Origin of the sequence: Streptomyces sp. NPDC127190 (assembly GCF_042672505.1) — a bacterium.
Lineage (GTDB): Bacteria > Actinomycetota > Actinomycetes > Streptomycetales > Streptomycetaceae > Streptomyces.
On record NZ_JBHXVE010000037.1, the window covers coordinates 1 to 56,796 of the forward strand.

Annotated in this window: 51 protein-coding genes and 5 pseudogenes; 22 read left to right on the forward strand and 34 right to left on the reverse strand. The window is 69.1% G+C overall.

Translation table 11 applies throughout. The features are described from left to right. Positions 1-653 (reverse strand): annotated as a pseudogene (locus tag ACFVIU_RS35395) (M1 family peptidase); the annotation flags it as partial. Positions 654-1,255: 602 nt separating this feature from the next. After that, a complete protein-coding gene (locus ACFVIU_RS35400) occupies positions 1,256-1,741 on the reverse strand; it encodes a DUF3761 domain-containing protein (RefSeq protein WP_385847649.1) in 486 nt (161 codons plus the stop codon). Between the two features lie 410 nt (positions 1,742-2,151). On the opposite strand from ACFVIU_RS35400, the gene ACFVIU_RS35405 reads away from it, so the two are divergent. Next, positions 2,152-3,321, forward strand: coding sequence for a TIGR02391 family protein (locus ACFVIU_RS35405; RefSeq protein WP_385847650.1), 1,170 nt, complete (start codon positions 2,152-2,154; stop codon positions 3,319-3,321). Positions 3,322-3,379: 58 nt separating this feature from the next. Beyond that, complete coding sequence (locus ACFVIU_RS35410) at positions 3,380-3,502, forward strand: hypothetical protein (protein WP_385847652.1); 123 nt, start codon at positions 3,380-3,382, stop codon at positions 3,500-3,502. Between the two features lie 163 nt (positions 3,503-3,665). Here the strand turns inward: ACFVIU_RS35410 and ACFVIU_RS35415 are convergent, their stop codons facing one another. Next, entirely contained in the window at positions 3,666-3,896 is a 231-nt protein-coding gene (locus tag ACFVIU_RS35415) for a transcriptional regulator (RefSeq protein ID WP_385847653.1), read from the reverse strand. A gap of 286 nt (positions 3,897-4,182) precedes the next feature. Between ACFVIU_RS35415 and ACFVIU_RS35420 the strand changes: the two are divergent. The 3 genes and pseudogenes from ACFVIU_RS35420 to ACFVIU_RS35430 form a co-directional block, all read left to right on the forward strand. Continuing rightward, a pseudogene (locus ACFVIU_RS35420) lies at positions 4,183-4,614 on the forward strand (zinc-ribbon domain-containing protein); the annotation flags it as partial. A gap of 51 nt (positions 4,615-4,665) precedes the next feature. Continuing rightward, on the forward strand, positions 4,666-5,820 hold the full coding sequence (locus ACFVIU_RS35425) for a zinc-ribbon domain-containing protein (RefSeq protein ID WP_385847722.1): 1,155 nt from the start codon (positions 4,666-4,668) through the stop codon (positions 5,818-5,820). Positions 5,821-5,965: 145 nt separating this feature from the next. Next, positions 5,966-6,757: an ATP-binding protein gene (locus ACFVIU_RS35430; protein WP_385847654.1), complete on the forward strand. Its 792-nt coding sequence runs from the start codon at positions 5,966-5,968 to the stop codon at positions 6,755-6,757. Here the strand turns inward: ACFVIU_RS35430 and ACFVIU_RS35435 are convergent. Together ACFVIU_RS35435 and ACFVIU_RS35440 are read right to left on the reverse strand one after the other, a co-directional pair. Next, positions 6,674-7,057: pseudogene (locus ACFVIU_RS35435) on the reverse strand (GNAT family N-acetyltransferase); the annotation flags it as partial. The gene ACFVIU_RS35430 and the pseudogene ACFVIU_RS35435 sit on opposite strands and share 84 nt — an antisense overlap. Positions 7,058-7,100: 43 nt before the next feature. Beyond that, a complete protein-coding gene (locus tag ACFVIU_RS35440; protein ID WP_385847656.1) occupies positions 7,101-7,661 on the reverse strand; it encodes a hypothetical protein in 561 nt (186 codons plus the stop codon). Positions 7,662-8,563: 902 nt separating this feature from the next. Between ACFVIU_RS35440 and ACFVIU_RS35445 the strand changes: the two genes are divergently transcribed. Then, the gene (locus tag ACFVIU_RS35445) at positions 8,564-9,085 is read left to right on the forward strand and encodes a hypothetical protein (protein WP_385847657.1); all 522 of its coding nucleotides are present in this window, start codon (positions 8,564-8,566) and stop codon (positions 9,083-9,085) included. A 31-nt stretch (positions 9,086-9,116) separates the two neighbouring features. Here ACFVIU_RS35445 and ACFVIU_RS35450 read toward each other — a convergent pair whose 3' ends face one another. Continuing rightward, complete coding sequence (locus tag ACFVIU_RS35450) at positions 9,117-9,824, reverse strand: hypothetical protein (protein ID WP_385847658.1); 708 nt, start codon at positions 9,822-9,824, stop codon at positions 9,117-9,119. 2,152 nt (positions 9,825-11,976) lie between these two features. Between ACFVIU_RS35450 and ACFVIU_RS35455 the strand changes: the two genes are divergently transcribed. After that, the gene (locus ACFVIU_RS35455; protein WP_385847660.1) at positions 11,977-12,255 is read left to right on the forward strand and encodes a hypothetical protein; all 279 of its coding nucleotides are present in this window, start codon (positions 11,977-11,979) and stop codon (positions 12,253-12,255) included. A gap of 28 nt (positions 12,256-12,283) precedes the next feature. Here ACFVIU_RS35455 and ACFVIU_RS35460 read toward each other — a convergent pair whose 3' ends face one another. The 6 genes from ACFVIU_RS35460 to ACFVIU_RS35485 form a co-directional block, all read right to left on the reverse strand. After that, positions 12,284-12,547, reverse strand: a complete 264-nt coding sequence (locus ACFVIU_RS35460) for a hypothetical protein (RefSeq protein WP_385847661.1) — start codon at positions 12,545-12,547, stop codon at positions 12,284-12,286. A 185-nt stretch (positions 12,548-12,732) separates the two neighbouring features. Then, positions 12,733-13,332 (reverse strand): hypothetical protein, encoded by a 600-nt coding sequence (locus ACFVIU_RS35465; protein WP_385847662.1) that lies wholly within the window; start codon positions 13,330-13,332, stop codon positions 12,733-12,735. A 177-nt stretch (positions 13,333-13,509) separates the two neighbouring features. Beyond that, on the reverse strand, positions 13,510-14,511 hold the full coding sequence (locus ACFVIU_RS35470; RefSeq protein WP_385847664.1) for an IS5 family transposase: 1,002 nt from the start codon (positions 14,509-14,511) through the stop codon (positions 13,510-13,512). A 47-nt stretch (positions 14,512-14,558) separates the two neighbouring features. Next, entirely contained in the window at positions 14,559-14,945 is a 387-nt protein-coding gene (locus tag ACFVIU_RS35475) for a hypothetical protein (RefSeq protein WP_385847665.1), read from the reverse strand. A 36-nt stretch (positions 14,946-14,981) separates the two neighbouring features. Beyond that, positions 14,982-15,989: a DUF6192 family protein gene (locus ACFVIU_RS35480; protein WP_385847667.1), complete on the reverse strand. Its 1,008-nt coding sequence runs from the start codon at positions 15,987-15,989 to the stop codon at positions 14,982-14,984. 415 nt (positions 15,990-16,404) lie between these two features. After that, on the reverse strand, positions 16,405-17,004 hold the full coding sequence (locus ACFVIU_RS35485) for a hypothetical protein (protein ID WP_385847668.1): 600 nt from the start codon (positions 17,002-17,004) through the stop codon (positions 16,405-16,407). Positions 17,005-17,266: 262 nt separating this feature from the next. On the opposite strand from ACFVIU_RS35485, the gene ACFVIU_RS35490 reads away from it, so the two are divergent. From ACFVIU_RS35490 to ACFVIU_RS35500, 3 genes are read left to right on the forward strand one after another with little or no spacing between them, the layout of a single operon-like run. Then, positions 17,267-18,160 (forward strand): JmjC domain-containing protein, encoded by an 894-nt coding sequence (locus ACFVIU_RS35490; RefSeq protein WP_385847670.1) that lies wholly within the window; start codon positions 17,267-17,269, stop codon positions 18,158-18,160. A gap of 28 nt (positions 18,161-18,188) precedes the next feature. Further along, entirely contained in the window at positions 18,189-18,602 is a 414-nt protein-coding gene (locus ACFVIU_RS35495) for an aldo/keto reductase (RefSeq protein ID WP_385847671.1), read from the forward strand. Further along, complete coding sequence (locus ACFVIU_RS35500; RefSeq protein WP_385847673.1) at positions 18,599-18,802, forward strand: hypothetical protein; 204 nt, start codon at positions 18,599-18,601, stop codon at positions 18,800-18,802. Before ACFVIU_RS35495 ends, ACFVIU_RS35500 begins: the two co-directional genes overlap by 4 nt. A gap of 575 nt (positions 18,803-19,377) precedes the next feature. Here the strand turns inward: ACFVIU_RS35500 and ACFVIU_RS35505 are convergent. From ACFVIU_RS35505 to ACFVIU_RS35530, 6 genes are all read right to left on the reverse strand, one after another. Then, complete coding sequence (locus ACFVIU_RS35505) at positions 19,378-23,853, reverse strand: CHAT domain-containing protein (RefSeq protein WP_385847675.1); 4,476 nt, start codon at positions 23,851-23,853, stop codon at positions 19,378-19,380. Next, positions 23,850-24,791 (reverse strand): hypothetical protein, encoded by a 942-nt coding sequence (locus ACFVIU_RS35510; RefSeq protein ID WP_385847677.1) that lies wholly within the window; start codon positions 24,789-24,791, stop codon positions 23,850-23,852. Before ACFVIU_RS35510 ends, ACFVIU_RS35505 begins: the two co-directional genes overlap by 4 nt. Beyond that, on the reverse strand, positions 24,788-25,186 hold the full coding sequence (locus ACFVIU_RS35515) for a hypothetical protein (protein ID WP_385847678.1): 399 nt from the start codon (positions 25,184-25,186) through the stop codon (positions 24,788-24,790). Before ACFVIU_RS35515 ends, ACFVIU_RS35510 begins: the two co-directional genes overlap by 4 nt. 153 nt (positions 25,187-25,339) lie before the next feature. After that, a complete protein-coding gene (locus ACFVIU_RS35520; RefSeq protein ID WP_385847680.1) occupies positions 25,340-25,567 on the reverse strand; it encodes a transposase in 228 nt (75 codons plus the stop codon). 20 nt (positions 25,568-25,587) lie between these two features. Next, positions 25,588-26,862 (reverse strand): ISL3 family transposase, encoded by a 1,275-nt coding sequence (locus ACFVIU_RS35525; protein WP_385847681.1) that lies wholly within the window; start codon positions 26,860-26,862, stop codon positions 25,588-25,590. 100 nt (positions 26,863-26,962) lie between these two features. Continuing rightward, a complete protein-coding gene (locus tag ACFVIU_RS35530; protein WP_385847682.1) occupies positions 26,963-27,256 on the reverse strand; it encodes a hypothetical protein in 294 nt (97 codons plus the stop codon). 183 nt (positions 27,257-27,439) lie between these two features. Here ACFVIU_RS35530 and ACFVIU_RS35535 point away from each other — a divergent pair, with 183 nt between their 5' ends. The 3 genes and pseudogenes from ACFVIU_RS35535 (at position 27,440) to ACFVIU_RS35545 (ending at position 29,355) form a co-directional block, all read left to right on the forward strand. Beyond that, positions 27,440-28,564: a YaaC family protein gene (locus tag ACFVIU_RS35535; protein ID WP_385847683.1), complete on the forward strand. Its 1,125-nt coding sequence runs from the start codon at positions 27,440-27,442 to the stop codon at positions 28,562-28,564. 71 nt (positions 28,565-28,635) lie between these two features. Continuing rightward, positions 28,636-28,716, forward strand: a pseudogene (locus ACFVIU_RS35540) (IS5/IS1182 family transposase); the annotation flags it as partial. A 156-nt stretch (positions 28,717-28,872) separates the two neighbouring features. Continuing rightward, positions 28,873-29,355 carry a GNAT family N-acetyltransferase gene (locus ACFVIU_RS35545; RefSeq protein WP_385847684.1) on the forward strand — a complete coding sequence of 161 codons (483 nt, stop codon included), beginning with the start codon at positions 28,873-28,875 and terminating at the stop codon, positions 29,353-29,355. Positions 29,356-29,982: 627 nt separating this feature from the next. Here the strand turns inward: ACFVIU_RS35545 and ACFVIU_RS35550 are convergent. Further along, positions 29,983-30,975 carry a hypothetical protein gene (locus tag ACFVIU_RS35550; RefSeq protein WP_385847686.1) on the reverse strand — a complete coding sequence of 331 codons (993 nt, stop codon included), beginning with the start codon at positions 30,973-30,975 and terminating at the stop codon, positions 29,983-29,985. Between the two features lie 84 nt (positions 30,976-31,059). Beyond that, entirely contained in the window at positions 31,060-31,215 is a 156-nt protein-coding gene (locus ACFVIU_RS35555; protein WP_385847687.1) for a hypothetical protein, read from the reverse strand. A gap of 282 nt (positions 31,216-31,497) precedes the next feature. Here ACFVIU_RS35555 and ACFVIU_RS35560 point away from each other — a divergent pair, with 282 nt between their 5' ends. After that, positions 31,498-31,836: a hypothetical protein gene (locus ACFVIU_RS35560; protein WP_385847688.1), complete on the forward strand. Its 339-nt coding sequence runs from the start codon at positions 31,498-31,500 to the stop codon at positions 31,834-31,836. Between the two features lie 680 nt (positions 31,837-32,516). Here ACFVIU_RS35560 and ACFVIU_RS35565 read toward each other — a convergent pair. The 3 genes and pseudogenes from ACFVIU_RS35565 to ACFVIU_RS35575 all read right to left on the reverse strand — a co-directional run. Beyond that, positions 32,517-32,809, reverse strand: a pseudogene (locus ACFVIU_RS35565) (GNAT family N-acetyltransferase); the annotation flags it as partial. A gap of 138 nt (positions 32,810-32,947) precedes the next feature. After that, entirely contained in the window at positions 32,948-35,413 is a 2,466-nt protein-coding gene (locus ACFVIU_RS35570; protein WP_385847690.1) for a helix-turn-helix domain-containing protein, read from the reverse strand. Between the two features lie 862 nt (positions 35,414-36,275). Further along, positions 36,276-36,809 (reverse strand): hypothetical protein, encoded by a 534-nt coding sequence (locus ACFVIU_RS35575; protein ID WP_385847691.1) that lies wholly within the window; start codon positions 36,807-36,809, stop codon positions 36,276-36,278. Positions 36,810-37,680: 871 nt separating this feature from the next. Here ACFVIU_RS35575 and ACFVIU_RS35580 point away from each other — a divergent pair. Next, the gene (locus tag ACFVIU_RS35580; protein WP_385847692.1) at positions 37,681-37,833 is read left to right on the forward strand and encodes a hypothetical protein; all 153 of its coding nucleotides are present in this window, start codon (positions 37,681-37,683) and stop codon (positions 37,831-37,833) included. A gap of 121 nt (positions 37,834-37,954) precedes the next feature. Here ACFVIU_RS35580 and ACFVIU_RS35585 read toward each other — a convergent pair whose 3' ends face one another. The 6 genes from ACFVIU_RS35585 to ACFVIU_RS35610 all read right to left on the reverse strand — a co-directional run bounded on the left by ACFVIU_RS35585 (position 37,955) and on the right by ACFVIU_RS35610 (position 45,461). Continuing rightward, complete coding sequence (locus tag ACFVIU_RS35585) at positions 37,955-38,494, reverse strand: hypothetical protein (RefSeq protein WP_385847693.1); 540 nt, start codon at positions 38,492-38,494, stop codon at positions 37,955-37,957. Positions 38,495-38,524: 30 nt separating this feature from the next. Further along, positions 38,525-41,077, reverse strand: coding sequence for a DNA/RNA non-specific endonuclease (locus ACFVIU_RS35590; RefSeq protein WP_385847695.1), 2,553 nt, complete (start codon positions 41,075-41,077; stop codon positions 38,525-38,527). A gap of 402 nt (positions 41,078-41,479) precedes the next feature. Further along, positions 41,480-41,707 (reverse strand): hypothetical protein, encoded by a 228-nt coding sequence (locus ACFVIU_RS35595; protein WP_385847696.1) that lies wholly within the window; start codon positions 41,705-41,707, stop codon positions 41,480-41,482. An 87-nt stretch (positions 41,708-41,794) separates the two neighbouring features. Continuing rightward, positions 41,795-43,756: a hypothetical protein gene (locus ACFVIU_RS35600; RefSeq protein ID WP_385847698.1), complete on the reverse strand. Its 1,962-nt coding sequence runs from the start codon at positions 43,754-43,756 to the stop codon at positions 41,795-41,797. Further along, positions 43,753-44,754, reverse strand: coding sequence for a protein phosphatase 2C domain-containing protein (locus ACFVIU_RS35605; RefSeq protein WP_385847699.1), 1,002 nt, complete (start codon positions 44,752-44,754; stop codon positions 43,753-43,755). Before ACFVIU_RS35605 ends, ACFVIU_RS35600 begins: the two co-directional genes overlap by 4 nt. Positions 44,755-44,777: 23 nt before the next feature. After that, a complete protein-coding gene (locus tag ACFVIU_RS35610; RefSeq protein ID WP_385847700.1) occupies positions 44,778-45,461 on the reverse strand; it encodes a hypothetical protein in 684 nt (227 codons plus the stop codon). 186 nt (positions 45,462-45,647) lie between these two features. On the opposite strand from ACFVIU_RS35610, the gene ACFVIU_RS35615 reads away from it, so the two are divergent. Next, positions 45,648-48,140 (forward strand): helix-turn-helix domain-containing protein, encoded by a 2,493-nt coding sequence (locus ACFVIU_RS35615; RefSeq protein WP_385847701.1) that lies wholly within the window; start codon positions 45,648-45,650, stop codon positions 48,138-48,140. 11 nt (positions 48,141-48,151) lie between these two features. On the opposite strand, the gene ACFVIU_RS35620 is transcribed toward ACFVIU_RS35615, so the two are convergent. Next, positions 48,152-49,183, reverse strand: a complete 1,032-nt coding sequence (locus ACFVIU_RS35620; RefSeq protein WP_385847723.1) for an alpha/beta hydrolase — start codon at positions 49,181-49,183, stop codon at positions 48,152-48,154. Positions 49,184-49,840: 657 nt separating this feature from the next. Here ACFVIU_RS35620 and ACFVIU_RS35625 point away from each other — a divergent pair. Further along, positions 49,841-50,368 carry a transposase gene (locus tag ACFVIU_RS35625; RefSeq protein WP_385847703.1) on the forward strand — a complete coding sequence of 176 codons (528 nt, stop codon included), beginning with the start codon at positions 49,841-49,843 and terminating at the stop codon, positions 50,366-50,368. 100 nt (positions 50,369-50,468) lie between these two features. On the opposite strand, the gene ACFVIU_RS35630 is transcribed toward ACFVIU_RS35625, so the two are convergent. Both ACFVIU_RS35630 and ACFVIU_RS35635 read right to left on the reverse strand, forming a co-directional pair. After that, positions 50,469-50,948: a Type 1 glutamine amidotransferase-like domain-containing protein gene (locus ACFVIU_RS35630; protein WP_385847705.1), complete on the reverse strand. Its 480-nt coding sequence runs from the start codon at positions 50,946-50,948 to the stop codon at positions 50,469-50,471. 207 nt (positions 50,949-51,155) lie between these two features. Beyond that, the gene (locus ACFVIU_RS35635) at positions 51,156-51,518 is read right to left on the reverse strand and encodes a hypothetical protein (RefSeq protein WP_385847706.1); all 363 of its coding nucleotides are present in this window, start codon (positions 51,516-51,518) and stop codon (positions 51,156-51,158) included. On the opposite strand from ACFVIU_RS35635, the gene ACFVIU_RS35640 reads away from it, so the two are divergent. Beyond that, the gene (locus ACFVIU_RS35640) at positions 51,508-52,065 is read left to right on the forward strand and encodes a hypothetical protein (RefSeq protein WP_385847707.1); all 558 of its coding nucleotides are present in this window, start codon (positions 51,508-51,510) and stop codon (positions 52,063-52,065) included. The two genes, ACFVIU_RS35635 and ACFVIU_RS35640, sit on opposite strands and share 11 nt — an antisense overlap. Then, a complete protein-coding gene (locus tag ACFVIU_RS35645) occupies positions 52,022-52,675 on the forward strand; it encodes a carbonic anhydrase (protein ID WP_385847708.1) in 654 nt (217 codons plus the stop codon). The genes ACFVIU_RS35640 and ACFVIU_RS35645 overlap by 44 nt, the downstream gene beginning before the upstream one ends. 44 nt (positions 52,676-52,719) lie before the next feature. On the opposite strand, the gene ACFVIU_RS35650 is transcribed toward ACFVIU_RS35645, so the two are convergent. Together ACFVIU_RS35650 and ACFVIU_RS35655 are read right to left on the reverse strand one after the other, a co-directional pair. Continuing rightward, complete coding sequence (locus tag ACFVIU_RS35650) at positions 52,720-53,115, reverse strand: hypothetical protein (protein WP_385847709.1); 396 nt, start codon at positions 53,113-53,115, stop codon at positions 52,720-52,722. A 422-nt stretch (positions 53,116-53,537) separates the two neighbouring features. After that, entirely contained in the window at positions 53,538-53,921 is a 384-nt protein-coding gene (locus tag ACFVIU_RS35655; protein WP_385847710.1) for a hypothetical protein, read from the reverse strand. A gap of 465 nt (positions 53,922-54,386) precedes the next feature. Between ACFVIU_RS35655 and ACFVIU_RS35660 the strand changes: the two genes are divergently transcribed. The 3 genes from ACFVIU_RS35660 to ACFVIU_RS35670 all read left to right on the forward strand — a co-directional run bounded on the left by ACFVIU_RS35660 (position 54,387) and on the right by ACFVIU_RS35670 (position 56,626). Further along, positions 54,387-54,920 (forward strand): GNAT family N-acetyltransferase, encoded by a 534-nt coding sequence (locus ACFVIU_RS35660; protein ID WP_385847711.1) that lies wholly within the window; start codon positions 54,387-54,389, stop codon positions 54,918-54,920. A gap of 117 nt (positions 54,921-55,037) precedes the next feature. Beyond that, positions 55,038-56,165 (forward strand): transposase, encoded by a 1,128-nt coding sequence (locus ACFVIU_RS35665; protein WP_385847712.1) that lies wholly within the window; start codon positions 55,038-55,040, stop codon positions 56,163-56,165. Further along, a complete protein-coding gene (locus ACFVIU_RS35670; protein WP_385847713.1) occupies positions 56,162-56,626 on the forward strand; it encodes a hypothetical protein in 465 nt (154 codons plus the stop codon). Before ACFVIU_RS35665 ends, ACFVIU_RS35670 begins: the two co-directional genes overlap by 4 nt. Positions 56,627-56,796: the final 170 nt, after the last annotated feature.

The following is a 56,796-nucleotide window of genomic DNA, read 5'->3' on the forward strand; positions in this document are numbered from 1 at the left end:
AGGGCGGACGGGTGGTCGAGGCGCACCCGGAAGTCGCTCGCCAGGGTGTAGAAGCTCTCGCCGTACGACACATACGGATCGAGGTGCCACCCCCTCGCGTCGTGCACGGCGAGGACCGGCAGCGCGTTGCCCAGGAAGCGGAACGCGCCTTCGCGGCCGAAGCGGTTGTTGCGTGCGGGCACGGTGAGGGCGACGTCGAAGGAGACGGCTGTCCGCTCACCGCGTGCGAGCGGCCTGGGCAGAGCGATGCGCATCGCCGTGCATTTCACGCCGGGGCGGCCCGGAGTGCCGCCGCGCACGTGGGAGACGCGGACGGGGGATGGTCTTCCGGATGTCCCGCAGCCGTCCTCGCCATTGCCCCACAGGCGTATGTACACCTCACGCAGGGGCTGACTGGAGGCGTTGCGGAAGGACACCGTCTGCCGGCCCGTCCAGTGGGAGGCGTCGGCGTCGGCGCGCAGCTTCACGTCGTAGCTGGGGCGGTCGGGCGTCGCGGGTTCGGCCGCTCTCACCGCGGCGCCGGGTGCAGGGCCGGACGGCGTGCCGGCCTCGGCCACGGTGGAGCCTGCTGTCGCGAGCAGGGCGAGTAGGGCGACCAGCAGACGGCGACCGGTTCTTGAGGGGGCCGTGGGCGACGAAGGCAACGAAGGCATGGCAGACGACATGACAGATGACATGCCAGCGGATCTTGTCACAGGGTTCCCCACGGCCGACACAGGCCCGCGCGAAGAGGGGAGGTTGGCTCCGCTTGGGCGGCGGAAATGCCAGGGTACGCAGGGGATGTTTCCTGTACGTTGGCGCACAGTAAGGATTCCGGTTCAACCCGTCCGCTCGCGCATCGCCTCGTGCAAATCGTAATGACCACGCTTGTCGCGAACAGCTAATCGAAAGAGTGCACTTCTCGTACGGGCGGCGACTTCCAGGACCGACTCCCATCGCGACGACCGTTCGTGGCGGTCCACGCCAGCGGCTAGTTGCTGGCCTGTAGCAACCTGCGAACTCCAGTGATCGATGAAGACGTGGAACGGGAACGCGGTGAGTCCCCGGTGGTCGTGTTGCGAGCCATTCAGGGATCGATGACCACGGCGCTGGCCGCGCGTACTGTGCGGGCGAACGCGGCGTTGCGAACCCTCCACGTCCTGCCGGGTCTCGTTGTCCGGTGAGGTGGGCCGTCAGGTGTGCCGTGGCGGGGGCTGCATGCAGGCGGGGCCTCTTCCTGCCTCAGCAGGAGGAGGCCCCGCGGTGGCGGTGGGGGTTACTTGAGCCAGTAGCGGACGCCGTGGTGGTGGGAGCAGGTGCCCTGGGAGTGCCGTGAGTAGGAGAGCGAGGCGTCCTTGCACTTCGCGGTCTCGTACTTGTCGCTGGGCTTCTTGCCGTGCGTCCAGCCGCATACCCCCGGTGGTGTGGTGGACGCAGTGGTGGGAGGTGTTGGAGGACGGCAGCGTCGCCGCGGACGCGGCCGGTGCGCTGAAGAAGACGCCCGCGACGGCGATGGCCATGGCTGAGGCGGCAAGGCGAGCGCGCAAAAGGGACCCCCCTTTGAAGTCGAGCGAATACGGGGGGGGGGCTCTATCCAGCCTTCAACCGCGTATGTGGGGTGATTGGGCTTAAACGGTCGCGCACCGTCAAGGGGTACGACGTGAGTCTTGGAGCGGGGAGTGGTCGTCTCCGCCGGACCCGGGCGAAGCCGGCTCACGCCGCCGGGGCCCTCTGGCCGGTCTGGCTCACCAGTCAGCTTCATGTCCCGGCCAATCAGGTGCGACTGAAACGGCAACGGCTGCTGGCCTGCCGGGCCATGTCGATCGAGGGCAGAGCGGCGGCCCTAGCCGCCGTGATCGGGGTTGTCCTGCTGCGACCCGGCTGCAGCTCGGCGCCCGCCGCGCCCACCTCGGACAGGATCAAAGCCTCAGCGCAGGCCCGTCTGGATACCTCAGAGAAGGCGGGGCGCACCGCCCGGGAGAGCCTGCGGGCCGCAGGCAAGACACCCGACGAGGCGCAGTGCCAGGCCGCGTGGGACAACCTGCTTGACTCGGAGCAACGAGGCCTCCGTCAGGCAATGTGGATGCATGGCTGCGCCGACGACTCCGTAGCAGGGCTGTCGCAGTAGTAACCTGCGTTCATCGTTCAGGGGCGGACGCTGGGGGGCAGTACGTGATCGGTCGACCCAACCTGCCGAAGGGGATGCCGCGTCCCACGGGAGCCAAAGGCCGCATCCTCCTTAGTGAGATCTGGCGGTTCTTCTCTCAGGAACTTCGGTGGCCGACTTTCGATGACGTCGATCGGGCCCTGTACGCGGGAGGCGTCGATTTCGAAGAGGCCGCAGGGCAGCTATGTCCGGCCTTGCTGCGAGGGCTGGACCCAGATCTCTCGCGCGTGCCGCAAGGCAATCAAGAACTGTCCTTGACTATCGCGGGTGCCGCGAACTGTGCCGATACCGGTCCTGCGATTGGTGCCTTCCTCCTGATGGTGCGGACGGCGGCCAGGAACGAGCCCCGCTTCCGGCCGTCGGAGCCCGGGGGCCTGCCAACGCTGGACCCCGAAGACATGAGCTTTGCGGCGGTTGACGCAAAGCTGGTGTCCCCGAGGGTCCCCTTCATGGCCGCTTCGATTGCCCTGTCCGAGCCCTGCTTCCGTGGAGGAAGCCGCAACTGTGACACGATGCACTGGACGTTGTGTTATGACCGAGGCATCCGGCCGTTCGCCGGCGTGAGCCGCTTGGACGACTACTGGCGGATCCGCAAGCAGGTGGTCGGGCCAGCTCGGACGGTCACCGAGATGCTGCCGTTCTCCAAACGCCCGGCTCTACCGCACGCCACCGAGATCGTTGCCCTTCGCGAGCACCTCGTATCAGCACTGGCCGATTCCGGCCCCGTCGCTGTGCCGCCGACGAGCATGGCTGTCACCTGCACACTCCATCCTCTAATTGCGGAGGTCGCCGCCGAGAGGTACGACCGTGGCTCCTACAACGATGCGGTGAGGGCTGCGTTTCAGGCGGTGGAGCACCGTGTGCAGACGCTGGTCGGCGTCCATGAGATCGGCGAAAGGCTGATGGGCTTTGCGCTCGGCAAGCCCGCACCGAAGATCACAGTGACTCGGTCCACGGGAGGCTCGCTGGAAAGCGAGCAGAATGGAATGCAACTTCTGTTCAAAGGCGCGATGCTCGCACTGCGAAACCCTCGGAGTCACGGGCCGGATGCGAAGGACGACCGTGACGAGGCCGACGAGATGTTGGCGTTCGCCAGCTTCCTGATGCGGCGCCTCGACATCGAGGACGCGGAACGGGAGAAGGCCGCCGCGGCAGACGCCGAGTCGGCGCCGTGATCACACGCTGCCTCTAAGCTGGCTGCGGGCGCGGGGCCCTGCACGCCTGGAGGCAGCCGTGAGGCACCTGCGTGAACTGCTCATCGACGCTTGGTCGTGGCTCAACTACAAGCAAGCGATGGCGCACCCCAACCGGCCGGGAGGCCACGCGTTCCCCGAGCTGGACACCTCGTGGGTGTGAAGGCTCACCGTGGTTTCGGTGACCAGCGGTGCCACAGATGGATTGCGACGGTTCTGGACCCTGTTCAGAGCGTTTGACCTGCGGTGCTACAGGTTAGGTGAGATCGCCGCAGTTGCAGTGAGACGCCTATTGCGGGGTGTTGGGGGAGTGCGCCGGAAGGTGATCATGGATGCAGCTCGGGGAATGCCTCCTCCCAGACGTCCTTGCTGGCCCTGCTGATGAGCCTGTGGAGCACTAGCCAAAGCTCAAGCACCATGCCTCTGTTGAGGAAACGGGATAGGTCGTCACGCATGCCTTCGGCGAGCAGCGTTTTGTAGAGGCTCATGCGCGGCCGCGGCAGGTCGAGATCGGGGGTGTGCAGTCTGGACCACGCGATGTGCAGCGGCAGCTCCACCAACCCGTGCTCGGGTCCGGTCAGCTCGTTGAGCTGGAGGGCAGAGGTCGCTTGTACCTTGCCCGGAGCAACGCTGCGATGGAGCTGGGGTCGTCGTGCGCGGCGTCCATCTTCCTAGGTGTGTCATTCAGCGTTGGGGGGCTCGTTGGCGGGGAGGGCTACTCGAGGGCGGCGATGAGGGGTGCCCACAGAGGGTGAGAGTTGGCCGGGCCGCTGTGCGGTGCCCGGCAGCACAAGCCGGGCCCGTGGATGGCCGTTGTCAGTGGCGGCTGTCAGGATCTCCGTCATGGGTAAACGGCGAAGTGCTCCCGAGGTGGCTGCAGTTCGGGCTCAGCTGAAGGCCGAGTTCGTGTCCAACCTGTCCAGCCCTGGTATGGCGCTGGAGGACATGCGGTTGTCTTCCACGGACCGGTGCCAGTGGCGCTGCTCGGCGGAAGGATGCGGTCACCAGTGGCCCGCCCGGTTGCAGTTTCGCACCCGTAGCGTCAAACCCTCGGGGTGCCCTGAGTGCTGGAAGCGCCGCAATCGGGCTCCCGGCCCGGGAGAATCGCTCGCTGAGCTGAATCCTGCGCTGGCACGGCAGTTCCGCCGCAACCTCAGCCGTCCCGACCGTGGCCCGGACACCCTGCGCCCGCAGTCCCATGACCTGTGCGAGTGGGAGTGCGCTCAAGGGCATTTCTGGCCGGCGACACTCGCCAACCGCACCAATAGACGCGGTTGCCCGGACTGCACCGGCCATGGCCGCTCCCCGTTCGAGTGCAACGTCGCCATGCTCGTCGAGGCCGCATCCGGGCTCAGCGTGGAACTGGACCACCGCCTCCGCCTGCCGGAGCGTAGAGAGGACCGCTTCGATCTGTGCCTGCCCGAGCCGGCACCGGGCCTGCTCATCGACCTGGACCCGGAATGGACCCACAACAGGCCAGGATGCCTGGAGCGTGACACCGCGAAGACCGCGGCAGCGCTCGCCGCCGGACTCGACGTGGAACGCATCCGAAGCCGTGGGCTGCCGCCCGTCCCGGTGCCCGGCCTGGCCCACCCTGAGGCCGGGCCGGGGGTGAACCCCGAAGACTGGGCGGAGGCGGTCGGTGTCGTACTGAGACGCCGCGGCCTTTCCTGGCGACAGCTCACACCGGCCGAGGTCACAGCGGCGCTCACGAAGGGGGCACAGCTGTGGGAGAGGGCCGTGGCCGGCCCCGAGGTGTCGGCGGTGGACGTGGCGCCGCACCTTGAGGAGGAGTTCGTCGCGAACCTCACTAACCCCGGCAAGGGCCCTGATCGGATGCCGCCCGGCTGTAACGACGTGTGTCTGTGGCGGTGCCGGAAGCCGGACTGCGGCTACGAATGGAAGGCTGTACTGAACAGCCGGGCGCTTGCCGGCCGCGGCTGTAGCCAGTGCGGTCACGCACGGGTAGGCGCGGCAAACAGCAGGCCCGGCCCCGGGGAATCACTCGCCGAAGTCAATCAGACGATGGCCGACGAACTCATCGAGGTTGTCGGCCACCCCGGCTGGACCGCGTTCGACCTGCTCCCCACGTCGAACAAGACATGTCAGTGGCGGTGCCCTGAACCGCACTGCCGCTTCGAGTACCCAGCCCCTCCAAACCGCCGCACGGGCCAGTCGAGCGGATGCCCCCGATGCGCTCGCCGACGCACCATTGCCGGCAGAGTGCGCCCCAGGCCCGGCAAATCCCTCCAGGACGTGCACCCTGCCCTCGCCGGCGAGCTTGTCGAAGTGATCGACGAACCGGACCTGACCGCGAAGGAGCTGAGGCCGAGCTCCACCAAACTGTGCCGGTGGGCCTGCTCGAAGCCGGGCTGTCCGGGACTCTGGAAAGCCACGCCCGATCAGCGCTCCCGGCGCGGTGGCACCGGCAAACGCTGCCCGGTATGCCACCCGCCGCGCAAAAGCCCCACTCAGCCATGACCCCGGCCCGCGCCTTCTTACCGCGATGCCGCCCTGCCGTGTCACCGCATCACGTCGCCGTTCCCCCTCTGCCCCGGCCGGCGGGGGACGGGCCGCGGGTGTGCCTTCACCAGCTCCTCTTGTGCTGCTCTCGCCAGCTGATCAGATGACCTACCGCGGCTTCCTCGCCGAGCTACTGGTGGCCGAGTGCGACCACCAGGCCCGGCGCCGCGCGGAACGGCGGCGCAAGGCGGCAGGCTTCCTGCGGGAGAAGTCCCTGCTGGCGTTCGACTTCGACGCCAATCCCAACATCGACCCCGCCACCATCCACACCCTCGCCAGCTGCGAGTGGATCAAGAAGAGCAGGCCGCTCTGCCTGATCGGCGACTTCCGGCATCGGCAAGTCCCATATGCTCATCGCACTGGGCTCGAGGCCGCGATGAAGGGCTACCTTGTCCGCTACACGCTGGCCACCAAGCTGGTGAACGAGCTGGTCGAGGCGGCCGACGAGGAGCAGCTGAACAAGATCATCGCCCGCTACCGCCGTGTCGACCTGCTCTGCATCGACGAGCTCGGCTACATGGGACTCGACCGGCACGGCGCCGAGCTGCTGTTCCAGGTGCTGACCGAGCGGGAGGAGAAGAACAGCGTCGCTATCGCCTCCACCGAGTCCTTCGGCAAAGCGCACATGTTCCGGCGAACCCGTGCCAGGTGCTGCCGAAGCTCACGAGTTCGCGGTGGAGGGCGAAGGCGGCAGCATCTCCTTCGGCATCAGCTCAGCGTGGATTTCGACAGTGTCCTGGCGTGCGATGAGCCTTGCGCCATTGCGGCGCAAGGCGCCAAGGGCCGCCGTGTTGTGACTTTTGGTGTCCGCGACTACGGCCCGTGCGCCGGCTCTCACGGCTTCGTCGAGGAGGACTCGGAGAGTGGAGGTACCGATTCCGCGTCCGCGATATGAACGGCCGAGCCACATGCCGGCTTCGAGTACGTCATGGCTGTCGCGGAGAGCCAAACGGGCTGATCCCACGACCTTCCCGTTGTGGGTGATCGCGAATGTGGACTCGCGGAGAGGGCCGACAAGTCCGAGGCGTCGAGCCCGGTGCCAGTTCCGGAAGGCTTCCTGTCGTTCCGTCGTCCATCCTGGTGGACCGGCCAAGGGAGGCATGACCTCTTCGGGTGCTGCATCCTCGACGGCCACCGCGAGGAGTTCTTTGAGGCCCTCCTCGTCCACCTGCTGCACTTCCACCCGACCGACCATGCCGGTTCCCCTCCGCTGAGTGCTGGACACCGGTTGTTGATCCTCACGTTCTGCGTGGTGTTGCGCCAGCGTTTTTCGGCAGGGTTGGCAGTCGTCCGGGATCGACGCGGTCGGCGAGATAGATCAGAGTGGCCTGCGGGTCCACGCCGAAGGCGGTGACGAGCTTGGGGTCCATGGCGTTCACCAAGTCGAGGAGGCGGGTGCTGCGGATCATCCGGGGCGGGTATCCGCAGCCGTCAGGGGTGTGTGAGAGACAGGCAGTTGAGTCCGGGCTTCGCCCGGCTCTGGTTCCTTTGGTGACCATCGGGTTGGCAGTCAGCCATGCCTCACGGTGGGACAGGCAGCGCTGCAACACAGTCCAGGAGGCGGGGTCCAATGGAACAGGGTGGAGTCGCTTGCCAAGATTGACGGTCTGGGCCACCGAGTCGACGTCCGTGATCTGCAACATCCGCACCTCGGAACTGGAGGCACCATGCAGCACGGCAAGCATGCCCATCAGAACCTCGTGCGGGTGGACACGTTCGCCGGTGGTCGAGCGGCGGAAGAGCTCGCGCTGCTGGTCGAGGGCGAGAGTCCTGCTGCGGAAGTCGTTCGGCTCCTTCATGGTCAGAGTCCGTGTCGGGTCGACCAGGATGAGGTGCTGCGAGCGGGCGAAGCGGATGAATTGCCGCGCAGCCGACCGACGACTACGAGACCGGCCCGCTCACCGAGCGCATCCCCAATGCCAAGGGCATGGAACTCGTGAACCGAGTCGCCTGGACGGTCACCGAGATCACCTGCGTGATGAGCCACCCCGACGATGCCGACTACCTTCTGCAGCTACTGGAAACTGGGTCCACCCTGCCCCTGCCCGGCTCGGCCCGCATCGCGGCAACCGATAACTCGGCTACTTTCACTGGGCGTTGGCCGGTACTGGAGTGCCGCCGCCCGCGATCAGGCCGAAACCTCCGGTGGAGCGCTCAAATCCCCTAGGTAGCGTTCCGATGACCGCCGTGCCCGTACGCAAGTTCTGGGATTCCAGCTCTGGCGGCTGGGGTAGCCTGTCGGCCGTGTTCGTGGCGTTCCCGCCGTGCCGCCTGCGGCGGGGCGCCACGCATGCGAATGGCCACACCGAACACCGTGCGCTGCCACCGGTGACGCGATCGCGGTGACGTTTCGCCACGCGTCCCCATCCCTCTCCGTCCCAGAAGGCCACGGCGTGCCGCCTGCGCTGCGCAGAGCGGGCCGGTGATGAGGCGCCGTGGACAGTTCCACCGACACTCTTGTGGGTCGCGCGGCTCGGCACAAGGACTGGCCTTACGGCCAGGCTGAACACGCCTGAGAGGGCCGATCCGGCTACGTCGGCCTCTGTACTGGTGGGCTCGCGTATACAACTGTCGCCAATTCCCCGAGGAACCCCACCCGCTGGTGACCGGGTGTGACCGCCGACTGATCATCTGGCCGTGCGGTGACGCGAGGCCGGGAGGCCTTAATCTGGGACGGATGGTCCGTCGTAGGCTGCGGTTCATGAGTTTGTGGGATGTCTTGCCGGACCGCGAGCGACAGCAGTGGACCTTCGATCCGTTCGTGAGCGTGGGGCCGTTGCGGTTCGGAATGAGCTCAGACGCGGCGGCTTCCGCGCTCGGCGGATCCCATGCGACCGGGCGCCAGCACTACTCGCACTGGAACATCGCATGCCACGCCTACCCCAAGATGGGTCTGAAGCTCTACTTCTCAGCCGGTGAGAGCCTGTGCGGCATATCGGTCGATGCCCTGCGGGGGCCTCAGGTTCCTGCAGACGGGGAGCCGCTGGTCGGCAAGGTTCCCTCCGAGCTGGAGCAGTGGCTGTTCGACCGCGCGGACAGTGCGGAGACCCGAACGGAGTTGTTCTACCTGCCCGGGGCGGAGGCCGGATCGCTCACTCTCGGGGTGGTGCTGTGCGTCCAGCGGGCCGGCGATCGGCTGCTCACGCGCCCGGTCTTCCTGCCTGCCGACGCCATGGACGACGCTTTCCACTACCTGCCAGGCGACGCGTGGGCCATGTTCTGATCACGGCCTCGGTACTGGTGGGCTCGCGTAATCAACCGTCGAGGGTTCCTCGAGGAGCCCAGCCCGCCGGTGACCGGCTGTGATTGCCAGCGGCGTATCGGTTCCAGGTTCCGCTGGTCTCTCGGAGGAGTCGGCTGGTGGTCTTGTCGTGGTAGCCGAGGGCGTCCGCGACGACGGGGGCGGGCAGTTCGAGGAGCTGTTGTCGGATGGCGGCGCCGCGGGCGGCGACTGGGATGCTGATCTCGCCCAGGAGTGTGGACAGGCGGTCGGGGCGGGCTGGCTGGCCGGCTCGGCGGCCGGGGAAGAGCCAGTGGGATGCCTGGTTGGTGGCGGTGTTCATGTTGCTGCGGTCCGCGATGTACGCCAGCAGCAGGGCCGTGACCGGCGTGGGGACGGGCGAGGGGGGCTCCCCGAGTCGCAGAAGCGTGGCCTCTCCGTCGTGGAGCACGTCGTCGACCGTCAACTGGACGATCCGGGTGAGGGGTTGGGCGTAGAGGAGGACGATGATCCCGGCGACGCGGAGGCGCATCGGTGCGTTTGTGTCGGTCAGCAGTCGGCCGAGCGCGGCCAAGCGTTCGATCTCGCTCAGGGCGGGCCGCCGGGAGATCCTCAGTGCGGGGATGAAGAGGGAGCGTGGGCAGGGGCGGCTCTGCATGGCCCACTTGAGGAAGGGCCTCAGGGAGGTGCGGCCGCGTTCGGCGTTCTCGGCGAACCAGGCGTCGATGTCGAGCTGGCCCAAGGACGCGAGGGTAGTGTTCCGGGCGCTGAGCCACTGCAGGAAGGCCGTCGCGCAGGTGATCTGCTCGGCTGCGAAGCCGCGGACGCTCGGTGTGATCCGACTGCGATCGGCTCGTTCCCGCAAGTGGGGAAGGACGCGCCAGGTCGCGAAGAGCTTGATCGTCTTCAGGTCTTCGGGATCGGCGATGCCTGCCAGGTGGTCGGGCAGCCATCGTTGGAAGGAGCAAATGTACTTGTCGATTGCGGGGCAGGACTCCTCGACCGGCCGGGCGGTACCTGGGCAGCGACGTGGCACAGCGACGGCGCCCTGACCGCGCAGCGCGACGACGGTCTTTGTGTGCGCGGCTGGAGCGCCACCCCCGACGCCGCCGAGCAAGCCCTGCAGTCGTTCGCGGCCACCAGCAGCCACCGCCCCCAGAATCACCCTGACCTTGCACGGCGAACGGCCAGAAGCCCCCGCAGCGGGCACTGACCCTCCCGGCATCGATCGGGCGGATGTCCTGCGCGCCTTCGATGCCGACCGCGCCGCGCTCGACGCCACCGTCGCCGCCGTCACCCAACTTCAGCAGACCTGGCCCGAGCACGAGATCAGCGATCGGGTGCGAGCGGCCACCACCCAGCTCCAGACCAGTGCGCCGCAGTCGCCGCACTTCAACCTCTACAACCGCCAGCGGGAGCACCACTGGGCAGCCACCGAGAGCGCCGCCTGGTCTGTACCGACGCCATCGTGCACGCCATCGACAAGGTCTGGGGCGACTTCGACCGGTCCGAGGCCTCTCGCGGCCCCAGCTGGATCCCGCGCCACCCGCGAACTCCTCACCACCACGCCCGAGCAACTCGCCGCGTTCCTCCGCCGCCGCTCTTGCCGAGGAACCGGCAATCTCCCTCAGCGTCATCAACGGACCGGCCGGACCGCTCTACAACGACTCCATGGGCGGCGCCACCGCACACACCTCTTTCGGGTCCTGGGCCTGCCCTGGATGATCGCGAAGCTCCGGCGCCACGGGCGGCGTAGGACGGCCCATCCGTCGCGGCCTCCATGCCGAACGGCACCGACGGGGTGGAATGCGATGGCCCTGAAAGCACCTCGCGCCACCATCGCCGGTCCCGCGGTTCGGTTCCACCGAACCCCTCTCGCTTTCTGCTCCGGCGGGGACGAGCCGTGCGGTGCTCAGCCGGCACGGCTCACCAGCCGTTCCGCCCGGGCCGCGTATGCGATGGACTCGCGGCCGGCAAGCAGCAAGCATGTGACAGGACAAGCCAAGATCACCAGACAGCCTGGAAGCGGCTGAGGAGAGACACATGACACAAGACCAGACGAGCCCGGCCGCCGCCTATGAGCAGTTGTATTCGGCGGCGGCACGGCTGCTGTGGTCGCAAGAGAGTCCCACATGGCGGAGGGAGGACCAACACCCCCGGTTCGGATGGCAGGCCGAGCGCCGAGCCGCCTGGCAGGCGCTGGAGGACTGCCTGCTGGCTGCTGACCGCGAGGAACCGGGACTGGGGCAGCCCTCTGATCCGGCCCGCCACCTGATCACACGCCGCGCGCGGGGAGAGGACTGGCCGCTCGGCTTCCGCGAGGCCGTCGAGGACTGGTCGGCTCGGTTGGATGCTGACCCCGGTTACCTCGTGGAGGAACAGCTCCAGCCCGCCGCCTGCGTCATGACCACCGCGTCCCGGCACTGGCAGACCGTCTCCGCGCTGAAAGAGCTGGCGTACCGGCTGGCCCCGGGGCGGCCTCCGGTGACCATCGGTCCCGAGGCCGGATGGCTGAGCGCGCTCGCCCACGAGGCCGCCGACGCACTGCGCGCTCCCCTTGGCGCAGCTGGATCCAGTCCGTATGTGCCAGGGACCGAGCCGTGGATCGCCCCTGTCTCACGGTCTGTCAGTGCCCTGCCGGAGCTGTCGGCACGGCTGGAGGAACTGCGTGCAGCCACGTGGCGGGCGGCGGAAGCTATCCCGACTCCGGAGGAGCTGAAGGCCAACGTGGACTTCTCCGTGACAATGGAGGCATCGGTCGCCGCTTCCGACGCACTCTCCCTCCTCCAGGCCACTCGGCCCCCGTCTGGCGCGAGCATCAGGAGGGCATCGACTCGGCGCGTCACCTCACCTGGCTTTCGTCCTCGGACGGTGGGCAGCAACAGCCCAAGAATATGGAGGACCAGGCAGCGGCGTGGGCCCAGGCGTTCGCCGCTGGCCCCGCACCGTGGACCCCCGCCGAGCGGCAGTTCCCGCCCGAGCGTCACATCGGGGCTGAAGAGGTGGTCCTGTCAGCAACCCGGGCCGTGGTCCTCGCCGAGCTGCTCGACGAGCTGGCAGCCCGGCTCCGTCCGGGTATGCACACCGGCCGGATCCACTACAGCGCCTACGACCTCTGCTACTTCATCGACAAGCGGTTCCGTCGTGAGCTCGGCGCTCACGTCGGGCTGTGAGGGGGCGGCCCGTGCCGGAAGAACGGCCTCAGCGAATCCTCGTGCTCTGCGACGAGAGCGGCATGGGGAAGGGCGGTGTACCCGTCTTCAGGGCCCATCGCACTCCCGGCCCTAGGTCGCGCTCGCGGGCGGTCACCGCGACGCGGGCCGCGGTGACCGCGTCCTCGCCCGCTGCGGTCGTCACCGTGATCGCGTAGTTGCGTTCGGCGAGCTCGAAGAACACGGCCGGCTCGTAAGGCGAGCGGTAGACGAGCGTCGCATCGGGGTCGGTACGCCGGATCAGCGCCGCCACCACGTCGCCTAGTACTCGAGCAGCGGTTCGCTATCTCGCCTGGTCAGAGGCGTCGTCGGGAGTGTAGTTGGCTGCTGGCACGTCAGGGGCGGTCTTGCCGGACCGCCCCTCCAACGAATGACATCGTCGTCGGTAGTGACAATGCCGGGCCACGGCCTGACGCCTTCGCCGCCATCGTGACCATTTCAGCGCATGGTTGCGAAGTGGCGGGCGGGGCCGGTGTGCGGGGCCAGTTGCCAGGAGCCGGCGGACTTCTGCCACGGTGAGCGGAACCACGGTGGAACCGTTTCTACACCCCCTTTTGCCGCCGCCTGTGCCGCCGTGGTCGAGAGAAAGGCATACGCGAGCATGGCCAGGGTGATGTGCCTCATCCAGCCGACGTAGCGGCGGACTTCGTACTGGTCCAGGCCGCACTCGTTCTTCGCGGCCTGGAAGCATTCCTCGATCGCCCACCGGCGCCCGGCAACGCGCACGAGCCGGTCAACGTTGGTGCCCACGGGCGCGTACGCGAGGTAGTAGGCGATCTGGTCGGGTCTGCTGATGCTGCGCCGGGCCAGCGCCCAGCGGTGATGGGTGGGCCGTTCGCCGTCGAAGTCCTCGATCACCGGGAGCTGGACGGCCGCCCAGTCATAAACACGCGGGCCCTTGGCGCCATCGCCGCACGAACGTTGCTCCCATGCCTCATCCGGTGCCTGGCTGAAGAGATAGTCGATCCGACCTAAGCGGGGCACCGGCTGGGACTTCGGAACGGCGAGCACGTAACCGACTGCGGCTTCTTCCAGCATCCGGCGAAAGCGCCATTCCTGGCGTCGACCCGAAGTTCGACGGCAAGCGCATGGTCGTCGGGTGCACCAAGGAGCATTTGGCTGAGCTGGTCGAACAGTACAAACAGCGGCCGTTCGTGGACGCCGAGCTGTTCGCGGGGAAGATCGGCCGGGCTCTGCAGCAGCATCCCGAGGGCATCAGCGAGGAGGACCTGGTCCGGGAGACCGGCTTGACGCCGGCCGAGATCGAGCTCGGGGTGATGTGGCAGAACCTCGAGTTCCTGCGCTGGCGTCAGGAGTTCGGTGAGGACGGTCCGTCGCCTGAGTGAATGGCCTGGGCAGGGGCGTTTTTCGTCTTCCGCGTCCAGCGCCGGCCGGCTGCTTGCGGGTCAGGCGCTTGGTCATCACCGTGATGAGCGCCCAGGTCAGGTGGGCCTCGGAGTGCTGGGGCAGGCGTTCGTAGTCGCGGACGTTGCGGCGGGCGTTCATCACCCAGCCCAGCGTCCGCTCGACCTTCCAGCGGCGGGGGACCACGACGAAGCCCTTGGCGTTCTTGGGCCGGGACACGGTCCGCAGGGTGAGCCAGAGCCGGTCATCGGCCCAGCTCACGAGCTGTCCGGCATAGGCGGAGTCGGCCCAGACCTGGGTGATCTGGGGCTGGGTGAGCCGCAGGCGCCAGAGCAGTTCGCGGGCCGCGTCCCGGTCGGTCATGTCGGCGGGCGTCACGTTGATCATCACGGGGAGCCCGATCGTGTCCACGGCGATGTGTCTCTTCCGGCCGTTGATCTTCTTCCCGGCGTCATAGCCGCGGGTGGCCTTCGAGACGGTGGAGGCGGCCTTGACCGACTGGGAGTCGACGATCAGCGTCACCGGGTGCGGACACCGGCCCAGGTTGGTGCGGATCCGACGCCGCAGCTGATCGCGGATCCAGGCCACCACCCCGGCCCGGTTACACCGCCAGAAGAACCCGTAAACGGTCTCCCAGGGCGGGAAATCCGCAGGTAAGGCCCGCCATTTGGCACCGTTGTCGACGATGTAGCGGATCGCGTCGACGATGTCGCGCCGTGGCCACTTCTCCGGACGGCCGCCAGTCTTGGTCTGGCAGGCCGGGACGGGCAGCAGCGGTTCCAGCAGCGCCCACTCGGCGACCGTGGTGTCCGAGGGATAGCGCCGACGGCGGTGTGTGGTCGGTGCGGGCATGACGGGCCTGATCGAAATGGGGGACGGGTGTCCAGATGGTCCGGGGTCTACTTGGTGAGCTGGGCCAGGGTCGCGCGGACGCCGATGAGCTGGGCCTGGGCGACCTGGGCCCATTCGTCGTCGGGGTAGCGGGCCAGGTGCGGATCGAGGGTGCCGGTGATCGCGCGGGTCAGCCGGTTGAGGATCTGCCGGAACTGCTTCTTCTCGTACTCGATCCAGTCCGCTGGCTCGTCGGAGAACAGGTAGCCCTCCCGGCGCCGCCAGATGATCGGGGTCAGGTGTTCTGCGGCTCCAACGTCCCGCAGGTGCCGGATCCCCCGGGCGACCTGGGAGGTCGTCAGCTGGGTGGCGGAGACGAGCTGGCGGGTGTGAAGACCTGCGGGTCTGGCCTCCATCAGGGCCGTCCGGACCAGGTCGCCGTAGTACTCGCTCACCGGTTTGGCCTCGCCCGGCCGCCGGCGGCCCATGGCCTACTCGCGCTCGCGCCGCAGGAGCTGGGCGAGCTGCTCGTCCAGGGTGAACTCACCGCTGTCGATGGCTCCCTCCAGCCAGTCCGCTCCGGCCCTGACCTTGGCGATCCCGCGCCGGATGGTCTCGCGTTCGTCCTCGCTGAACTCCTGGCCCCGCAGGCGGGGAACGAGTCGGCCCAGCGTGGCCACGAACTGGTGGCAGGAGCCGACCAGGTCGAGGTACTCGATGGTGTGCTCGATCTGCCTCACCGCGGGCGTGCGGTCGCGGATGACCTCGCGTACTCGCTGGGAGTTGTCGAACTGGGCCCGTTTGACCAGGAACCGGGCGGTGCTGTCCCGCATCGACTCCCGCGCGACCTCCGGCCTGCGCAACAACTCCGGGGTCACCGTCTTGGCGACCTCGTCGTCCCGGGTGAGTTCCTGCACCACCCGGACCCGTTCGGCCGGCGGCAGCTGGGCCGCGGCGGCGGGCCGGCGCAGCAGATCCGCGGTCACGATCGCGGCGACCTCGTCGTCCCGGGTCAGGTCGGCGACGGCCTGCACCTTCTCGTCGACCGTGACCGGCTTGTCCACCCGCTGCCCGACGACCCGCTTGGCGCCGTCCGGTGTCCACTTGCGCTGACCTGTGCGTTCGTTGAACGGTGGGTCGTCCAGGCAGGCGAACCGCTCGTCGTCGTCGCGGACCGAGGCCAGGACCCGGTAGACGCTGAAGGAGATCCCCGGCCGCCGCTTTTCGGCAGGCCACCGCGAGGCGGTCCACCGCCACTTCTCCACCGTCGCCGGCGCGACCCCGATGTCATCGGCGAACCGCTGCAGCGACTGCTCGACGGTGAACAACCTCTCGTCCGCGGCCTCGTGGGCGCCGCCCACCGGCCGCATCGGCTCGATCTCCAGGGCCATGTCGCCGAGCTTGAACTGGGCGCCGGTGAGCTGCTCGACCAGCTCCAGGGCCTGCTTGACGATCTGCTCGTAACGTTCGAGAGTGACGTTCCCGATCCGGTCCGACACGCTGACCACCCGCCTTCCAGCCCGGACACGGACCGGCCATGATGCGGCCGAATGAGGGATTCTGTTCCAGGCCAACACCAAGGTGGCGCGGGCGTGAGCAGTGGAGGCAGAGCGCGAAGTGGGGGCGCTCGAAGCATCCCTCACCCGCCCCCACGTCGCCGCGGCCGCCGGTCACGGCGACGACCGCGCGGCCCGCCTACTGGACGACACCACCGCCACGGCCGACGCCTTCATCCCTACTTCCCCGAACCCGCCGTCGTCGGCGCCCCCCGCGGCTTGTCCGCACAACGACGATGACCAACGGTGGGCGTCTCCGTGTGTGGACCGGCCTCACCCAGTGACTGAGCGCTTCGCGTGGCCAGTTTAGCGTTGACCGGGCGGGGTGTGCCGTATCCCGTGCGAGCGTCGTCCCGTTCTACTCCACCGGCTCGCGCCAGGCGGCGACGAGATCGTGGAAGCGCGAGAAACGGGCGCCAGGAACAGTCTCGCCACTGAACGTCTCGCCGTTGAGCCAGCAGAGGTCGAAGATGTCGGTCTCGGTGTCGAGCAGGCAGCACGTACCACCGGTGGTGGCGGTGAGGTCGGTGAACACCTTCCTTACACTCGCGGACTGCACGAACATCCGGCTCATGCTTGAGGTAGCGGCTGTGAACTGCAGTGACGCGAAGTTTGGGTGCCATGCGGGGGAGAACCTGACAGTCAGGTAGATGTACCCGACCGACACTCGTCCCCGCTCGTCGACCGTGTCGGAATCGCGGAGGAAGCACTCGCGCATCGCGTCGTCGACGCCGATGACGATCGAGGTGTCCAGTTCAAGCGGGCCGCCTGCTGAACAGTCGACCGGTTCGCTCTTGAAGTTCGAGGTGAACGGCACGATCAACTGCTCTCCGCCCGGCAGGGTCACCCGAAGCGACGGCGTGTTGCGGCCTTGGGGGGCAAGCTCGGCAAGCTGGGTCAGTGCCCTCACAACGTTCCGAGGGGGCATGAAGATCTCGTAGCTGTAGTCCAGTCCCATGCCGCCCCGCTTCCCCTGCTCTGCACAGCCATCCTTCCATGATCTGGATCGGTCGCCCAGTTGATTCACACCCGGCAAGATCAGGATCTACAGCTGGAGTTATTGGTGGAAGCGGGACGACGACGGTTGAGCTGTTCGTCGTGTATCGCGCAGCGCGGCGTTTTCGGCGAGAAGGGTCATGATGACGGTCGCGGCGGCGTCGACCTGGTCCTGGAGCTGACGGCACTGATCGCGGCTCGTGCGGAGCTTGCTCCGGAGCTCGGTGAGTGCCGTGGCGCGCTGCTCCTCCCGGAGGCCGGCGAGGCTGGTTTCCCTCGCCCGCCTGGTCGAAGCGATCGAGCGCGAGCTGCGCACCCGCGTGCAGGCGAACCTGTACGCCTCCTGGACCAGCACCGAAGGGTTCGGCATTCACTGGGACGACCACGACACCATCGTGGTCCAGCTGGACGGCGCGAAGCGGTGGCGGATCTACGGCAGCACCCGCCCGTACCCGCTGTACCGCGACATCGAGGATCCCGGCGAGGCACCCACCGAGCCCTGCGCCGACCTGGCCCTGCACCCGGGGGACCTGCTGTATGTGCCGCGCGGGATGTGGCACGCGGTTTCCGCCGACCAGGGCACCCGCTCCCTGCACGTCACCTGCGGCCTGCAAACCCACACCGCGACCGATCTGATGGCGTGGGTGTCCGAGCAGCTGCTCGCACACGAGGACTGGCGGCGCGACCTGCCGCTGCTCGCCGCACCGGAGGTCCAGGCCGACGCCCTGGACGGGATACGCAAGCGGCTCGCCGAACTCCTGGACGACCCGGCGCTGCTCGCCCGCTTCCAGACGGCGATGGACGGCCAGGCCGTCGGCCGGATGGTGCCGAGCCTGCCGTACATCGACGCCACCCCCGTCGACGGCAGGGTGCGGGTACGGCTGACAACGGCCCGCGCCGTGCGGAACGTCGGCGTCGACGCGGTGACGCTGTCCGCCGCCGGGAGCGTGTACGAGTTCGCCCCGGCCGCTGAGGCGGTGCTGCGCCCGCTGGTCGACGGCCGCACCGTTGACCTAGCCACACTCGCGGAAGCAGCCAGCCTCACCATGGAGGACGTCGCCGGGCTGGTGCAGGAGCTCGTTGCCGGGCAGGCCGCGATGGTGGGGAGCCTGCTGTGACGGCGAAGCTCGCTCTGGGCACCTATCGGTGCCGGGCGATCCCGGAGGCGGCCCCCGTGCGGCCGCCTCCGGCGCGCAGTGGATCGATACCGCCCCCAACTACGCCGCCGGTCAGGCGCAGATCCTGCTCGCCCCAGCCCGGGCCGCCCACCCGGCCCTGTGGGTCTCCACAAAGGCCGGCTACTTCACCGCAGCCACTGGCAACGAAGCTGTAAGCGCTGGGGTCCTCACCGAGGACCAGGTCTCGGGCGGCCACAGCCTCGCCCCAGACTACGTGCGCTGGCAGATCGACCGCACCCGCGAACAGCTCGGACGCGACCGGCTGGACCTGGTACTGCTCCACAACCCCGAACGCGCCCACCCCGGCGACCGCCCCGCCCTGCACACGCGGTCCGGGTCGCCTTCGCCGTCCTGGAGGAAGCCGTCGCGGCTGGGCACGTGACCGGGTACGGGATCGCCACGTGGGCGGCCCTGGAGGAAGAGGAGCAGCCCGAACTTGCGGTAGGCCCTCACGGTGTGGTCGTCGAGGAATTGCCCGACTCCGACCGGGCGGCCCTGGACCGAGCGCTGCCCGCCCACGGCCGGCTGGTCACCGCGTTGCAAGCCCTTCACGGCACCGGCAGCGGCCTGCCGACATTGTGACCCAGTCGGCGTGTACACGACGGAGTCGCCGGGCCTCGCCGGGGAAGGACCGAGCGACGGTGCCTGGCATGAGTGATCGACATCTTCAGGAATGAGAAGGTGACTGGCTGACCCCAGCGGCGCCTACGCTGGCCCGGCCGTCATCTCCATAGGGCGCCCCCGGCTCCATGAACGGCCACGCCCCCGCCGATCACTCAGCCTTTCGGCACCACGCCGGCGGACCGACCCGGGGCGTCGTCGAAGCCACCAACGGCCCGACCTAGCGGGAAATCCCTGGTCGATGACGCTAGTGGACCCGTCGACGTCACATTGTGATGTCCTCGTTCTGTCATCCGATGCGCGTTGTCCCGGAAGTACGCCTCCTTGAGCCCTTCGGCGGCGATCTCCCGCAGCTGTTTGATGGAGCCCGATCGGTATGGTGTAGCCGTTCCTGGCGCGGGTGGTCGATGACGATGCCGCCGGTGGTTGCCGTCTGCTGCCGGGGTCCTGGCCCGGATTTGCGGCTGCCGGCGCTTCTTCACCTGCCGTTCGAAGCGTGGAGGGAACAACCGTGTGCGAGCCTGCGCCCACGATCATCACGGGCCGACGTGGACGAACGGTGCCCATCTCGAGGGGCGTTGGGGCAGGCCGTCGCGCATGGTCAGCGTCGCCCTGTGCAGGGCGCGGGCGACCGCGTCCGCGTCGATCGCGCCGTCGCGCACCAGGTGCCGGTACGTGGCTGTCGTGATCATCGTGGCCGCCGCATCTCCCACCGACCACAGGGTTCCGACGACGTGCCGCCACCCGGCGTGCTGAAGTGCTGACGTAAGGGTGATCGCTTCATCCAGGTGGTACACGCCGCCGAGCGCCGTTTGGCAGGCGGACAAGAAGGCCAGTTCGCCTTGAGTGGTATGACGGGCGGAGGTGAGTTCCTCGACCGTCAACGTGCCGTCGTGGAGGTGGACACCGCCTCGGGACGGGTCCGCGAGGTCCTGCCCGCCGTGGCAGCTGAAGTGGACCCAGGCGTGCCGGGGTAGTGCCTCGGCGACTGCCTCCCGGGTCGCCCGAAGGCCGTCGAGGGTAGTGCACCGGTCAGGAAGCAGCGCGGTGAGCGCAGCTGTCTCCTCGTGGACACCCGGAAGGGCGGGCAGTTCGGGCAGGTCTGCCAGCGCCACCAGCAGCAGCCGCGCCTCTGCGTCCACGGGCTCGGTGGCCCGGCTACGGCCCAGGACCCTCAGCGTCGGGGCGTACGACGACACGACCCGATCGAGGACTGTCCGGCCATCTCCCTCCCCATGGTGTCCGGCAGCGTGCAGGGGGAGCAGGGTCAGCGGGCCCGTCGGATACCACCAGAGGCGGTGTCGGTCCTCTGTCGGGCCGGTGATACCGAGCGCATCCAGCACCGGGGCCGTGACGGTGTCCCACAGCCATCGCAGCAACTCGTCCACCGCCTGCTCCAGCGCTACCTGTTCCGCCAGTCCTCGTCGTCCGCGGGCGAATCCGCGCAGGGCCGCGAGGTAGGCGTTGGTCCGCCGCGTCGATTCCTCTTCCGACAGACCGGGCAGGGGCAGGCTCCGCACCCCGTCGGCTGTGACCAGCAGTGCGTCACAGCGCCGGCGACTGACGTTGATCACCAGCACGGGGCCGTCGCTGACGGTCTCGCACAGTGCCGGGGCGGACAGCGGCTGCAGGAACGACTCGAAGCCGGGGACCGACCTCGCCTGCCGGACGAGCGCGTCCCAGCGGTCGGCCAGTGCCATACGGTGGTCTGCCGGGACGGGGACCGGTTCGCCGAGCAGGATGTCGGCGGGAGAGTCGAGTTCGTGTCGAACCCGGTCGAGTTCGGTCGCCAGGTCCGGGGCGGCCTCGCGCAGGGCGGTGAGGTCGGAGCGGACGTCGAGGAGCTGGGACCAGATCACCCCGCGGCCTTGTTCCAGGAGTTCCAGCGCCCGGTCGGGCCGCCCCGCGGCGACGGCCGCGGCAGCCGCGTCGGCGGCCAAGCCACGGGTTCGGGTCAGCAGCCGTTCGCGGTCGCCGCGGCCGAGTCCGTGCCAGGCCAGCACGGAGAGCTGGGCCACCGCGGTGGTGTAGGCGTCGAGGACGTATGAGGGCTCTTCGGCCAGCTCCGCCGCTGTGTCGCCCCACTTCCGGGCGCAGGCAAGCCGGGGCCAGGTGGCCGCGGCCGGGTGTTCGGCAACCTGCCGCCAGCAGGCGGCGGCCTCCTCGGCGCGGGAGCGATCTCCCGACACCACGTAGCCATGCCACAGAGCTTCGCCCAGGTTGGCCAGGAGCGTGAACCGCTCGGGGGCGTCTTCGGCTGCCACCGCAAGGCCCTCCCGGTAGACGCGGATCGCTTCCGCCAGGTCGGCTTCCGCCGCTGCCGCGTTCTCCTCGGCGTACGCGCGCGCGACGCGGAAGACACCGAGGTTGCTGAGGCATCCGAGGTGCATCGGGTGCCCGGGGCTGGTCGCTGCGACGGCCTCGGCGGCGACCTCGATCGACCGATCCGCGTCCGCGGGATCGTGATCCTGGTCGAAGCGTTCCTGAAGAGACTGGGCGAGACCGATGAGCACGATGGCGCGGTGGGCGTGCTCCATCGGCAGTTCGTCAGCGGCGGCTTCAGCCATGTCCGTGGCCCGGTCGAGATCTTCAGGGTCGCGGGTGCGCTTGTATCGCTCATGCAGAACACGGGACAGGTTGCTGAGACGTACGGCGCGTGCCGGCGAGCCGGGCGGGGTCAGGTTTGCGGCCCGCTGCGCGAGGTCGATTGCCTCATCGAGGTCGGCGCCGGCGCCCCGCTCGCCGTAGCGGGTGCCCAGGGCACTGACAAGGGTGCCCAAGAGGGCCGGGTAGCTTTCCGTGTCCGGGGTTGCCCGGTCGAGTGCGAGTCGGCCGTACGACACCGCGCCGTCGATGTCCGCTGTGTCGCCGAGACGTCGGAACCGCAGGAAAAGGGCGCTGGACAGGTGTCCCAGGGCTCCGCCCCTGGCGGCCAGCCGTTCTGTGGGGTCTGGGGGTAGCGGGAGCGCGTCGGGTCCTGCGAGGGGCCTGCGAGAGGCCGGCTCGGCGTCTTCGGGGTGATCGGCGCCGGCGGCGGGGTCGTCCGCCGTCCGTAACGCTTCTCGCGCCACCGCGACGGCCTCCTCCAGATCGGCGGCGTCACCGTGGGCCTCGTACCGTTCTCGCAGCGTGGCGCTGAACTGGGAGAGGCACTCCGCTCGTTCGGGGTGGCCATGGGGAGCCGCAGCCACCGCGGACCTTCCGTACTCGACGGCTTCGCGCCAGTCGGCCGACGCGCCCCTCACCTGAGCCCGGTTGCGCAAGCTGATACTCAGATTCCGGAGCAGGGCGGGGCCGTGATCCTCGGCGACGGCGGACCGGTACAGCGTGATCGCCTCGTCGAGCGAGTCAAGATCGCCGGTCCTGTCGAACCGGACGGCCAGGAGCAGGCCCACGGAGTGCCGTGCGTTCGCGGCGCTCGTCCATGCATTTCTGGCCCCGAATCGGTCGGCCTCAGCCACAAGGATCCGACCTTCGACAAGGGCTGCGTCCACGTCCTCCAGCGCGTCGGTGTGGTGGAAGCGGGCACCGGCCAAAGCCCACGGCATGGAGAGCCGGTGGGTGCGCTGCGGGTGGTCCGGCGGGGTGACCGCGCGTGCCGAGCGGCCGGCGTCGAGTGCCGCGTCAAGGTCGGCCAGGTCGTGGTCGGCCTGGTATCTGAGCCACCGGATCCAGGCCAGCTGGCGGTACAGCTCGCCAAGGTCGACCCAGGGCTCCCCCCGCTGCTCGACAATGGCCTGCTCTATGTACCGCGAGGCCTCGTCGAGGTCAGCCGGGTCACCGTGCAGTTCGAACCGTTCGCTCAGCACGCGGGACAGAGTGTGCAGGATGCCGAACCGCTCGGGATTGCCCTGGACGGCCACTCCCTGGCGACCTGTTTCGATGGACCGGTCGAGGTCGTCGGGATCGGCCTCGTGCAGGTAGCGCACCGCGAGCGCGGTGGCCAGATTGCCGAGGATCTGGCCTCGATACGCGCATTCCGGTGTCAACAGCCCTACGGCTTCCTCCGCCAGTTCCACGGCCGCCGCGATGTCCGCCGGGTCTGGTCTGCTCGCTGCCTCAGCGCGGACACGGTAGGCGTTGGCGAGGTTGGAGGCGTACCGCGAGCGGCCGAGGTGCGTCTCGGGCACAGCCGCAAGTCCGAGGCGGCCCGCTTCGACTGCTTCGTCGATGTCCGCGGGATCGCCGGTGAAACCGAACCGCATTTGATGGGCAACGCCCTGCTTGGCGAGCAGCACGCCGCGGCTGGGATGTCCGGCCGGCAGTCCGGCTGCTGCCCGGCCCAGCATTCCGATCGCCCGGTCGGCAGTCGCCGGGTCCGAGATCCACGACAGGGACATCATGGCCCGGTGCGCGGCCCGTGCTGCGGCCGGGTCCTCCCCTGCGAGCGACCAGAGCTCCTCGGGAGGCACAAAGGAGCGGGAGGCGCCTAACTCCCGGAACATTCTCATCGCCACGTCGAGCGAATCCGTGTCGAAGACGGCCAGGTGACGGCACCAGTGGAACAGCGCGATGGTGTGGGCCACCACGAACGGAAGCCCGCTGCCGCCGTACGCGGTGCGAGCGAGCCGCCCTGCGACGTCCGGCCCCTCAGCGCCCGAAAGGCCGGAGGGGTCTCCATGCGTGTGGTACAGGTCGATGCGCCGTCTCAGGTTGGCCAGCAGAGCCTCGTCACCGTGCAGGCCCAGCAGGTCTTGTGCCATCGGGGGCAGGATGTGGGGGACCTTCGCGAAAGGTGCGAACAGGTGGAGCGCTTGCCGGAGATCGTCCTCCTTCTGCCCCTCAGGCAACGCCAGGTGCCGGCACCAGTGCAGCAGCCCGATGACGTACACCGTGTACGGGTCCACCGAAGTCGTCCCGTCCGGCTGTTCCTCCACGCGCTGCATCTGCCAGGCTGCCTCGGCTTCAGCCAGGGCCTCTGCGTCCAGAACGGTCATCGGGTCGCCGTCCCGCTGGTAACGGTCGACGCGTTCCTTGATCCGGTCCACCGGAGAACGGGCGTCCTCAGTCATGGCTGCTGTCCCCCGTCGGACTGATGTCGGTATGTGGGAGAGAACGGAACATTCTGCCGCCACTCGTCGCTCAGCGCTTTGTTGACGGCCTGCTCCTCCGTCCGGTCGGACGGCAGTGGAAGGTGCAGGGCGGTCAGCAACGTGAAGCGATGCAGGTCGATCGCCGTGTGTACGGCCTCCCCGTAGGCGAGGGCGGACTGGACGGCCCCGGAGTAGGCGGTCACAGCCATCGCCAGCGGCAGCAGCACCAGGCACACCCACCAGCCGGACCTGACCAGCAGAGCGGTACTGACCACCGCTGTGACCGCACCGGTGGCCGTCATGCGTACGGCCGCATCCAGGGCGTTACGCCGGTCGTCGACGACAGCCCGTACCTTGTCGTCGAGGAGGGGATACAGGCGAGGCCATGCGACGACCGGGTCGAGCCCGTAGGGCCGGCCAGCGGTGTCCTCCATGGCGGCGAGGACGTTGCCCAGCCTGGTCGGCCGCACCAGGTGGTCCGGCGCGGGGAAGGAGCGCGCCAGCGCTGACGCGGCCGTACCCGCCCGTTGAATCTCCTCGGCGGTCGGGGCCGTGGGTCCGGCGAGGACTCGTGTCGCCTCTAGGCGCCGCTTGCGCCGCAGTTGACGCAGCCGGGCCGCCCTCGTTCCGAGCCCGAGTGGCCAATCGCCCTCCAGCAACCGGACGAGGGGCAGTTGGAGCGGAGCGAGGAGCAACGCGACGAGGAGTACCGCGAGGAGGATGCCGAGGACCTCCCCGGCGCCCAGGGCGGTGGCCGTGTCCCATGCGGTGTTGAAGCGCAGGGTCGGTCCCGGCGCACCGGCCCAGACCAGGACCAGCAAATAGAGGAGGGCTCCACAGGAGGGCAGGTAGCCCACGCTGAAGAAGCGGACGGAGAGCACGTCCTGCGGGGGTTTCAGGACATCGCCGGCCTTCACGCCACCAGCTCCATCGGCCGTCCACAGAGCGGACATGCCGGGCGGTACCGATCGTCGTGGTAGGCAGCGTATACCTCACCCTCGCAGCCCGATTCGGTGCACGCGTAGCGCAAGGCCGTGTAACGCGTCGACGTGCCGGGGACGGTGGCACCGTCGCCGTCCCCGGTCCCCTTGTCCCCGGCGGGCGCGACGAAGGTACGAGCGAGGAAGGACCGAGAGGTCAGGGCTGCCCGACGTCCACCGACCACGAGCTCCATGGTCTCGACGTCGGGGAACCTGCCCAAGATGTCCTCCAGGAGGTCCGCCACCGCTACGACCGACGTGCCCTCCGGCACGTGCACCTCGACCGCCTCGGTCGGCTCCGCCGCAGGATCCACAAGCATCCGGTAGTCCACCGGGTCAGAATGTCACGTGAGGACGCCGTGTGGCCCCCGAATGCCGCTCAGCGATGCGGAGTTGACCTGCTTCCTCTCATCCTTTCGACGCCGGAACAGGGTCTGTCAAACGAGCGGCTCTGGCCCGTAGTCGGTGGTGACGCCGGGTAGCGGTCAGGGCAGAAGGATGCGGTGGCGGAGGAGGTCGAATCCGGCGCGCCCGTGCATCTGTCTCATGATCCTCTTGGTTCGGGTGTTGACGCCTTCGGTGCGGCCGTTGTGGTAGGGCAAGGTGAGGCCGGCGTTCACGGCGGACCGGTCGATTTCGAGACCGTTGGTGAAGCTGCGCAGGTGAGGCAGGTCGATGGCCCGGGCCGCCGTGATCCACCCGGTGAGTTTCACGTCGTTGCCCTCGGCCGATTTCAGCAGGGCCCGGCGAAGCCGCGAACGAGATCGGCGAGTGCAGTCATCTCCGGGCAGGCCGCAGCGATCTTCTCCAGCAGGGTCGTTTCCTTCGGGCGCAGGTTTTCGGGGTCGGTGAGCAGGAGGCGGCTGGCGTGACGCGGGGTGGTGACGGGGCGGTCGCCTTCGGCGCGGCCCTGGTTGCGGTAGCGGACCAGTAAGTTGGCGCTGCCGGTGTAGCCCAACTCCCAGATCTTTTCGAGGAGGTGGGTGACCGGGACGGCGGGATCCTCGGCGCGGCGCCGACGCAGGTGCTCGCGGTAGGGGTCGACGAGGGTGGGCCGGTAGGCGGGGGCGATGCGCAGGGCCTGGGGTTCGGGCATGCGGGCGTAGCGTTTGACGGTGTTCAGGGCCAGGCCCAGGCGGCGGGAGCAGTCGAGCAGGCCGACGCCCTGGCCAAGGAGATCGTGGATCTTGTTCCAGCGTTCGCGGGTGGTCTGCTCGCGTACTCCGCCGGGGCGGGGCGGGTTGATGGTGGCCCAGCAGCCGGCGTGGGCGTGGACCTCGAGCTGGACTTTGTCGCAGAGATTTCGCCAGAGGTGCCATCGGTCGCTGACCTGCACCGCGTCGGGCAGGGCTCGGCGGACGGCCTCGGCATAGGTGGCCGAGCCGTCCCGGCACACGACCTCGACACCAGGATGTTCGCGCAGCCAGGACTCCAGCGTCGCGGCCTCGCGGTCGGGCAGGACCGCGACGCGCCGGCCGGTTTCGGCATCCGTGATGATCGTGGCGTAGCGGTGGCGGCGGCGCAGGGCGAAATCGTCCACGCCGATCACCCGCGGGACCGCCATCTGCGGCAGCGGCAGGCGCCGCAGCAGGCGCAGCGCGGTACTCCGGGAAACGGGTACGGCCAGCAGGCCGGCCAGGCGTCGGGCCGCCCGGCCGCATAACTCCCGCGTCACCTGGATATCTGCCCGACAAGACGCACCGTGCGGCGCTGATGGCGCTCCAGCAGTCCGGGAATCTGCTCGCGGAAGGTCTGCCGCCAGCAGCCCAGGGCGGGACAGGCCAGCCGCCGTACGCGCAAGTGGGCGGCCGTCGACAGGCACGTCCCTCACCGTTCGGCGGTGATAACCGTGCACCTTCGCCGTCGGCGTCCCGCACACCGGACACGGCACCGCCACGTCCCGGGTCCGGGCCGAGACCACCACCGCGTCGCCGCCGTCCGCCACGTCCTCGATGGCCAGCACCGAAAGCCCCGAAATCACCGTTCCCATAAGGAAGTTGATGTCCACCACAAGATCATGATCAAGGGCGGCTACTCGGCGTCACCACCGACTACGGGTCAGAGCCGAACGATTTACAGTCCCGTTCAACGACGGCGGGACGCCGCCGTCACGCCTCGGGCTGTGACGGCTCCACCTGGCGCAGGCAGTACACGCACCTGGACTCCGAATCGACGCGGCCCATGCACCGCCGGCAGTCCCCGCGTTCACGCACAGGCCCCCGGCCGTCCGCGCAGCCGGGACAGGTCATCACCGGCTGCCGGAAGCCGAAGCTGACCACCCACCCCTCGCCTTGCGCGGCGTTATGCGCCAGCTGCGAGACCTCGGACGCGGAACGCGCGTCTTCATCGTCGCCAGTCTCCACCGCGAGGTAGACGGCGAAGCAGTCGTCGGTGTCGCACACGACAGCCACTCCTGTAGGCATTCGATCCCCTCCCAAGCCTCAACTGCGCCCAACGCGAACCATCTTGCTGAAGCGCACGTCCTCGCGCTGGTGTCCCCGCCTGAAAGCCCACGAACAAACCCGTCGCGGTGTGCCCCCACAAGGACGACAATCTTCCCGACAGCACGACCCCAGGAGTTCCGCATGCATACGCCGGGAGGCGTCAGCCTCACCCCCTACACCGCCGCCATGCATCAGCGGTTGCTCCGAGGGATGAGGGCTGCCCCGCCGGGCGCGGCTGCCCGGAACACGGCTCGGAAGCAGACGTTCTGCGCGGCGCTGGAACAGGCAGAGCAGATGTTCGCTGCCGCCAAGGTCACCGACGCCATGACAAGACCACTGCTGGTCTACTACGGGCTGAACCAGGCTGGCCGGGCCATCGCGGCTGCAGCTTCCAACGTGGCGCACCGTGAGCAGCGTCCCGGCATGCCAGCAGACCCGTGGAAGCTGACCGGCCACGGCCTGAAGATCGTGGGCGGCACCAACGCGATGAACGGCCCGGACATCGCCTCCCTCCCGTTGATCGAGGTCCCTGGCGCTTTCCCCCGGCTCGCGGAGATCCTTGACTCAGGATCCTTGATCGCGAAGAGGCCCGACAAGACACCGACCGTGGAGGTCACAGTCGGCCAGATCTGGGAGACCATCTCCGACACCGTGGGCTTCAGCCTGCCAGGGCCTGCCCACCTGCCCGTTCTCGCCTTCGAAGAGGACACTCTCCCCAGCTCCCCCTTCGCCCGATACGGCTCCCTCAGCTCCTGGCCGCCACGTCTCGGAGTGGAGTCAGCGCGGCTGGAGGGCATTCCACAGCACGTCGTGCAGGCCAGCGATCAGGTAACCGCGCTCAAGACCTTCCTGGCCTCGTACCCCACGCTGGGCGACGTCCAGAGCACCCGCCCTGACGGCCGCATCGACTGGGACAAGGACTCCACCGTGACGGGCATGACCGTCGTGCGGGTCTTCTGGGACGCACCCGCTCCCGTTGCTGGCCAGGCACTGCTGCCCCTCGGAGACAGGGTCGCCACCTGGTACCGAGGACAGCCCTTCGTCTTCCCCGCCCTTGGTGAAAACCCCAAGCCGCTCCATCCGCTGCTGGCCTGGTGGGCGGTGTTGTACGCACTGTCGATGCTCGCCCGCTACGAGCCCTGCGCCTGGCAGAAGCGCATCGACATTGACGCCAGCACGGAGGCCGCCGCGATTGAACATCTTCTGGAAGCGGCTCTGGACTACCTGCCTGCCCTAATCCGGGACACCATCAGCGAGGTCTCCTGAAACAGGCATCGTGCTCCTGAATGCATCTCCGCGAAGGACCCCGGGCGCCCGTGCGCTCGGGGTCCTGTCAGAAGAACTACAAGATCCTTCGCGACTGCCGGCCACGCGGTGACGGCCTCCACCACGCCGTCCAGGCCGTTGCCCGCATGCACACGTCGCCCTCACAGCATGACCGCACAGCCTCGGACACCGTCCCGACCTGCCTGATCACAGCCTTCTGCAACACCCTTGGAACGTGTATCGAAAGTGGTTCGTGGTGATGCAGAACGACTGGCCAGCAAGCTGCGTTGCTGGGCTAGTGTTCCCTCATGGGGGATCTTCATGTCAGAGCCGCCACGGCCGCCGATCGCGAGGGGATCGCAGACGTTCTGACCTCGTCCTGGGGCGGCACGACCATGGTGGTTCACGCAACCGTCTACGAGGCTTTGAGCCTTCCGGCCCTGTTGGCTGAGCAGGACGGCCAGATTGTCGGCCTGCTCACCTACACGGTCTCGGACGAAGGCCTGGAGATAGTCTCCCTGGACGCTGTGATTCAACGTAGCGGGGTCGGCAGCTCCCTCCTGACCGCTGCTGCCGAGGCCGCGAAACAAGTCGGTGCACAACGGATCTGGCTGGTCACCACGAACGACAACCTGGATGCGCTCCGGTTCTACCAGCGCCGTGGGCTGCGAATCGTCGATGTCATCCCGGGGGCGGTGGATGCGGCGCGGGCCGTGAAACCGTCGATACCACTGAGGGGCGAGTTCGGTATCCCTTTGCATGACGAACTGACCTTGGAGTTGTTGCTGTGACCGACTCCGTGGTCACGACCACTCGTTGATCGCCGCGACGAGGATGGCGGCCTCGTAGCGGACCGAGAGTTTGTCGTACCGCGTGGCGACGGCCCGGTGCCTTTTGAGGCGTACCCCGAGCCCCCGCGGCTCCGGCGTGGTGGTCCACCGCGACCGCAACCGGCCCGTCGACTGGGACGGCGGAGCGTGAGGAGACCATCCTGGGGCCCGGCGTCCGCATCCTTCCCGGCCTCCTTGCCCAGCGCGGCTACGTTCACCGGATCCGCTTCGACGACCGGCCCGGGGGCGGCCGCACCATGCAGTTCGGCACCGAGGTCCCCGGCGAGGGAACCACCTGGGGCAGCCTGGACGACGTCGTCCTGATCGCCGTGCCGGTCGCGGACGGATTGCTCCTCCCGGAGAACCCGCGATCAGCGCGGAGCGTCAGGCGGGAGCTGGTACGCCCTGTTCCGCCCGCGCTGCCTCGTTAGGGCCGCTGCTGAAGGCAAGCTCAAGACCATGCAGGACCTCGCCCAGCGCCACGGCCGAACCCATCTCGGGATGCCGCGTTTCGGCTCGTCAATCTGACGACGAAACTGACGACGGGCTGTCCCGCGAGCTAGATGCGGCTCGCGGGACATCCTGGTGCTAGCTGCTCATCCGAGGGAACGGCGTGATGATCGTGGAGGTTTCCGGCTGCGCGTCTGCCCCGAACGCAACGTTGGAGGCCGGGGTTTCGTCGGCAACGAGAAGCTCCGGCTGCGCGAACTTCCTGGTGGCTTCCAGAACGTCGGGGACGGGGAATTCTCGCCGCTCGATATAGACCCGTGCGACCTCCCGGTCGATAGGGCTGGGGAGGTCTACTTCCTTGGGCATCTTGAAGTTGGATTCACAAAGGGCCTGGACGATCCGCCACCCCTCATAGAAGACCTGCATGAAGCTGCCGTCGTGCGGCATCGGGCAGACGATCAGGTTCTTCTGCTCGTCCTTCTTGATCGCGTCAGAGGCTCCCGACTTGCTGGGAACGATGGCGACTCGCAGTCCCCTGGCCGCTTCGAGATGCGATCGGTTGATCTTGACCGTGGTGCCCACCCAGTGGTCGGGCTCGGTGGAACCGAGGAAGAGGTCCGCCTTCCACAGGCCCCTGATGCTCTGAGGCAGCTGGGCGCGGGTGCTGGGGCGCCGGAACGCAGCGGCGAGCCGGTTGAGGTGTCCCTTCAACTTCACCGGCTGCCCACGCTCTCCGGACAAGACCCTCGACTCGGCCGTGATGAGGTCGATCTCCGTGGAGATCAGCTGCTGAGAGCCGCTCTTCTCGATGGCGAACAAGATCGATGACGGGTCGCCTCGGTTGATCCGACAATGGCCGAGGGCATCGGCCACCCGCTCGACAACGATGGGGACCTTGTTGACTACCGCATCGTGAACGGCGTATTCAAACGCGATCCCGGTGTCCCCATCCCCCTGACTCCTGATCTTGCCGAGGAGCTTCAGCTTTATGTCCTCGCGCTTCCCGATCGCGCTGAGCACGTCCTGGCCGATCGAGTGATAGATCCCCGCGATGATCGGCCGCGTGACCGCCACGAGGGCGCTCACCTCGTCAGCGACAGGGTTGTTCTGCTTTTCAACGCGAATCTGCACGCATCACCAGCTTCTTTGCAGGGCGCCCCTAGGCACCGAACCAGGAGCCACGCTCCACCCGTCTCGGAACTCCTCACCTCAAGCCTAGGCGGGGGGTGTGACACCTGGTTCGGATAAGACGGCCACCATCGCATCAGTGATGCCGTGAACCGCCGTTGCCTTAGCCGGGACGGGCTCGCCCGGATTGAGAAGCGTGTTGAGCAGCACCTTCCCGGACGCCGTGATGACGGCGACCTCCACGATCCGCGAGTCGTAGTCCAGGCCCGTCGTCGCGGTGTCCAGGATCGCGTACCCTCAGGGTTCGCCAGAATCTTCTGCGCCCACGCGATGGCGGGCCCCAGGCCGTCCCACCGGTCACGGTCGGCCCGCCGCTGCGCCTCGGCTCGCTCCGGCTCGATCTCCTCCTGAACACGGAGCTGTCGCGGTCGCCCACCGTGTGGCTGGGCAAGCCACCGACCCCCGGTGTGGGTGGTCTCGTTGGTATCTCCCGCGTGGCAAGCGGGTCGGCAGTATGGTGCCGACGTGCCCGACTACTCCGAATTCATCAAGCCGCAGGTCGCCTCCCGCCTGTATCGGCCGGATGGTCGGGTGGAGACCACCCGGGAGCCGGCGGTGTGGACGCTGGCGCACCGCGGCTATAGCGGGAGCGGGCGGTTGGACGTGTGGGTGTACGCCACCAAGCGGGAGGCCCAGCGCGAGGGGGCGGAGCTGGCCCTGGCAGCCGGTCTGGACAGCGACGAGCGGGCCTGCGAGGACTTCGAGGCCAGCCGCTACCAGAAGGTCCTGGACCTGTACGAGGAATCCCACCCAGACACCCACCTGCTCCGGGTCCAGGCGGCCTTCCTGCAGTTCCCCGACTGAGCTACCAAGGACCCAGATAGAGATCCGGGCCTGGAGCGAGCGAAGGGGTACATGGGCGGCAGGATCCACTGGCCGGGCATCGCGACCGGGCCCGGGAGACGTCCCGGACCAATCCAGCCAAGGTTGTCTCGTCGAAGTTGCGGACATGGCGCGAGGGGTTGGTGTGGCTTGCCGCCCCGGGGGTGCGCGAGAGGGGGAGGGCGCAGAGTCTCGGTCGGTTCTGCGCCGACCATGGCCATGGCGGGTGGTGTCACAGGCTGGGGATTGACGCCGGCCCGCTCACTCCATGCCCAGCTCCGCGAGGGCGGGGAGCTGGTCGGCGTCCAGCCGATCCCTCCCGGATTTTGTGTGCGAGATCGGCGCGGCCGTGCCGGTCGCGGAACAACTGCCGGACCATGGGCGCGCCGCCGATGTCTGGCCCGGCACCGCCGGTACCGGTGCGGACGCTGTCTGTCCGGCCAGGGCGCGCAGTTGGACCCTTGCCGATACGGGGGCGGTGCTCGGCGCGCAGCCACCACGGGTCCAGCCTGTACCCGCGGGGATCCTCCTGCCCATCGTCGGCCAGCCACGGCCGCTCCAGCCGTACGGCGCGTTCTCCGAAGAACGCTCCGACGACACGGAAGGGGCATACTGGTCCGCCGCTCCCGTGGTCCTCCCACAACCGCTCCTGCATCCCGGGAGCGGACGTAGAGCAGCCAGTACCCCAACCCGACTAGTCGACGGTTGAGGTAAGCGGCACGCAGGGCCGCGTCGCCGGCCCGCGCCGCGGAGACGACGCGGCCGGCAAGCTCCACCATGTCATCCCGCGAGGCGGTTCGACCCAGCCCAGCGCGGCACCTCCACTGACCAGGTCCGCCAGGATCCGGTGGGCCGACTCCGCGAACCGGGCCTCCAGTCCCGGATCGGTTGTCAGCTCCTGGGCATCAAGGATGACGGGCTCGAAGGTCATGCCGCTGGTCGCGGCCGGCTTCATGGCCGGCAGCCTAGCCAAGCCGAGGCCCAACCCAGACCCCGCCGGCCCGCGCGATGATCCCCGGGTGTTTGCCTCACCCTTGCCGCTCGCCTGGGGATCGGCTGGGTGACGGGCGACCGCGCCTACGGACAGGAGATTTCAGCTGAAGTTTGCCGGGCGGTAGCTCCCGTGCTCGTCGCGGTAGGTGCGGGCGAGGTGGTGCTGGAGGCGGAGGTGGCGGAACTGGTGGACCGCGCCGCGCCGGCGTAGGACGCCGCGCCGGTAGGCGTCGTTGAGGAACGCCATCGTGTCCCATGGCAGTCTGCCGGTCAGGGGCAGCCAGATCCGCGACAGCAGGACCCACTGCCCCCACGCGGTGAAGGACAGCACGTAGGCGGCCGCACCGCCTAGACCGCTCGCTGCGGCGACGGGCAGTGCGTCGGGCAGGGACCAGCTCAGCGGCCCGAGTGTGCCGTGCAGCAGGAAGACGAGGACATGCCCGCCGACGACGACGGCCAGGGTCAGCATCGGCGCGAGGATGAGGGCCCGTCGTATGGCCGTCACGCGGTTGGAGGAGAGCAGCCCCTCTGGGGTGGCTGTGGTGGTGACATCGAGGGGGGCTTCGAGCGCGACCACGAACCCGAAGACCAGACAGGAGGAGGGGCCGAAGATCAGCCCGTACAGCAGCATGTTGGTGAGCGTGAGCTGGAGCATGGCCGAGGTGGCAAGCGGCGCGTGGAAGAACAGGTGGTACTGCAGGCTGGTGACGAGCGCCATGCCGGCGCCCACCACCAGGCCGCCCAGGAAGAGGGCTCCCAGGAGAGCGGTGGTCTCGCGGCGCGGTCGGCGGCCCATGCCGCGGTAGGTGCCCGGCAGTCGCAGCCGGACGGCGGTGGGCTCGAAGGCCTTGCTCCCCTTCCAGGTGCCGACGACCGCGTAGGTGACGCCGAAGGCGAGACCGCCGGTCACGCCGACGAGGAGGCCCTCGACCAAGACCTGCGCGGGGCTGAGGGCGGTCGGTGAGGATCCCAGGAACGGCAGGGAGGCCAGGCCGACGCACCAGGTGGCGAGGGCGACACACAGCGCCGAGGCCAGCACGACCGCCAGGACGCGCGTGGAGCGGCGCAGTGATTCGCCGAGCTGCCACCAGGCGAGGTCTTGGCGCTCGTGGTCGTACCGGACCAGGTGGTGGGCGAGGTAGCCCAGCCACCGCTGGGCCTTGTCCGGGGCCGGCGGTGTGCTGCGGGGACCGCTGTCGTCTAGCGCTTCGGGGGCGGGGTGCCGGTAGACCGCGGGTACGAATCCGGCGAGCAGGTGCTCCTCGATGGAGTGTGCGTCCGGGAACGTCGCCGTGTCCAGGAGTTCGTCCGGCCAGTGGTCGGGGGAGTCGCTGTAGAGCGCCCGCGCCAGGGCGATCATCAGCGGGGTGCTCAGGGCCTGGGCGAGGTGTGTGCCGCCCGGCTCCTTCGTGGTCTGCGCTGTGGTGAGTACGGCGTCCCAGGTGACAACGGGCTCTTCCTCGCCGGAACTGCCGGAGTCCCCCGGCCGGTTGGGTGTGCCCGGCAGTGGCGGGTCGGTGCGGGGCAGGTACTCCTTGAGGTCGTCCAGGGTCAGGTCGCACAGTTCGATGCCGACGGCCGAGGCGAGTGGCGTGTGTGCCGCCTTCACGGCCTGGGCGAACTCGCCGCGGCGGCTGGTGAGGACGAGCGGTGTGGGCACGCGGTTGAGCACGTCGAGCGCATCGCGCCGCAGCCCTTCGGCGATCTCGTCGAATCCGTCGAGGACAGGCAGGACGAGGTCGGCGTCGAGGAGGTCCGCGGCCAGCGTCTTGCCGCTGGGCACCCGGCGCGCGAGGTGCGGGTGGTCGCGCAGCAGCCTTTCGGCCAGCCAGTCGCGGAGCTGGACGGCGGTCGGGTCCCAAGAGCCGACCCCGAAGATCACCGGTACCCGCTGGGGTCCCCGGCCGGTGCCCCGCGCCTCCAGCAGGTTCAGGACGAATCGGATCGCCAGGACCGATTTGCCGGATCCGGCCCGGCCGAGGACGACCAGCCGGCCCGTGCCCACTCGCCGGTAGAGATCCGCTACTTCGTCCAGGGAGCCGCTCGTGTCTGTCTCGTGCGGCGTGTCTCGGGAGGCAGGGCGCCGGCTGTTCTCGACGTGGTCGGCCAGGCCGGTCGGCACCTGCCGCCACCGCACCGGCAGCGGGTAGGGATGGTGGACCCGGCGCTGCGCCTCCTCGTGCCGCCAGCGCCGCTTGATCTCTCTGGCCAGATCGTCCGCCGCGTCGGCGAGCGGGCCATGGACGGCGCGCGGGGCGTGGGCGGTATCGGTCTCGGGCGGACGCGCGGCCGGAACGTCCACCGCCGGCTCCTGTGGCGGCATGCCGGCGCCCGGTGTCCCGGCGACGCCGCCGAGCGCCGCGGCGAGGCGCTGGCGGTCTTGGGGGCCGGCCCCGAGCGCGTCCGCCAGTAACGTCACCGTGCCGAGCCGGTGGTCGAACGGTTTGTCGTTCTCCATTCTGCGGATGGTGCTCACGCTCACCCCGGCGCGCTCCTCCAGCTCCTGCTGGGTCAGCCCTGCCTGCTTGCGCAGCCGACGCAACAGTTCGCCGAGCGTTTCCGCCACCGGTCACCTTCCGCTCCCTGCCCGGAGGTTACGAGCTTACCGTGACGGCCAGTCACCTGTGACCGGTTGGCATGAACTGGGCTTTTCGTCCGAGGGAAGCCAGACGACATCAGCGCGCGAGTGCCAGGAGGCGGGATGGCGAAACGAAGGGCGTGCTGCCGCCCCACGTCGCGGCCGACGAGCCGACGTCGAGGGGCCGTATGTGAGCGATCTGCAGGGCGGGCTGACCCGCTGTGCGAGAGGCTGTGCGCGGAGCCGAACCGCAGAGCATCCCGTGGGGCGGCGAGTGGCGACGTCACCTCCGCTCCGATGCCGAGATGGATCTCGTGCGCTCGTGGATGCGCCGTGTTGAATGCCCGACCTGCAAGGCAGCCGCGGGGCGGGCCTGCCGCTCCCCGGACGGCCGTCCCACCAACGAACACCGTGCACGCCGTGACGCCGTCGGCCCCATCCCTTACGAGGAATGGTGGCAGCGGGGCCTCATCCCCAAGCAGCGGACGTACACGATGCCGACCGTGTTCAAGGAGTCGGAGAAGGCGCACGCCGACTTCAAGGTGGACCCCGCCCTGACCGACGGTGTGGCGGTCGTCCGAATGTTCCTCGCCGACCGGCTCGGGCTGTTCCTCCAGAGCGAGGAAGTGATGGACCGCATCGACGACGCCGTACGTCAGCTGATCGAAGTCCGCGGCCCAGTGGGGACGGCCGATCTGGTCACTGTCCTCGCCAGTCTCGTCGCCTCGCTGCTGTCCGTGAACGCCGGGCCCGACGGCGATCCGGGCGCCCTGTTCGAGGCCGTGGTCCGCGCGCAGGTAGACATGGCCCGACCGAGAGGAACCGAACCGACAACTGACCGCAGGCGACGTCAAGCGCCTACAGGAGGACAGGCTAGGGCTGGCAGTCCTCCGAAAGGGGAGGGGCGAGGGCGCGAAGCTGGCCCTTGCCTAGGGCCTGGCAACGTCGAGCAGGCCCGTGAGACCTCGGGCGCCAGCGCGAGTTGCTCAGGACCCGGTGCGCGGACCTCGCGGGGATCGGTGCCGTTGGCTCTGGTGAGGTCTTCGGACACCTGGAGATCCAGGGCGGTTACGGTCGCGTCGATCCGGGCCCTCTGCTCATCGGTGAGATCGGGCAGCAGGGGCCGCAGATGGTAAAGGGCGAAGGCGACGATGCTGTTCGTCGTGCAGTGCAGAAGATTGTGAACGGCGGTGGAGTGCGCGTCGTCGTGGAACTCCCTGCTACCGGACAGGTGGTAGGCGGACGTGTACGCGATCGAGGCCCGCTCGCTGATGGTGTCGTGCGCGATGGCCCGCACCCCCTTGAGCCAGTCCTTGGTGAACAGCAGTTGCTCGATCGCGGCAGCGGGCACGGTGGTGCCGGTCGCGGTGGTGACGTCTTCCATGCCCGCTCAACTCACGGCTCCGCCTGAGCGACACGCTCCGGCTGGCCGCGACGCGGGCCGGTACGGCCGCAGCCGGGGATCAAAGGGACGGGCGGGATGGGCGGTACGGCCGCGGCCGGGGATCGGGGCACGCCCGGTCCGACTGCGCGGCGGCCGGGCCCACCGCGCCGCACCCGCCGTTGACCCGGCGGCCGGGCCGACGAAAGTCGCCGGCGCCCCGGTGCTGTCCTCCAAGGTGCTGGGCCGGCGGCCCACGCGGTCGTACGGCCGTGCCGACAGCATCAGACCCCGGGTTCTGTCGGCGGGCCCGGGGTCTCACGCTGTGGGGGAGCGGTCAGAGGTTGTCCCAGTAGCTCTCCCGCTCGGAGGGCGGCCCGAACCGCTCGATGGACCAGCAGGTGCGGTTCCCGCCCTCGTACAGCTCCTTGTCACACTCCTCGTGATGCTCCCGCACCCGCCGCTTCGTCGGGGCCGCCGGCGGCGTGGGCTGCGGGCAGCCCCGGGGCGGCCTCGACGGCCGGCACCGCGCCCGCCCAGTCCATGCCCAGCGCGGCGAGGGCGGTGTCCAGGAGCGGTGTTCCTGATCAGCGCCTGGTGGTTGCACCTGGGCTTATCAGTTTGCTGTGCGGGGTGCGGTCGTGCGGCGCGGTCTTTTGTCCGGGACGCGGGTGTGGGTGGTGGTCTTGAAGTGTGAGGTCTGGTCTGCGGTGACGTCAGATAGAGGGTTGGGTGATCAAGTCATGTAACTGGAAGTGACCGGTGATCAGGTTCGGGGATTGCTGGTACGGGGCACGGCTGTCTGCAGGCACAGCAACCGCTGCCGCGATGCCGCACCACGTTCACCAACATCTTCTGGCCCACCGGCCTCACGATGCCGACGCTGCGGCAAGACCGAATCCGCGATGAGGCGCTCGAGATCGACGACCCGCTTCACCTGATGCGCCTGTTCGGCATCTCCGCGCAGACCGCCATGCGGTACATCACCGCGGCCCACCCGGAACGCACCGCGAAGCTACCCCGCTGAGGCGAGCGACAGCCACCAACCCGTACCCCGGTCAACCAGAAGCGCTGCTCCCCTCCGAAGCCGCCACCCCAACCGAGCAACTGCCGGATAGGGATCACGGCCGCACGCGGGCCATTGCGTGTCACCGCTTCTCCCAGCGCGCCTCTCCCCGTTCCCAGAGAGTGTCGTCGTCCAGGGGGCACTCGGGGAAGTCGCCCCTCATCATCCGGGTGAGGAACTCGGCCATTCCGCAGTCGTATCGGCGGAACAAGCCATCGCCGCGGTTGAACGCGAGAACCGGCCATGCGGCCGGGTCCTCGCTGGAGGCGTCCCAGCACATCAGGTCGGCGGAGGAGTCGACTCCCCACGTGATCAGCCGCGGTGAAGCTCCCTCCAATTCGGGCGATTTTTTGACAATGCCCCAAGTGCCCACGGCGGTCAGTGTCTCTTGGACCATTCCATCCAGGCTGGCCTCCTCCGGTGACACATTGGGCTGCGGCGCGTCGATCTCCAAGAAGTCTTCGATGGTTCCGGCCCCGTACTCCTCGATGAACCGCCGATAGTCAGGCGGGAACGGGCGGCCCCACGACCTGGCCATCGCCTCCCAGTCGATGGCCGTGCCGCCATCCTGCGGGGGCGGCATCAGCCGCAGCAGGGCGTCCACATCGGTTGCCGCGCTCATCACTGATCCTTCACCTTCCGTTGTGGCCTGTCATTTTGTCGAGCCTGAGGGTACGGGTCCGCTGCTGTCCGACTGCGTACCCAGGTTGTCTCCGTTCCTCAGCGTGTTCGGGACGGTTTTGTCGATGCTGACCCCCGCAGACCCATCCGGCTTCGTGCCGTAGGCCCAGATCCGGTAGCCCGTGGGGACGGTTCTGTTCCCCCGATAGACAGGCGTCACCGAGTACAGTACGTCCTGATTGTCGTTAATCGCGTCCTTTACCTGGGTCTCGTAGGCGAACATGTTGGCTGCGCCCTGTGTGGAACCGTTCTGGTACGTGTTGGCGCCGCGGGCGCACGGGGAGAGGTTCTTCGGATCGGTGCCGGATCCGCCCAACAGCCGCCCGAGCAGGTGGCAATTGTTGATCTCCCTCCCCTTGCGCATGCCCTTGCTCGTGGCAAAGTCCCGCGACCACTCATACCCAGGCGGCTTGAACTTGGCGCTGGTGCCGTTGTGGGCGGCGAGATACCCCTTGTTCAGGCATGCGGTCACACCCTGTGCACGCTTGCCGTTGACGGGGTCGTTGGGCAGGAACTTGTCCCAGCCGTTGGGTCCGCATTTGACGGGCTGACCACTGGGTGGGGGCGTCGTTCCGGGCGCCGGAGTCGCGGACACGGACGGCGAGGGCGTGTGGGACGCACCGGAGCCGCAGTGTGCGCCGAGCTGGCGCGGGTTGGTCCACTGGTGGGTGCCGGATCCGTTGACGATGACGATGCGGTCGAGGCGGGGGCCGCCGCCGTCCGGCTCGCAGAGGCTGTCTCGCCACTGCTGGAACTGCGGGCCCGTCGACAGCGAATGCTCTAGGTCCTGTGTGGTGGCCAGGCCCAGTAGCGGGCCGACGGACGGTTCGAGGTCGAGCCGCAGTTCCCGTTCGTATCCGGACCGCGCCTTCTGGTCCCCGGCGGTCCCGGAGTCCGGCTGCTCGCTGTTGAGTTGCGCGGCGCCGAGGCGTGCCTTCGAACCGAGTTCCGCCGGACTCCGCACCGTTTCTGCCTTCACGGCGCGTTTGACCTGCCGGCCTTGTTCGGTGGTGGTGTAGAGGTAGTCCGCCGGGGGTGTCGCTTTTCCGGCGGTGGCGGGCGCGGTCCAGGTGACGTGCGCGCGGGGGTCGGTCTGGAGCAGCAGTGCGATCTGCTGAAGCACGCGCTGGTTGTCGACGTTGTCGGTGGTGGGGAGGATGTTGCGCAGGTCCTGCGGGTTAGTCAGCCGGCCGGAGTCGACGATCTTCCCCAGGTCGGGCAGCTCGCCCTGGTCGTTTGCCGTTTCGATCGCGTCGGTCGCTTTGTTGCCGGCCTCGGTGTCGCTGGTAGGCCGGTCCTTCGTCATGGCGTCGAGCAGCCTGGCCACGGTGGGTTGCAAAGGGGTGCTGAATGAGAGGTTGCCGGGTCGTAGGTTGCGGGCGTGAAGCCGGCTGCCGACCTCGGGGTCGGTGCCGTACTCGGTGGTCGAGTACACCCAGGCGTAGTCGGTGAAGGTCACCGTCTTGCCGGGCGGTGCGATGTTGGGGCGGGTGCCGCTGACTGTCTTGGACTGCTTGGGTTGCAGGGCGCCCAGCGGGTGGGGGCCGGTGGGCACTTGCGGCATGTTCAGGTACAGGGTGGCGTCGCCCGCCTGGTCGCCGCTGTTGGTGACCGTGATGGAGTACGAGCACGGGTTGGTCGTGCACAGGTAAGCGTCGTTGCTGGTGATGGTGAAGGCGGGCCCCATGGTCTTGGAGACCGCCTCGGCCGACGTGGCGGGCGGGACGGCGGTCGCCACGGCGGAGGCGGTGGTGGTCCGGACCGCGGCGGTCTGCTCTGGGGTGGCCGGCTTCGGCGCCAGCAGGAGGTAACTGCTGAAGTCGCTGTCGTCCGCCGCCACGGCGTTCGGGCGGTAGTCCGCCGGTTCCGCCGCCTGGCCGGTGCGCCGGGCGGGGCGCCAGGCGGCGGACTTGACGGGACTGTCGCCGCCCGGGTCGCCGCCGATGGCGAGGACGGAGTAGGGCGACTCGTCGGAGAGGAGGACCGTCCAGCCCTGAGAGGTGTACGAAACCGCCTTGCGGCCCTGGAACGTCGCGCCTTCCTGTCGTATCGCCTCGGGGTCGGAGGTGACCTTCCGGACCAGCGTGGCGAGTGAGGCTGGCGTCAGCGAGCCGGCGTTCACTCCGAAGCTGTCGAGCATGTAGTAGCCGGAGCGCTTCTCCGGCACCACCCAGTGACCGGTGCTGGTCAGGTCGTGGCCGAACTGGGGGCTCTGCTGCGCCCAGAAGGCCGAGTTGCCCTTCAGGTAGAGCTGGTCGCCGGACCAGGCGAGGGCGGACTTTCCGGTCACCGGTTCGCTGAGGGTTCCCGCCGCCTGTCCCGCGCTGTTGACCGTCAGGTTCGCCCGGGTCAGGGGCGCGTGTTCGGCCGGGGCGTAGACCATCGACAGGTTCACCGCCGGCATGGCGCTCAGCGCCTGCGCCGCCGAAGCGCCCTGCCGGGCCGGTGACACGTGGGGAGCCGATGCCTCGTGCTTGGCGTCCCCAAAGCCGCCCGACCCGTTCGACGCGCTCGGCCACAACACGTACAGCAGGCTCGCTAGTACGGCCAGCGCGACACTTGTGGCGGTGAGGGACCGGGCGCGCGTCTGCCGGAACCACCGGGCGAGCGCTCGTGGGGAACCGGTCGGCGTTCCTGCCGTGGGGGGCCCGGACGGCGGTGGCGCGGGTGGCTGCGGCGGCGCGGGCGGTGCCGGAGGCGCCGTGGGCGGCTGTGGAGGACGCTGCGGCGGTGGAAGGGACGGGGTGGCAGCGGGGGCGGGGCGGCCCAGTGGAGGCGGGGTGGCCCGGGGGGTGTTCTGCCAAGTGGGGCGGGGCGGGCCTTCGGCGCCGTCGGGGGGTCGCGAGTGCTGCCACGTGGGGCGAGGCCGGTCGGCGGGGCCGTGGGGTTGCTGCGAAGAGGACAACTCGGGCTCCTGGGACGGGTTTCAGTGGTGGCACGAAGCGGCGAGGAAAACGAGCAGGATCGCGATGGCGATGATCGCGAGGCAACTGCCGCCGCCCTCCGGGTCTTTACGGTTGGTCTCGACCTGCCCGCCGGGAACGAGGCCGGGGTGGTGGACCTGGTAGTGCTTGAGCTGCTCTTTCTCGCCCTGGGACTCGGTTCCCCAGGACGACTTGAAGCTGCACTCGCCGCACCAGTAGCGGTACGCCATGTCGACTCCTGAACGATGTGTGACAAAAGGGGCGGGGTGGGATGAGGTGAGTGGCGCGGAGGCCTTGTGTCCGCGCGGGCCTGGGAGTCAGCGCCAGCGCCAGCACACGGTGTAGGCGAAGGAGGGGTAGTCGGTGGAGGGCCACGTGGTGGAGCCGTCGCTGCCGCAGAACGAGGTGTCGTCGTAGGTGCTGGTGCGTCCGGTGACGTAGACGTTGGACTTCCCGCAGTCACCCACGTTGGTGAAGGTGTTGCCCGACTTGACCAGGCACTCGTTGCGGACCGCGTAGCCGGCGTCGTCCGGGTAGTTCATGGAGAGGCACAGCATCACGTCGAGGCCCGGGTTGCCGGCGACCTTCATGGAGCGCCAGTAGTTGTAGTGGGGCCAGCCTTCGCACTTGGCATGGGAGGTGGTGCCGCGGTAGGCGGCGAGGACCTTGAACGTGCCGACCCGGCAGGACTGCGTCGACCACTCCTCGTCGCCGGGGACCCCGAAGACGCAGTCGCCCTGGTGGGCGTGGAAGGCGCTTCCCCCGGAGCTCTGATAGCTGAGGCAGAGGACGCGGTCGTAGACGGCGGAGGAGACGCTCTCGTCGCTGTCGGTGACACCGTCGCAGCTGTCAAGGTCGGTGGTCCCGGTTCTGACCCGGGTGACCTTGAAGGTGCCCGCGGCGCAGTCGGCGGGACTCAGATCAGCCTGCTTGCCGCCGCCGTGGTCGTCGAAGCAGTCCCCGACCTCGGCGGTGCCGATGGGATCGGTGGGCGTGGCCGACGGCGTGTCCGGAGCCGATGTTCCGGGCCCGGTGGAGGCGCCGTCGCCGGGATCGTCGAGGTTGCCCGTGGTGGCGTCAGTGGAGTCGGGCGGCGTGCTGAACAGGTCGGAAGACGGCGGACTGCTCAGGACGGGGCCGTGTGCGTCCCTGACGGTTTCGGCCCGGGAGTGGAGTTGGTGGCCGCCGGCGATGACTGCCACGAAGGCCGCGATCGCGGCGAGGGCGCCGAGGGCCCGCTTGAGGCCGCTCGCCGGGGTGCCGGTGGGGCTTCCCGGCCCAGTGGTGCGACCCGCTCCGGCGCTGCCCGGTCGGCCGGGGCCAGGGCCGGTGACCGCCGACCCGGTGCGCCGCGGGGCGGGCTTCGGCTTCCGCTGGTTCTTCTTCGGCTGGTTGGTCGTCGTGGCGGCGGCCGCGGTCAGTTCTTCCGCCCAGGCCGCCGGGGTCGGACGGCTGGCCGGGTCCGGGTCGAGGGAGGCACGGGCGAGGTCACCGAGGCCCGAACTGATCCGGGCGAGGGCTGCCGGGTCGGTGGTGGTCTGGTCGCGGGCGAAGAGCCGGATGGCGAGGAGGCCGAGTTTGTGGACGTCACTTGCGCGGGTGGCGCGTTCCTCTCCCGAGGGGATCTGCCAGTCGGGAGTCTCGGCCTGCGGCAGCACACTCGCGCCTCGCAGGCGCATGGCGTCGCTGTCGATGAGGAAGCACTCGGGCCGGGGGGTGAGGGTGAACAGCAGGTTTTTCGGGGAGACGTCGCCGACCGTGACCTCGAGCTTGTGCAGACGGTGCAGGGTCGCGGCCAGATCGGCCAGCAGCAGGAGCCGGTCGCGGTCGCCCACGGCCAGGCCGATCCCGGCGGCGTAGGCGTCGTCGTTGAGGAGGTACTCCACGGTGGCCAGCCGCCGCTGCGGCGGGCTCACCGAGGTCAGCGACCGGAGCGTGAAGTGGAAGCGGTCAGGGACCGCGCGCATGAGGAACCCGCACGCCCGGCCCTGACGGTGGACCACGACGGCCGGCCACGCGGTCTTCTCGCACAGCGAGCGTCCGTCGCTCTCGGAGAGATGGTTGAGCAGCGCCACGGCGGATTCGAGTGCCGCGGTGTCGAGAGCCGGCAGGACGGCGGCGCTGTACTCCTTGTAGACGACCGCCCAGTCGCCGTACACGGCCCCCTTGTTGATGCGCTTGTTCCGTACCTGGTGGACGGTGCCCTGGCCGCCCTGGCCGAGCCGGTCGCCGAGAGCCAGCGTGCTGATGTCGATGGGTGCGGGTTGATCGGCACTCATCGCGACCCGGCTTTCCGCGGCGGCACCGCGGCCGCCTGGGGCCAGACGGCGAGCAAGGTGCGGTCGTCGTCGAACGTCTCGCGGGAGAAGTCCAGGACGTGTCCGAGCCACAACGGCGGCGGGGGCTCGTACAGATGGCGGGCGAAGAGCGCGCCGACCGCGCCGTCGCCGTCGCCGAGCGGATCGCCGAAGCCGTCGGTGCCCGTCAGCAGCACCATGTGGTCGGGCAGGCGGAAGGCGGCCTGCTCCAAGCTGTCCGGGATCCACGGCAGCGGCGCCACCTCGTTGCTGACCAGTACGGCGTCCGTCCCGGTCTTCGAAGCGAACACCTGGCGGTAGTGACCGCTCGCCCGGTCCAGCAGCCAGGCGCCGGAGTCCCCGACCCGGAAGAGCTCGACGCGCGGGCCGTCGGCGGTGGGACGGACCGCGCCGGCCACCAGCGTGGTCGCGAACAGCCGTGCCACCTCCTCGGTCCCGGGGCCGGCGGTCCCGAGCCGCCATCGCGCCAACTCGCCGAGGCGCGCGGCGGCATACGGGGCGACAGCGGCCAGGTCCAGCGGTCCGGGCACCTGATCGAGCAGATCCAGGATTCGCTCGACGGAGGCGCGGCAGACTGCGATGGCGCCGTGGTGCGATTCCGTGGCGCTGGAGACCCCGTCGGCGACGGCGAACACCACGCTGCCGGTTCTCTCGTGGGCCGCTGCCCGGGCGGCGTCCTGGCGAGGCCGCCGGTAGTAGCGGTGGTTCGTGCCGCGCACGGAGGCGAAGCGAAGGGCGAGGTCGTCGGTGGACCAGCCGTCGCACTCGCTGTCGGGGAAGTCGAAGGCGTACCGTTCGGGGGGCCGGGCCTCGAACTCCACACCAGGGACGTCCACCGCGACCCGTTCCCACGGCTGCGGGACGGAGGTCGCCGGTGGCAGGAACGCGGAACCGGGCGTCGCGGGCGGGTAAGTTGCTCCCGGCACGTCCGCCGTCGGGGGCGGCGCGGGCTGCGGCACGGGGCGTCCCCGGTGTCCGGTCGTCACAGCCCGACCTCGTCGATCGCCAGAGTGAACTGGTCCGGCTTGCTGACCACCAGGAGCGGACTCGCCGAGTTCAGTGCCTGGCCGGTCGCGACCAGGCTCGCGGTGAGGGACTGGAAGAACTCCGCGACCGCCTTCCCGATGTCCGTACCCGGCTTGGCGACGAAGGCGAACTCGGGGCGGGTCGCGACATCGACCATGGTCCGCGCCTGGGCGTCGCCGATGCCGCAGGCGATGATGTTCGGCGCGGTGGGAGTCCGGTCCCGGTCGACCAGGGCGGTGTGCGGGCCTCGCCAGTCGTGCCCGTCGGAGGGCTGCCCGTCGCTGAGGAAGAACACCACCGGGCGGTGCACCTTGTAGCCCTCGCCGCGCAGCCACTGCACGTCGGCGGGAATGCGCTGCAGCATGTCGTCGAACACCGCCCGGTAGCTGGTCATCCCGCGGATGGCCACCTTCGGCACGGAGGTCTCGGTTCGCATGTCGGCCACCGCGAGCCTGACCTGTACGTCGTCGGAGAAGCCGAGAACGGCGAGCCTCAGCTTCGCCGCGATCATCGGCTCCGCCCGAAGCCCTTCACACAGGGAGGTCACCCCGCCCTGCAAGTCACTCAGGTACGGCCCCATCGACGCCGACTCGTCGGCCACGACGTAGGCCGGCAGCAACACGCCCCTCGTTTCCGCCATCGCGATCCGTTCCCTCGCACTCGTTCGCTCATGTGGTGGGTGGGCCCCACGTCCGACGGACGCGGCGCCACAACGGCGATGCTGGTGTTCGGCCCGCACAAAGCCCAGGTCACGGCACCGGTCATATGTGACCGGTCATCGCGGTAGGCTCACGGCCCACCTGGTCCTAGGGCGGAAGGTGTCGGTGTGGCGGAGACGGTCGGCGAACTGCTGCGCCGGCTGCGCAAGCAGGCGGGACTGACGCAGGAAGAGTTGGAGGCGCGCGCCAAGGTCAGCGTGAGCACCATCCGGCGGATCGAGAACGACAAACCCTTCGACCACCGGCTGGGCACCGTGGCGTCATTGGCGGACGTGCTGGGGGCCAGCCCCGAGGACCGCCGGCGGCTGGCGGCCGCGCTGGGCGGCGCGACGGACGCACCGGGCGGCGCGGACCGGCAGCCCTCGGACGGAACGCCCCCGGACATGCCTGCCGCGCAGGTGCCGGCCACCCGTTCGCCCGGCCCCTCGGCCGCGCCGGACACGACCCGGGGCCCCCTCGCCGAGGCTGCGGACGAACTGGCCAGGGAGATCAGACGCCGCTGGCAGCACGAGGAGGCACAGCGCCGCGTACACCATCCCTATCCGCTGCCGGTGCGGTGGCGGCAGGTGCCGTCCGGACTCGCGGACCACGTGGAGAACAGCAGGAGCCACACCCTCGCAGAAGCCGTTCCCGAGGCCGACATGAGCGGTGCCCTGCCCGAAGTGGCCGAGATGTACGGGAAGGTGGGTTCGGGGCGGCTGGTGATCCTCGGCCGGGCGGGATCCGGCAAGTCGGTCCTTGCGATCCGCTTCGTCCTGGACCTCCTGGCCGAGCGGGCGAGGGGTCAAGGCTCCCGCCGGGTACCGGTGATCTTCGGCGTCGGCTCCTGGGACCCGACAGCCGTTGGACTGAGGGACTGGCTGGTCGACGGGCTGCTGCGCGACCACCCCCACTTGGCGCGTCGCGTCCCCAGCGGGAAGACACTGGCCGCGGACCTCATCGACGCCGGTTTCATCCTCCCCGTACTCGACGGGTTCGACGAGATCGCCGAGGGTTTGCGGAGCGATGCTCTCGACGCGCTCAACCGGGTCTCGACACCCCTCGTACTCACCAGCCGCCACGGCGAGTTCGCCCAGGCCGTCCGGGCGGCACACGCGCCGCTGGCCTCGGCCGTAGGCATAGAACTGGGCGACCTGACCCTGGACGATCTCAGGGAGTACCTGCCCCTTACCGCTCCCGTTCTGCCGGACGAGGCCGGTCAGGCCGACTCCGGCGGCTCCGAGACGACCTGGGACGCCGTGCTGGACGAGGCCCGGGGGGGCGGTGCTGGCGGTGCCCACATCGCCGCGGCCCTGAGCACGCCCCTCATGGTCGCCCTGGCACGGACGATGTACAGCGACTCACCCGACCACACACCGGACGAACTCCTCGACACAGCGCTGTTCCCCGACGCCCACGCCATCGAGGAGCACCTCCTCGCCGGCTTTCTCCCCGCCGTCTACCGGCGAGGTGCCCCCGACCGCCTCGACGACAGCCCCCGCGGCGTGCCTCAGGACCCCGGACAGGCCCAGAAGTGGCTCAGCCATCTCGCCCACCACCTCGTCCGGTTCGACCACGAACGCCAGGACCTGGCCTGGTGGCAGCTGGGCGATTCGCTGCCCTGGCCCACTCGGGTCCTCGCCGTCGCGCTGGCGTCGGCCCTGTGCGTCGCCGTCTCCACCTGGTGCGCCGGTCTGGCCGCACTTCCTTTCCTGGGCTCCTCGCCCGCCGTGCTCACCCCCGCCCAGGTCCTAATCGAAGGCGTCCTCGTCGGACTGGCCGGCGGCCTCGCCTTCGGGGTCACCTACGCGGTTGTCGCCGCACGGAGCGGGAGCCAGTCCTTCGAACCCACCACCGTCCGTTTACGGCTGCCCGGGGCGTCCGGCGGCATGGGCCGCCGATCCCTCCGTGAGACCTCCGCGTACCTGGGAGCCGTCCTGGCCGGCGGCGTCGTGATGGGCGTCGGCATGGCACTTGTCACCACCCTGCAGTACCACCTGTTCTTCCACGCCCCACTCGCCACGTCGCCCATGCTCCACGTCACACTCACCAACATGCTGGTGTACGCGCTGATCTTCGGCCCGGCCGCGTGCCTCGTCTTCGGTCTCGTGGTCGCCCTCGAAGCCCCTCTCGACGTCACCACCTCCGCGACGCCGCAGGGGCTCCTGTCCTCCAACCGCGCGACGGCCGGGCGCCGGGCGCTGGTATTGGCGCCGATGCTCACCCTGACCGTGGCTCTGGGCGGATACGTCGTGGTGTTCCTGCTGCACGGCGCGCTCGGACCGCTCGCGTGGTCGCTGTCAGATGCCCTTCCCATCGCCGCTGCGGGCGGACTGGGCGGCACGGCCGCCTACATGCTCGCCTTCACCGCCTGGGGGCAGTGGATCCTCCTGGCACGGATCTGGCTGCCCCTGACGGGCCGACTGCCACGGGACACGCTGGCATTCCTCGACGACGCGTACCGCCGCGGCGTCCTGCGCCGCCGCGGCGCCGTCCATCAGTTCCGCCATCTCCGTCTCCAGCACCACCTCGCCCGCAGCTACCGGGAGGAGCACGGGGAGTACCGCTCGGCGAACTTGACTCCGCCCCCGATGACGTCGCCCGACCGCCGGGCTCCGTGAACACGCGGACGTCATGACGCGGCGAACGCCGCCTCCAGCCGCGGGACGTAATCCACCAGGTCCTGCGCCCAGCAGGCCGCCTTGTGGTCTCCGTGGCAGGACGGGCCCCAGTTGGAGCCGTCACCGTAGTCCACATAGCGGTAGGGGTATCCGAGCGCGTCCAGGTGCTCCTTGACATGGGCCGCGGCCGACTCGACCCAGAACTCGGGCTCCGACGGGTTCCCGGCGCCACTGCCGGTGTAGACGGAGATGCCCATGCCGGACAGGATGTCCATGTGAGTGGACGGATCGGCCTCGTTCCAGCGCCAGTCGGCGTCCAGCACCGGATACGGGCTGCCGAAGATCGCGTCGCTGGACACCGGGGGCCCGAAGTTCATCGCGCAGGTGGAGCTCGACGCGGAGCTGGAGCCACACAGCGGAGCGCCGACGTCGGTCAGCGTCGCGACGACAGCGCCACGGATGACTGCCTCGTCACGCGACAGGTCGTCCGCACCGGAAAAGGTGGCGACCTGGCTGAACAACTCGGGGTGAGCCTGTGCGTAGTGCAGCGCCCCGAAGCCGCCCATCGAGATCCCGCCAATGGCGCGGCCCTGCTTGCCCGCCACAGTACGAAGGTTAGAGTCGATGAACGGGATCACCTGGTCGATGTGGAAGGTCTCCCAGTTCTGCGCGCCGGCCGCGGTGTTCTGGTCGAGCCAGTCGGTGTACCACCCGCGCAGGCCGCCGTCCGGAATGACCGTGATCATCGATGTGGCCGAGGTCAGCGCAGGGTAGGCCAGGTAGGGGTCGGCCGGATCATCCGGTGCGCCGTGCAGAAGGTAGAACACCGGGTACCGCTCGGCGGGGTGGGCCTGGTAGCCGTCGGGCAGCAGGATACGGATGTGGTGCTCGCCTGCCACCTCCTTCGTGGTTACGGTGATCACGAAGTTCGTGACGGTACCCGTGGCAGGGGCGACCTGAGTGAGGCCGAAACCGTCGGCCAGAACCGGCGGTGACCCGTCGTCGGCCCGCGCTGCGGGGACGTGCGGCGCGGCGCAGACCATGAGGGCGGCGATCACCGTACTGGCCACCGCGGCGATGACAGCCCTGACCGGAGACCGACCTTGACGCACTGGCACTCTCCACACCTGTCCTTCGTTGGAACCGACGCGGCCGCCGACGCCCGCCTGACGAGCCGTACGTGCCTCCGCGTTCCATCCCAGCCCGGCACTACCGTCCCGCACAAGCGGGCCTTCGGCCAGTGACAGGGCACCCTGCCCGGGGAAGCACCCTCATGTCGACCTACGTAGCTGATGGTGTGCTTATTGATCTTGCTTGTGGCCTGCTGTTGTTCAGTGGTACTGGGTGGTAGTTCTGGCCGGTCGGTGGGGTTTACGCGGAACCGAGTGTCCCGTGTCGGGGGATACGTGGGTTGAGCTGGGTGTTTGGTGTTGCGCAGTGTGCTGAGCGGGGTGGTGGTTTTTGCTCAGTGTGGGGGGCGCGTCTATAGGTGCCGGAGCACGCGGTGACCGACACCGGTTGCTCGCTCAGCGCGGCAGCCCGCCAGCTGGGCCTGAACCGGCGCACCGTGGCCAAGTACGCCCCGGGCCGCCACCTGGCAGGATTGCGTACGGCGCTCTCGGCCCCGCCGACCCACCAGCCTCGATCCATACCTCGACTACCTTCGGCAGCGGTGGGAGGAAGGCGAGCACACCGCGACCATGCTGCACCAGGAGATCTCCGCCAAGGGCTACAGCGGCCACTACCAACGGGTCAAGATGGCCCTCGCACCTCTACGCCGCGGCCTGCCGATCAACACGCCGCGCGAGCGGCCACCCTCGCCCCGTGAAGTCGCCCGCTGGATCACCACCACGCCATCCCGCCGCAGCTTGCACGCAGCCGAGGCACTCCAGCGGCTGTTCGAGCACTGCCCAGAACTGAACCGCGCCCACGATCTGGTGCGTCAGTTCGCCGCCATGCTGGACACCCGTGACGCCGCCCCACTGCCGGACTGGCTCGAGCAACTCACGACCGCCGGCCTCCCGGCCCTGGCCAGCCTGGCCAAAGCCATCCGCGAGGACCAGCCCGCAGTAGTACGGGGCATCACCACCCGGTTCAACTCCGGCGTCAACGAAGGCCGCATCACCGATCTGAAGCTCCAAAAACGGATCACGGCTGGGCGTGCGGGGGTCCCGCTGCTCCGGCACCGCGTCATCCTCATGGCCCTGCTCCGACGCCACTATCCGTGACGGGGCGTCACCGGCTCACGGTGGCACACCCCGGCCTCACGGAAATCTTGCCAGGGCCACGTTCAGGTGTACGCCGACAACCGCCGAGCACGACCTCGGTCTAAAACAACTTCCAGTGGCCCTCGGAGACCACTTCGACGGCGCCGTCGGCCACCTTGATGGCGGTCTGCTCGTCAATCGCATACGCCGGCCCCGCGATCTGGGCCGCCCATCGTTCTGCCGCGGCCATGGTGTTGTCCGGACAATCCGGATGTTCCAGGTGCGGGAAGATCGAAAAATCAACCACGCCCAGCGCGCTATCACCGCCGGTGGGCGGCTTCCAGCCCACGAACTCCTCCCCGACGCGGGGGGTCATCACACAGCTCCCGGCGCTGAGACCCACGTAGACCGTGTCGGGCAGCGACGGCAGGAGTTCAGCCAGCCCTGACTCCCGCATCCAATGGCACAGGTACAGCGTGTCACCGCCGTTGACCAGCAGGACGTCGGCCTCCCGGACCCAGGAGACCCAGAGCGCTTCGTCGATGCTGGGCAGCGCGGTGAGCTCCAGCACGCCCACCGCCTTCCATCCCAGCTCGGTCATGGGGCTGGCCACGGCCCGCCACCGGCACCGCTCCGGCCAGCTCCCCGACCACCACGTGCGCCTGGTCGCCGCCCTGTTCGAGGAGGAGGCTGGGGGGGCGAAGACGCCGTGCCGGCCGTTCTGGTGTAGGCCCTGCTGCGGTCGGTGACGGCAGGCATCGCTACCTGCATCCCGTGGCAGCAGGCGGCGATGACGGCGAACCGTGGCTCAGAACTTGTTCAGCAGCCAACCGCAGAGGCCGAGGAAGGAGGCGACACAGAACAGCCGGAGAGCAATGGTCTGCATGCGCTCCAACGTGCGTTTGTCGGCTTCTCGCTGTGCCAGTCCCACGTCGGCCGCGCGCTTCAGTTCGTGTTCGTCCATGACTTCCCCCTGATCAACCAGCCCCTGCAGAATGCCAGAATGACGGCCGCCCGCGCTGCGCTGTCCGGTGGCCACAGCGCTGTCCGTCGGTAGCGCAGAACGAGTGGCGGCCAGCAGGCGCACCTTCCTCCGGCAACTTGCCCAGTAGCCACCGAGCCCGCTGGCCTGCCGCGCCGACCACGCCCGCTGGAGGCGGGTGACCAGCATCGACGACACGCTCTGGCTCGACCTCACCCTTGCCTCCACCCGCCAGATTCCTGCCCTGCGCGACACGGACCACATCGCCGAGAGATCCGCCCACCACCCGGACAAGCCAGCAGCCGCTCAACTCACCGCCCTGCTTGTCACCCACCCCAGAACCGACCCGTGGCGGGACGCCACCGTCCGCCAGTACGCCCGCACCCTCCTGGCCGCGATCGGCCAGCGACCACCGAACCCGCAACTCGCCCAGCCCACACGACAACTGCACAGGGCGCGCTGGATGTACGACGAGCGGGCCATCCGCGCCGCCGGCCACCCCTTCGCGGAGATGTGCGTGGACCTGGACGACGTCATCGAGGGGCAACTGCCTCCGTACCGCGACGTGCCCGAGCGTGATCCGCAGGAGTGGGGCCGTCCCCACGGGCGTCGGCAGCTGATGCAGTGGATGTTCGGCCAGGCCCGCCACAAGGCCGAGGAGACCAGGCGGTGCGACGGCTGGTGCCGGATTCTTGGCTGCCGGCACCAGCGAGATCAAGACCCCGACGCCCCGTGAAGCCTTCGAGCTGCTGCTGGCCGGTAACCAGCGCTTCGTCGCCGGCACCCCCGAGCACCCGAACCAGGACGCCGCTCGCCGTGCCGAGACCGCACCGTCCCAGAAGCCCTTCGCCGTGCTGTTCGGATGTTCCGACTCCCGGCTGGCCGCCGAGATCATCTTCGACCGAGGTCCGGGCGACCTGCTCGTGGTGCGCACCACGGGCCATGTCCTGGGCCCGGAAGTCCTGGGCAGCATCGAGTTCGGCGTGGAGGTGCTGGGCTGCCCGCTGGTCGTGATCCTCGGGCACGACTCGTGCGGCGCGGTGGGCGCGGCGTGCGCCGCGCTGGAGGACGGCATGACGCCGGCCGGGTACGTCCGGGACGTCGTCGAGCGGGTGACCCCCAGCGTGCTGGCCGCCCGGGCCGCCGGACGAGGGGAGCCCGACGAGATCATCGCCGAGCACATAAGGCACACCGCCGACCTGCTGCTGGACCGCTCCCGGGTACTCGCCGACAAGGTCGCCGCCGGCCAGACCGCCGTGGTGGGCCTGCGCTACCGCCTGGCCGACGGCAGCGCCCAACTCGTCGCTGCTCGCGGCCTCGACACGGCTGCCCCCGCCGCGTCCTGACCACCGCGGCGCGGCCCCTCAGCGGGAGTTGCCGCGGTCGGCCGTCAGGGTGCGGAAGGTACAGCTCGGGTCAGGGGTCCCAGGTCGCCGTACAGGGCGGCGTGGAGCGCAGCCGCGAGCTCTCGGGCCCGGTCTTCGCTTTGCACACCGTGCATCATGAAGTAGACCGGGCCTGCGTAGGCATCCAGGTCGACCTCACGGATTTCGACCAGGCGGGTGATCGCGGCCCGGACCGCAACGTTCACGGCATCATCGGCAGGGTGGCCGGAACCGGCAGTGAGCGTGTCCGCCTTCACGGTCCACCGCTGCCGTCGTTCGAATTCGATGGCGACGAACACAGCCTGCTGCGCCATGGCAGTCCGGTACACGTCGTGGAAGGCGTCGGTGCCGGTGGCGTCCGGGATGAGGTGGGCGGGGCAAGGAATGGGCAGCAGCTGCACGACGGCATTGTGCCCACAGGAGCAGATCAATCGCGTCCGGTGACGCGACAGGCCGTGCTGGTTGCTCTCCCCGGGTGCGGTTGGCGCCCCAGTCCCTCGTCAGCGGTTCGGCGCCCGGGCTACACGTACAGTTCGTGTGCCGAGCCGGTGAGGCGAGGGTGGGCGGTGGGAGCGGTGTAGGCGAAGTTGAGCACGGTGCGGCGGACACCGGACCGTGCAAGGGGCGTGACGCGGTGCGCGGTGGTGTCGCTGCGCAGCAGGTAGGCGTCGCCTGGTGTGTGATGGGCCGTGCGTGCCCGGCCGGAGCGGGTCAGTTCGGTGAGCGAGGCGGCCTGGGGGGCTCGATCAGCCCGCCGTCGGCGGGATGGGGTGGGGCTTCGAGGAAGACGACGAGGGCGAAGGTGTAGTCGTCGGTGTGGGCGTCATGGGTGTCGCCGTGGCGGTGCAGGATGTTCAGCACATGCCGCTCGACGGGGTCCGGGACGGCGGCGGGCTCGGCCCACCGCCGTCCCGATCAGCTGCAGCAGTTCCTGGTTTTGGTAGAGGAGGGGGATCGGCTGCGATTCCTGGGCGATGATGTGGCCGCCCAGGGTGGTCATGTGACGCGGTGAGCCCTCCATGCAGTCCATGGCGAAGTCGCGCCGTCGCGCCAGTTGTTCAAGCCGCATGGCCTCGGCGCGGAGGGTATCGAGTCCGTGCGGGGTGAGAAAGCCCGGCAGGGGAAAGTAGCCGTCGGCGGTGAAGCGGGTGCCTGCGGTGCCGCCTGCATGGGCGCGGATGAGTGCGTCGGAGTGGAACAGACGCATACGAAAGCTCCTTCACGGTCACGGTTCGCGGACCAGATCCCCCATGTACGCCGACAAAAGGCGCCCGGCTTGCGGATCAGGGCCTCCAGGTAGTGGTCCAGCTCCAGCCGACAGCTGCCTTTGGCGATCAGCCGCTCATGCCGGGCCACCTCCACGTTCCTGTCGTAGACCACCAGGTGAGAGAGCTGGGAGATGTGCTGCGGAAGCGTATGAGATGCCTCGTGACCTGTGATGACAGGCTTGTCGAAGATTTCTTCACGCACGATCGGCGAGGCATCTCGTGGGTGAAAGCATCTCGTGCCACTCCGGCGCTCACTTCCCGGTTCGGCGAAGTGAATCTGACCGCTGAGGCGGAACTGTCCCGGAGCCCTGTGGCGTCCCGCTGTCGCCCTGCTGCGTGATGCACGGGACCGGTAACCTGTGGAAGTGACGATATCTGACACTACATCAGGGGACCTTGGGGCTGTGGACGAATTCACCTATCGCGTGGCAGAGAGCGAGAGGGACAAGTCCGCCGTCATCAAGGGCGAGTTTGTCTCGGACACCGTCTTCGAAGTGGTCGGCTCCGGGAGCGGGTTCACCTTTCGGCCCGTCAAGCTGGACCCGCCGGTTCACAAGGTCTTCCCCGACGACGAGCCCGAGCGCGATGAGGTGTCGGAGGGCAGTCGCCGGTTTGTAGCGCTGGATCGTGATCGCGTGTGCGGCTATGTCGACACGGAGTACGAGCCCTGGAACCGTCGCCTGATCATTGCCGATATCGAGGTGGCGGGGCCGTACCAGGGCCGGGGAATCGGACGCACGCTGATGAGCCACGCCATCGACTGGGCCCGGGAACGCGGTGCCGGGCATGTCTGGCTGGAAGTGACGAACATCAACGCTCCGGCCATCCGCGTCTACCAGCGGATGGGTTTCACCTTCTGCGGCCTCGACACTTCTCTTTACAGCGGTACCAAGTCCGATGGGGAGACGGCCCTGTACATGAGCCTCTTCCTGGACTGATCCGCCGGTCAGCAGCGCGTCCCAGGGCTTGGACGTCAAGACGCGGATGCCCTCTGAACTGGGACGACGGGACTTCCTACGGTTCCACATCCACAGAGCACGAGAAACACCCGCGAGATGCAACTCTCCCACACGTCGGCAACGGTCTCCGCTGCGTTCGATGACACGAACCTGATCGCGCATGCCGGGCTGGTCCCGGTGATGCGCCTGGCCGAGCGGTGCGGGCTCGCCCGCCTGACGGCCCAGAAGGTGAAGCTGAGCGGGGCGAAGAACAGCGGCGGTGCCACAGCGGACGCCAAGGTCACCAGCATCGTGGCCGGCATGGCCGCAGGCGCGGACAGCATCGACGACCTGGACGTCCTGCGGCACGGTGCGATGCCGGCCCTGTTCGGTGGGATCCGTGCCCCCTCCGCGCTCGGCACGTTCCTGCGTGCGTTCACCCATGGTCACGTCCTCCAACTCCACGCCGTGCAGCGGAAGTTCCTGGCTGCACTGGCCGCGCACACCCCGCTGCTGCCCGGCTCGGGCGAGAAAGCGTTCATCGATGTCGACTCCACCCACAAACGCGTCTACGGCCGTACCGAGCAGGGAGGCGAGTACGGCCGGTTCGCGGGCGTCCGCACCCTGCATCCCCTGCTCGCCACGATCTGCACGCCCCTCTCGCGTCCGGTGATCGCCACCGTGCGGATGCGGCGCGGCAAGGCAGACGAGTCCCGTGGGGCCCCGAAGCTTGTCAGCGAGGCCCTGGCCACCGCCCGCGAGGCCGGATGCACCGGCATGCGCATCCTGCGCGCGGACTCGCAGTTCTACAACGCCGGTGTGATTGCCGCCTGTCGCCGGGCTGATGCCCGCTTCTCCGTCCCCTGCGGCATGAACCTGCCCATCAAACGGGCCGTCGCTGCCATCCCCGACACCGTGTGGCGGCAGACCACCTACCCCAGTGCGGTGCCCGACCCCGAGACCGGCGAGCTCATCTCGGATGCCGAAGTCGCCGAGATATCCGCCCATACGGCCTTCGCCGGCCGGAGGAAAGCAGGGCGGGTCACGGCACGGCTGATCGTGCGCCGAGCCGGGCCGGGGCCGCGGCTGGTTCGGTCGGCGGAACTGACCGCGCAAGCCCGCTGTGCGGTCGGCAGCCGCCAGGCCGCACAGGGGGACCGGTCCCGAAGTCACCGCCCCGCCGGGCGGGACGGCGGGCCCATCCGACGTCGACAGCGCACCGCAGGCCCTACACAGGCCGTATGAGACGCAGCCGAGAAGAAATCGCACCCCCGAATCTGCCGGGCGACCTGTGGCACGCCCTGTCCCGGCTCCAGCACACCGATCCCGACCCCGTGGGCCGCGTCGGTCCGCTCGCCCGCCCGGTTGGACTGCTGTCCTTCGCCGCGGCCATCGACACCGTCCTCGCGGCCCTGGTGCAGTTGTCCGGCGCGGAGACGATGCACGAACTCAACGAGACGCTCCGCTCGATCACCGGAGGCGTGCACGCCCACTTCACCGGCCCCGGCGTCGCACTGGAGGTCACGCTCGGCAGACGGCAGGAGCTCCCGATACACGCGGCGCACGTCGCCGGCCTCACCCGACTCTTCCGCCACGCCGCCGGCACCATCGGTGCCCGCAGCACGCCGGGAGGCGGCCGGTGCTTCCACTGCGACGGGACCGGGCTCGCCCGACCCTTGCGGGAGCCGGCTTCCGGGCACGCGTGAGCGGCTCGCAAGAAGAACGCCCGCGCCCAGGCCAGTCCTTCTGGACGGCGTGGGGGCGCGGGCGGGCGGAAGGACCTCGGAGACTCAGCCAGCACTACGCCCAGTCCATGCCCGGCTCCCGTAGTGCGTCCCTGTCCAGGAGCGGTCTTTCTGATCAGTGGGTGATGGGG

Coding starts and splice junctions, on each gene's coding strand:
- ACFVIU_RS35400 (WP_385847649.1), bottom strand. CDS start 1,741: ATGAAGCTGACTGGTGAGCCAGACCGGCCAGAGGGCCCCGGCGGCGTG.
- ACFVIU_RS35425 (WP_385847722.1), top strand. CDS start 4,666: ATGCTCGTCGAGGCCGCATCCGGGCTCAGCGTGGAACTGGACCACCGC.
- ACFVIU_RS35430 (WP_385847654.1), top strand. CDS start 5,966: ATGACCTACCGCGGCTTCCTCGCCGAGCTACTGGTGGCCGAGTGCGAC.
- ACFVIU_RS35440 (WP_385847656.1), bottom strand. CDS start 7,661: ATGAAGGAGCCGAACGACTTCCGCAGCAGGACTCTCGCCCTCGACCAG.
- ACFVIU_RS35445 (WP_385847657.1), top strand. CDS start 8,564: ATGAGTTTGTGGGATGTCTTGCCGGACCGCGAGCGACAGCAGTGGACC.
- ACFVIU_RS35455 (WP_385847660.1), top strand. CDS start 11,977: ATGGAGGACCAGGCAGCGGCGTGGGCCCAGGCGTTCGCCGCTGGCCCC.
- ACFVIU_RS35465 (WP_385847662.1), bottom strand. CDS start 13,332: ATGCTGGAAGAAGCCGCAGTCGGTTACGTGCTCGCCGTTCCGAAGTCC.
- ACFVIU_RS35470 (WP_385847664.1), bottom strand. CDS start 14,511: ATGCCCGCACCGACCACACACCGCCGTCGGCGCTATCCCTCGGACACC.
- ACFVIU_RS35485 (WP_385847668.1), bottom strand. CDS start 17,004: ATGGGACTGGACTACAGCTACGAGATCTTCATGCCCCCTCGGAACGTT.
- ACFVIU_RS35505 (WP_385847675.1), bottom strand. CDS start 23,853: ATGACTGAGGACGCCCGTTCTCCGGTGGACCGGATCAAGGAACGCGTC.
- ACFVIU_RS35535 (WP_385847683.1), top strand. CDS start 27,440: ATGCATACGCCGGGAGGCGTCAGCCTCACCCCCTACACCGCCGCCATG.
- ACFVIU_RS35545 (WP_385847684.1), top strand. CDS start 28,873: ATGGGGGATCTTCATGTCAGAGCCGCCACGGCCGCCGATCGCGAGGGG.
- ACFVIU_RS35575 (WP_385847691.1), bottom strand. CDS start 36,809: ATGGAAGACGTCACCACCGCGACCGGCACCACCGTGCCCGCTGCCGCG.
- ACFVIU_RS35580 (WP_385847692.1), top strand. CDS start 37,681: ATGCCGACGCTGCGGCAAGACCGAATCCGCGATGAGGCGCTCGAGATC.
- ACFVIU_RS35585 (WP_385847693.1), bottom strand. CDS start 38,494: ATGAGCGCGGCAACCGATGTGGACGCCCTGCTGCGGCTGATGCCGCCC.
- ACFVIU_RS35595 (WP_385847696.1), bottom strand. CDS start 41,707: ATGGCGTACCGCTACTGGTGCGGCGAGTGCAGCTTCAAGTCGTCCTGG.
- ACFVIU_RS35600 (WP_385847698.1), bottom strand. CDS start 43,756: ATGAGTGCCGATCAACCCGCACCCATCGACATCAGCACGCTGGCTCTC.
- ACFVIU_RS35610 (WP_385847700.1), bottom strand. CDS start 45,461: ATGGCGGAAACGAGGGGCGTGTTGCTGCCGGCCTACGTCGTGGCCGAC.
- ACFVIU_RS35620 (WP_385847723.1), bottom strand. CDS start 49,183: ATGGTCTGCGCCGCGCCGCACGTCCCCGCAGCGCGGGCCGACGACGGG.
- ACFVIU_RS35625 (WP_385847703.1), top strand. CDS start 49,841: ATGCTGCACCAGGAGATCTCCGCCAAGGGCTACAGCGGCCACTACCAA.
- ACFVIU_RS35630 (WP_385847705.1), bottom strand. CDS start 50,948: ATGACCGAGCTGGGATGGAAGGCGGTGGGCGTGCTGGAGCTCACCGCG.
- ACFVIU_RS35635 (WP_385847706.1), bottom strand. CDS start 51,518: ATGCTGGTCACCCGCCTCCAGCGGGCGTGGTCGGCGCGGCAGGCCAGC.
- ACFVIU_RS35655 (WP_385847710.1), bottom strand. CDS start 53,921: ATGCGTCTGTTCCACTCCGACGCACTCATCCGCGCCCATGCAGGCGGC.
- ACFVIU_RS35665 (WP_385847712.1), top strand. CDS start 55,038: ATGCAACTCTCCCACACGTCGGCAACGGTCTCCGCTGCGTTCGATGAC.
- ACFVIU_RS35670 (WP_385847713.1), top strand. CDS start 56,162: ATGAGACGCAGCCGAGAAGAAATCGCACCCCCGAATCTGCCGGGCGAC.